The following is a 57,671-nucleotide window of genomic DNA, read 5'->3' as shown; positions in this document are numbered from 1 at the left end:
TGTTAGTGGTTTTGAAATTCACAACAATGTGCCTATAATATACAGTCTTGGCAATCTTATTTTTCATAATACGACAAACTGGGAAAACTGGTTTACAGGTATTCTATTAAAATTTAATTCAAAATCAATCAAAAAATTTGAGATTATACCATTTCACCAAAATATAGATGGTATACGCCTATACTCCAAACAAGAAAAAGAAACTTTCTTTCAAGATACTGTATTGCCAATAAATAAAGCCATTGAAAATGAGAGTGAACTACAAGAGAAATGGAGACTGTTTGTTGAAAAAGAATATGCGAATAGGCTATTTATATTAAACAGTAAAAGATCTATTTTTTTTAGGATACTTAAAAAAATTGGGTTGCAAAAAAAAGTTTTAAATAGAAGAGACTTAATGGACCTACACAATTTCTTTAGATGTGAAGCACACTATGACTTAAGTTTGGAAGTATTGGATAAATTTCATAGGACAGAATAATGCTAGTTGCGATACATAAAAGGTTGGGTAGTTTTAGTGATAGATGGGTTCGATATTGTGAAAATAATAAAATCGAATACATTTTGGTGGATTGTTATTCATCAGATATTATCGAGCAGTTAACAGGCGCAAAAATTTTGTTGTGGCACTGGGACCAAGAAGATTATAAAGCAGTATTGTTCGCCAAACAATTGATATATGCGCTTGAAAAGACCAATATAACTGTGTTTCCATCTATTGACACGTCTTGGCATTTTGACGATAAAATTGGACAAAAATACCTATTTGAGACATTGAAAATCCCTTCGGTTCCCAGCTACGTTTTTTTTGAAAAGAGTAAGGCCCTTGAATGGGCCGCCACAACTTCATATCCAAAAGTATTCAAACTAAGGGGGGGGGCTGGCGCAATTAATGTGAAGCTGGTCAGGACAAAAAGTAAGGCTAAAAAATTGATAAAAAAAAGCTTTGGGTCTGGATTTGGTGTTAGTGGACGTAGAGCGTTGTTCTATAATCGAATCTGGCATTTTAGGAAGGAAAAGAACCTAAAAACACTATTGGGTATTTTTAAGGGCATTGCACGTCTCTTTCTTAAATCAAGACTAGAAAAGGTTAGTGGAAAAGAAAAAGGGTATTCCTATTTTCAAGATTTTATACCGAACAATAAGTCAGATATTAGGATAATAGTAATTGGAAATCGTTCTTTTGCCATAGAGAGATTTGTGAGAAAAGGTGATTTTAGGGCTTCTGGAAGCGGTTTAATACGCTATTTGGACAATCAAACTATAAATTTTGAAGCATTAAAAATTGCATTTGAATCTACAAAAAAAATTGGGTCACAATGTATTGCTTTTGATTTTGTAATTGATGAAAAAAAGAAACCCGTAATTGTAGAAATCAGCTATTCTTTTTCTATAGCAGCATATGACCCTTGTCCAGGGTTTTGGAACAGTAGTTTGGAATGGACTAAAGGAAGTTTTGTTCCACAAGAGTTTATGTTGGAAGACGTAATTAAAGAACATCAGCAAGCTTGAGTATAAGTTTTGGCATTAAAATGCGAATTGATAAAAATTTATTAATCAGTGGAGTAGGGCTTTTATTAAGCCCCTTTTTGGCTTTGCCTGGAGTTATTTTAGGAATACTCAAGAAGCAAAGCTCGGCCCTTTTTCTTCTAGCTGTTCTCTTTGGTCTAGTAGAATATCAAATCATCCCCAAAATAATAGATGACCTTGCCAGACATTATGACTTATTTGAAGATATGTCATCTATGTCTATCAGTAGATTCTTCAAGTATTTAAGCACAAGACCCGATTTCCTTTTTTATTGGATAATGTATATATTCTCTAAGTTGGGATTTTCGGCTCGTTTCTTCGCCAGTACTGTTGTCTTTTTTATATTAAGTAATTTTTTTCTGGTCTTTCATAGACTTTTTAACAAGTATTCTTCTAGGCTCTTTACTGCTGGATTACTTATGCTCTTGCTTTCTTTTCAATGGAAACTTCTTCTTATGGGCCTTAGAAATTATTGGGGCTTTTCTTTTGTTTTATTGGCCTTCTATTTTTATTTCTTTGAAAAATCGAAAAAAGGGCATATCTATCTTATCTTGGCTTGTTTCATACACTTCTCTTCCATTTTATTCGTCCCAGTATATATTTTTTTCGGAAGGGTAAAAAATGAAGATTTGCTATGTCGCGTTTTGTTCATATGCTCACTTGGTTTTGTTTTCATTCCAAAGGAAGCACTTTTGGTTATGGTGACTCTACTGCCCTTAAAAGGGAATTTGCAGCAAAAGGCTCTGGGATATTTAACGGGCCTTGATGTTATCGAAGAAGCTATGCAAGAATCGTTTGGAGCCGTAATTCTTTATTACATTAAAATTTTATGGACCTATTTTGCGTATTTATATTTGCTTTTTACGTACAAAAGAAAATCCTTGTTAAGGAATATGGTCTATATACTGGTTTTTACAATGAACATCTTTTCCGCAGCTCCGGACATTTTCACCAGAATTGGTTATGTCGTTAGGCCTATGATGGTTTTTCTCATACTTTTTGAACTTGCTAAGGGCTATAAGAATAAGTTTTACCTTCAACTATTTTTTCTAATTCTACTACTATATACATCAACACTGGTATTTATTCTCAAGGATGTCCTTTTTAATAGTCTTTTTGATATAAACTCCTTGATTACCTTAATGCTACTAGTTGAAGATGCTCCCTTAAGTGAAATCTATTAAGCCTATGAACAAACGAAGTATAATGTTGGTGATTCCCACGTATAAAAGTGGTGGTATGGAAAGAATTATGAATGAGTTGGGTAATTTATGGAGCGATCAAGGGCATCATATTGAAATACTCTTTCTAGTGAGCCATAAACCATTTTATCCCATTCACCCAAAAATCACCCAAATTATTAAGCCAGATTTCAGGTATAAAAAAACTGTACTTTCCAAAATATGGTATTCTATAAGGCTCTTATTCTTTGTAAGGCGTAAAATGTCCAAAAGTAAGGCCAAAGCAGTTCTGAGCTTTGGAGAAGTATACAATTCCTTTGTTTTGTTGGCTGGGCTTTTTTTAGGAAAAAAAATATTTGTGTCCGATAGAAATAGCCCTTTCATAAAAAGAAAAAGACATTTTGAATGGCTCAGAAACGTGCTATACCCAAAAGCTGCAGGAATAATAGCGCAAACAGAGGCCTCAAAGGATTTTCTTCTCAAGAAAACAGGGAATCCTAATATAAAGGTCATACCGAACCCTGTACGTACATTCAAGGAGTCTAAAGAAGAAAGGCGTAGAGAGAGAAATATAATTCTGAATATAGGAAGATTAGAAAAACAGAAAAATCAAATCGCCTTGATACGGATATTCAAAAAAATTGGAATGTTAGACTGGGAACTACATATTTTGGGAGGAGGATCTTTGAAAAAAGTTTTGGAAAATGAAATTGAACGTCTCGATTTGACACCCTATGTCAAGTTGCACGGTATCCAGAAAAATGTGGGCGAATTCATGTCAAGGAGTAGTATTTTTGCAATGACATCCATTTTTGAAGGATACCCGAACGCCCTAATAGAAGCGATGGCATTTCCTTTAGCATCTATAAGTTATGATTGCGATACGGGGCCACGAGAGATTATCAAAAACGATGAGAATGGTTTTTTGGTCGAATTAAATAATGAAGAACAGTTTGCCGAAAAATTGGAAGGACTTATGAGATTGCCCCAAAAAAGATTAATGTTTGAGAATGAGTCTTCCAAATTAGGATTTAAGCAATCACTTAATATCATTGCCGAAAAATATTTGAATTTTCTCTTTTATGAAGATACTAATTAATATTTCCAACCTGGTAAAGGGTGGTGCAATTCAAGTTGCTAAATCTTTTATTGAAGAGTTGGATAGTGATTCAAGAGGATATGAATATTTGGTTTTATGCTCTAAAGTGCTCTATAGCGAAATGGCTCAAAGGCTACAAAAAGAGGATATTGTACTATATCGTATAAAAAATAAAGTTTCTTTATTTGGATTTTCGGCAAGGAAAGAGTTATCGCAAATAGAGCGAAAATTTAACCCAGATGTAGTTTTCAGTGTGTTTGGCCCTACATATTGGAAACCAAAAACAAGGCATTTGGTTGGTTATGCCATTCCTCATTACATTTATGCAGATGTATCTCCTTTTTTCGAAAAGCTTGATTTATTTGAAAAAATAAAACTAAAGCTTAGAAAAGAGATTAAAAAAATTCTATTAAAAAATTCGGCTGATTTTTATGTCACAGAGACAGAAGATGCTTCTAATCGTTTAGCGGCTTACCTTAAAATTAATAGATTAAAAATATATACAGTATCAAATACATACCATCAAGTTTTTTTAAATTCAAAAATAAATTGTGAAAAGTTTGATTTTTTAGATAACGACAAACGCACTAAACTATTAACAGTTAGTGCATATTATCCACATAAGAACTTAGGGATTATTAAATCGGTATTGGATTTAATGGGAAAAGATTCAGAAGTTATTTTTGTCACTACTCTTCCCAAAAAAGATTTTGAGCATTTTAAAGGATATGAAGATAGGATTCTCAATGTTGGTCCCACTGATATTAATTACGTCCCCTGTTTGTACCAAAAATGCGATTTTATGTTTTTACCAACACTTTTGGAATGCTTTTCAGCATCATATACTGAAGCCATGATTACAGGAAAACCGATACTTACATCTAATTTGCCCTTTGCAACTGAAATATGTCAAGAAGCTGCTTTGTATTTTGACCCTCTCGATGCCGCGGATATAAAAAATACAATTAGCAAAGCGCTTGATAATGAAATTTATAGAAGTCTACAATTAAACGGTAAGAAAAGGTTGGGTTTTTTTGAAACTTCCGCTTCTAGGGCCAGAAAATATATAAGTATCTTGGAACAGATAAGAACAATTAGTTGATGGTTTTTGAATTGGTCTATTTAGTAGTTATTTAATAATGGGAATAACACTTTGTCCTAAACATATTGCCAATTCTCTCGATTACGTGTCAAGAGCAGTTTTATTGTTATTTGTTAGGAATGTAAAAGAAATAGTGTATCTATATGGATTTTGAAAAAATATATTTAAAAAGCCCGTATTGGATTCAGTCTGTTTTATTGAACATTAAGGGTTATTTTATCAGGAGGTCTAGGTATAATGCCAATTTTTCAAGGTTATTGGCAAAATATCAAATGCAAGATAGGCGAGAGGTAAACCTTATAGAGCTTAGGTTGTTTATGAAAAGCGCAGCGACAACTCCTTTTTGGAATAATAAGTTCAAGACCTATAAAGTTGATTTTAATGCCACGGATTTACTTAGTGAAATTCACAAGCTACCCATATTGACCAAAAAAGAAGTTAAGGCAAACATAAAAACCATTTGCAACTATAACGCTCCAGGAAAGATAAGTATGCTAAAAACAAGCGGCACAACGGGTTCAGGGATGATATTCCCTCAAACGCAATCAATGGAAAACCATCAATGGGCTGTATGGTGGCGCTACAGAACTGAAAATGGAATTAATTTGAACACCCGATGTGCATGGTTTGGTGGAAGAAGTATTTTATCACCTAAGAAAAACACCCCCCCCTATTGGCATCATAGTACATTTTTAAAACAAGTTATGTTTAGTGCGCACCATCTAAACAGTGAAACAGTATCAGATTATTATGATTGTCTAAAAAAGAAAAACCTTGAATGGTTGCACGGCTATCCTTCCCAAATTGCATTATTGGCAAATCTTATTGAAAAAAAAGGACTAGAACCATTAGTGAAGGTAAGGATTATCTCGTTCGGGTCAGAAAACCTTATGGAGAATCAGATAATTCAGATTAGAAGAACGTTTAAAAAAGCGAGATTGATTCAACATTATGGATTGGCTGAGGGAGTAGCTAATATTAGTCAAACGAATAAGGACAAACTTGTGCCTGATCAAGATTTTGCATATACTGAATTTATCAAAGATCAAGATTCCGGACCTTACATGGTTTTAGGTACTAACTATCATAATTTGGCATTTCCATTAATAAGATATAACACAGGTGATAATATAAGTATGGAAAAACAACCTTTCAATGAAACTCAATGTATATTGGAGGTTAATGGTCGTAATGAAGATTATCTTATTTTGCCAAATGGAACAAAGCTAGGCCGCTTAGACCATATTTTTAAAAGTTTTACCAATATAGATGAAGCTCAAATTCATCAAGTTTCTAAAGAAGAAATTATAGTCAAAATAGTTAAGGGATCTGGCTTCTCACTTAAGGAAGAAAAAAGATTGATAAATGAATTTAGAAAACGTGTTGGAGATGAAATATTCTTAAAGTTTGAATATTTAGAAGCTATTCCCAGAACTGCATCAGGAAAACTGAAATTCGTTGTTACTGATGTTTAAACCTCCAACAAAAGTAATAAATAAGGAATACAATATTCCTTTTATTGCCCTTTCCGTGATTTTCTTTATGCTTCCTGTAGGTGGTAAAGCATTGCCTATTGCCATTTTCCTTTTTGTTCTGATGAGTTTGATGTTTGGCGATTGGAGTTCTTGGAAAACCAATTTTAGTAAAGTAAGTAAAATTTATGTGCCTCTTTTATTGTTTTACAGTCTTTATATTATAGGGTTTTTTATTTCGGATGAAACGGATAGTGCCTTAAAACAGCTGGAACATAAAGTTTCCTTTTTTCTTTTTCCTTTTTTGATGCCCCTGGTCAAGGTGTCTGATAAACAGAGAGATACACTTTTCAAGCTATTTATCTTGGGCTGCACTATGATTTGTGTTGTTTCATTTCTGCATTTCTTCTATGTATCTATTTTTTTAGATGAGTACTGTATTCTGGGTGAAAAACCTGAGGGAAATCGTATCGGAACAGCTATAGAGTACTTAAGCAACCACTTCATAGTTGTGAATGTCCATAGAACTTATTTTTCTATGTATTTACTTTTAGCTGTCTATTATATAGTTTTTGATTTGCTGGGTCAGCCAAGGCCAAGAGGGAACAAAAACATGAAAAAGCTTATTATGGAGCTATTGGCATTGTTGATGTTGGCAAGTGTAATTTTTTGTGTTCAATCTAAGATTATAGTTGGCCTGTTGGTTGTGTCAGGGATAGTGTTGCCTATATTCAGCCCAATAAGCATTCGAAAGAAAATTATTTTCATTCTGAGTTTCTTAGTTTTAACCTTTGCTTTTAAAGAGACGCTCTACAGCCGATTTAACAATTCTATACAACAAATTAAATACATTTTATCTCCAGGAAAAGACCAGAATAAAAGCTTTACGAACCAACTTAGGCCCGGGAGCACAGAAATTAGGTATATACTGTACAAATCTGCAATCCAGTTAATAGAAGAAAAACCAATATTTGGATATGGAACGGGTGATGTGAAAAAAGTATTGAGGGTACAAAATGAAAAAAACAAATTTACAAGTATAGCCCATTTGAATTATGGTCCGCATAGCCAAGTTTTGGAGGTTTTGATTGGGAGCGGAATTATTGGATTTTTAGTACTATTGTCAGTTTTCTTTTGTCCCATTATTGAAGGCATAAGATTCAAAAACTATTTTATGGTAGCTTTTGCATTGGCTATATTTTTCTGTTGCTTGATTGAATCCTTTTTAACAAGGCAAGATGGTATTATACTTACATCGTTATTTATTAGCGTTTTCGCCTCGATTTCAAAAAAAGAACATATTTAAAAACACTACAAAAGAATTTGTATATAGTTTACACCTTCTAGGGATTTTAGGTTGGATATTCAGGGATTAAGAGCAATTGTCACAATAGTTGTCATCATTTTTCATTTAGGTTTTTACAAAATGTATACTTGGGAGTCGATCTTTCATTGTTTATTGAGACAATGGTAATTCTTCTGGATAATCTTGGAAATTTAGCGCAAAGTATTGTTGCCACAAATATTTTTAGCAATAATACTCTTCAGGCCATCACAGCTAAGAAAATCAAAGTTGTCATTTAACCAAAGAAGGAGCTAAGTTTTTTTCACGATTATTTGAGGGTGATATGAATCTTATTTTAAATGAGAGTAATTGAATATCAATTGTTTTTCCATAAGTTAAAAATAAAACTTGATGATAGCTAAAAACAAAGTAGTTTTATAATCAGGAAAAGTTTTTTTCGAGCTAAAACAATAATATTCATTTCACAGTGACGGTTAATTACTATTTTGCATTTTTAATATTCTGATTAATAATAATGAAACAAATCATCCAAGACCTTAAAAACGGAGAAACCATCTTAGAAGAAGTACCAGTACCCATGACCAAATCGGGCTGTGTATTGATTAAAACTTCGCGTACCTTGGTTTCATTAGGTACAGAACGTATGTTGGTGGAGTTCGGTAAAGCCAATTTCATTCAAAAGGCCAAACAACAACCTGATAAGGTAAAAATGGTTTTGAACAAGGTCAAGACCGATGGACTGAAACCTACTATGGACGCTGTTCTCAATAAATTAAACCAACCTTTGCCACTAGGATATTGTAATGTAGGAGAGGTTGTGGGTGTAGGTCGAGGTGTTACCGAGTTTCAAGTAGGTGACCGCGTAGCCTCAAACGGCAATCATGCGGAATATGTGAATATTCCAAAAAATTTAGTGGCCAAGATTCCTGATAATGTAAGTGATGAAGAAGCTGCGTTTACCGTAATAGGCGCTATTGGATTACAGGGAATCCGTCTATTGGACCCAACGTTTGGGGAAACGGTTGTGGTAGTGGGGCTCGGGCTTATTGGTTTGGTAACCGCTGAGTTGCTCTTGGGCAATGGTTGCAATGTCATAGGATTTGATTATGACCCGGAAAAAGTTCGTATAGCCGAGGAAAAAGGTATTGTGGCTATTAACCCTGCGGAGGGCAGCGATCAGGTAAAATTTGTGGAATCCTATACCAACGGAATCGGTGCAGACGGTGTAATTATTACGGCTTCCAATAAAAGTAACGAGATTATAGCACAGTCAGCTCAAATGTGCAGAAAGCGGGGACGTGTTATCTTGGTCGGCGTAATCGGTCTGGATATAAGTCGAGCGGATTTTTATGAAAAAGAGATTTCATTTCAAGTTTCATGTTCCTATGGACCGGGTCGATATGACGAAGAATACGAACAAAAAGGAAATGATTACCCTATTGGCTATGTACGGTGGACGGAAAAACGAAACTTTGAAGCGATTCTCAATGCGATTTCCAAAGGTACTTTAGATGTCAAACCTTTAATTACCGAGCGTATACCCCTAAAGAATTTCAATAAAATCTATGGGGATATGGGCAATTCAAAGTCCATCGCATCAATTTTGGAATATGACGAAACGGAAGCTCCGGTCAATACGGTAACCATTGACACTAAGTCTTTTGAGGGAAAGAAAGGAGTTATCGGTATAGTAGGTGCAGGAAATTTTACCAGCTCCACCATACTTCCCAGTCTTAAGAAGTTGAGTGCAGAAATCAAATACATTGCAAGTTCTGGAGGATTGTCGTCAACAATCATGGCGAAGCGCCATGCCATTGCTAATTCCACATCCAATTATAAGGAAATATTGAACGATGCGGATGTGGATTTAGTATTCATTACCACTCAGCATCATATGCATGCACCTATGGTCTTGGAAACCCTAAAGGCGGGGAAAAGCGTTTTTGTGGAAAAACCTCTGGCGCTTACAGAAAATGAATTAGAACTCATTATTGCAGAATACGATAGTCAAAATGTTGGGATAAGCGTTGGATTTAATAGGCGTTTCGCACCTTTGGCCAAGAACATGAAAAAACTTTTGGGAAATGATGATACCCCAATAAATATTGTGGCGACGATGAACGCTGGTTTTATTCCTGCAGATGTTTGGGTACATGATATGGAAATCGGTGGTGGTCGAATTATAGGAGAAGCCTGCCATTATATTGATTTATGTACCTATTTGGCGGGTAGCCGTGTAAAGGCGGTTTGCATGAATGCCATGGGCGTGAATCCCGAAGAGAACACTGATAATGCTAGTATCTTGTTACAATATGAGAATGGTTCTAATGCGGTTATCAACTACTTTGCGAATGGCAGTAAAGCCTATTCCAAAGAACGCGTTGAGATTTATTCCCAAGAACGAACGATGATTATGGACAATTGGCGAAAGCTGAAGACTTATGGATTCAAAGGAGGCAGAAATGCTTCATCAAAACAAGACAAAGGCCATTACAATCAATTTCAGACATTGCTACAACAACAGCAAAAAGGGGGAGACCCTATTATTCCTTTTAATGAAATTGTAAATACGACCAAAGCATCCTTCGCTGCCATTGAATCGTTGAAAAAGGGCAAATGGATATCCGTAGATTAGGATTACTTTTTCATACGGTAAAATATTTGCGATTCAGGCAAATCTATTATCGCGCCTATTACTTTCTGCGAACACGGTTCTTTAAAAAAGGCTACCAGCGACCGTTGACCGGGCAGGTTCAACCGCTCAGTTGGCAAGATCTTTTTGAATATACCGATAGTTATAAAAAAAACAAAGAGTTTGAATTCCTAAATCTAGGCCACGCTTTTAATTCAGGAATCGACTGGAATTACAACACTTATGGCAAGCTTTGGACCTATAACCTTAACTATTTCGACTTTCTCAACCAAGAGCTTATAACATTGGAAGAAGGGCTTCAGCTCATCAAGGATTATATCAATACCGATGAAGGATTAAGGGATGGTAAAGAGCCCTATCCGATTTCATTAAGAGGAATCAATTGGATAAAGTTTCTCTCTAAGCATTCGATTTCCGACATGGAAATCAATCAAACGCTTTACAGCCATTACCAAATCCTTCTTCATAATCTGGAATATCATCTTTTGGGAAACCATTTATTGGAAAATGGTTTTTCTCTGTTCTTTGGCGCATATTATTTTAGGGATGAGGTGTTATACAAAAAAGCAATTCAAATACTGATAAAGGAACTCGATGAACAGGTTTTGAGCGACGGCGCTCATTTTGAGCTTTCACCCATGTATCACCAAATACTTTTGCACCGATTGTTGGATTGTATCAGACTATCCCAACTGAATCCTTGGAAAGAGGATACTTCTTTCTTAAAAGAAAAGGCGGTTAAGATGCTCTCTTGGCTTGAAGCGGTAACATTCTCCAATGGAAATATCCCTATGGTCAACGATAGTGCATATGGAATCGCTCCAACATCAAAGCAGCTATTTAACTATGGGAAAGAACTGGGATTGGATTGGGCAAAAGGAAAACTTGGGGATTCAGGTTATCGGAAATTTAATCAGTCCAATTATGAGCTCTTTGTAGATGTGGGAAATATAGGACCTACTTACCAACCTGGCCATGCGCATTCAGACACCTTTAGTTTTGAACTATACGTGGACAAAAATCCAATCATTGTAGATACTGGAACATCTACCTATGAGAAGAATGCGTTACGTCAACAAGAACGAGAAACGGAATCGCATAATACGGTTAAAGTGGGAAATCAAGAACAAACCGAGGTTTGGGGGGGGTTTCGAGTAGCAAAAAGAGCTAAAATCGTCAAGCTGGAAGAGTCACCGAACCATGTTCAAGCATCCCATGATGGATATAGTAACTTAGGAATCGAACATACAAGAAAAGTTATTTCTGAACCTTCTCGAATTATCATTCAAGATTTCTTAAATAAAGAAGTTGAGGAGAATCAAACAGCATATTTTCATTTTCACCCGTCGGTAAAGCAAATAGAGATTTATGAGAATACGGTAAGGTTAACTAAAGAAGACATTCGTTTAACTTTTAAAAACTCTTTAGAATTAAAACAATTATCGTATCAATATGCGATAGGATTTAATAAAAGAGAGGAAGCCAAAAAAATTGCGGTATCTTTTCGTAAAACCCTAAATACCCAGATTGATTTATGAAGGTATTGTTTCTTACCGATAATTTCCCTCCCGAGTTCAATGCCCCTGCAACACGCACATACGAGCATTGTAAGGAATGGGTGAAACAAGGTGTTGAGGTTACTGTAGTGACGTGTGCGCCAAACTTCCCAGAAGGAAAGATTTTTGAAGGGTACAAAAACAAATGGTATCAGAAAGATGTCATAGATGGAATAAACGTGATTCGTGTTTGGACCTATATTGCAGCAAATAAAGGTTTTTTAAAACGAATCATTGATTTTTTAAGCTTTATGATAATGTCTTTCTGGGCGGGCCTTTTCATAAAAACCGATATAATCGTGGCGACTTCCCCTCAATTTTTTACTGCAGTATCTGGGCGGTGGCTCTCCTTCTGGAAACGAAAACCGTGGGTAATGGAAGTTCGTGATATTTGGCCAGAATCAATAAGGGCCGTAGGGGCTATGGATAGAAACCTTATTATCCGGTTTTTTGAATATCTAGAGCTGCATATGTACAAAAGCGCCTGGAGAATTATAGTGGTCACTGATTCGTTTAAAGAACAATTGATTAACGAAAGGGGCGTATCCGAAGAAAAAATCAAAGTGGTAAAAAACGGGATTAACACAACTATGTTTAAACCTATACCCAAGAATGAAAAGCTTCTTAAAGAATTGGGACTAACAAATAAATTTATTGTGGGCTATATTGGAACACATGGTATGGCCCATAAACTTGATTTCATTTTAGAGTGCGCTTCTAAAATAGAAAATGAAAAGTTTCATTTTCTATTTTTAGGAACAGGGGCAGAAAAAGACAACCTCATGCAAATGAAAGACAACCTTGGATTGAAAAATGTAACAATGCTTCCTCCAGTAGAAAAAAGAGAAGTGAAAAAATACATTTCTATATTGGATGTTGCGCTTGTTAATCTTAAAAAGTCAGATACGTTTAAATCTGTTCTCCCGTCTAAAATTTTTGAACTATCAGGAATGCATAAACCTATACTTCTTGGTGTCGAGGGAGAATCCAAAAAACTGATAGAAGATTACGGTATTGGCTGCTGTTTTGAACCTGAAAACATAGAGGATTTTTTAGAAAAACTTCATCTCATAGAAACAAATAAGATAAAATCTAATGCTTTTGAAAAAATAATACTGGACTTTGACAGGTCTAATCTTGCAAAGCAAATGCTTTTATTTTTAGGCAACTAAGTTTAGTTTTCTACCTTTGAAAAATGAATTTTTTAGAAACTGCCGTATCTATTTTTATAGGTTCTTTTCTGTTGGTCTATTTGACTATCCCTAAAATTATAGGTGTAGTTGAGTATAAAAGGCTTATGGACGATCCTAATAGTAGGAGTTCCCATAAAGATAGAACGCCAACATTGGGGGGAGTTGCCTTTTACTTTACCTTGATTTTCGCATTCTTCTTTATAAAGAATTGGCAGGTTTCTAATGAGGTTATTTATATCATACCAGGATTAACAATACTTTTTATTGTAGGTTTAAAAGATGATTTGGTTGTTCTTTCACCTGGATCAAAGCTGATTGCGCAAACCCTAGCCATAGCCTTTGTTCTAGCGAATAACAGTTTTGTAATAGAATCTCTTAATGGCTTTTTGAACATCTATGAAATCCCATACTTTCTGTATTTGGTCATTGCGGGCTTTTTGATGTTGACCATAATCAATTCGTACAACCTGATTGATGGTATCGACGGATTAGCATCTATTGTAGGGATTGTAATTATGGTCATTTATACAACTATCTTCTACTTATCGGAAGAATATTTCTTTGCACTGTTAAGTATAACCATGAATGCCTGTTTAATGGCCTTCTTTGGGTTTAACATTTCATCGGATAAAAAGATTTTTATGGGAGATACCGGCTCTCTGATAGTGGGCTTTATCATTAGTGTACTTACCTTAAAATTTTTGGCTCTAAAACCTGATTCTTATGAAGGTCTTCCCTTTTTGTTGGAAAATGCACCGCTTATTGCCATAAGTATTCTAATTGTTCCTTTGTTCGACACAGCTAGGGTATTTACAATTCGGATAGCTAACAAAAGGGGCCCGTTTTCTCCTGATAGAAACCACGTACATCATGTGCTCATAGACTTTTGGGGACTCTCTCATAAACAAGCTAGTTTCATTATTGGGTGTTTTAATATAATTTTCGTGGTCCTATTTATTATTTTGGGCAGTAAGGCTAAGAATCTGGGCATGGTTATTATGCTGGTCAGTGTTGTGATTCTGCTTGGTTATATCTTCTTTAAATACAACTACAACTTTACAACACTAAAACAAAAGATTTTATTAAGACGCAAAATCGATTCCCTCAAGAAAAAGACGGAACCATCCTCCAAACCGAAAAAAAAGAACGATTGAAAAAAACCCTAATAACAGGAGCTGCAGGTTTTCTCGGTTCACACCTTTGTGACAGGTTTATAGCAGAAGGGCATCATGTTATTGCCATGGACAATTTGATAACAGGAGACCTAAAGAACATTGAGCATCTGTTTCCTTTGGAACATTTTGAATTTCACCATCATGATGTTTCCACATTTGTGCATTTAGGAGGCAATCTGGATTACATTCTACATTTTGCTTCCCCAGCAAGTCCAATTGACTACTTGAAAATCCCTATAGAAACGCTAAAAGTTGGCTCTTTGGGCACACTCAACTTATTAGGTCTTGCAAAGGAAAAAAATGCTAGAATTTTGGTAGCATCAACTTCAGAAGTATATGGGGATCCGTTGGTACACCCCCAAAATGAGGAGTATTACGGCAACGTAAGCCCAATTGGCCCAAGGGGCGTGTATGATGAGGCCAAACGCTTTATGGAGTCAATTACCATGGCATACCATCGTCACCATGGACTGGATACGCGCATTGTTCGTATTTTCAACACATATGGTTCTAGAATGCGTTTGAATGACGGCCGTGTAGTACCAGCATTTATGGGTCAGGCATTACGAGGAGAAGATTTGACCGTTTTTGGGGACGGCTCGCAGACACGATCCTTTACTTATATAGATGACCAGGTCGAAGGAATCTATCGCTTGTTGATGAGCGATTACGTTGAGCCCATCAATATTGGAAACCCAGATGAAACAACTATTCTGGAATTTGCACAGGAAATTATCAAACTTACAGGGACTGACCAAAAAATAATATATAAACCATTGCCACAAGACGACCCTTTACAACGTCAACCAGATATCAGCCGGGCAAAAGAAGTTTTGGGATGGGAACCCCAAGTTCATCGCTCAGAAGGCTTAAAGAAAGTATTTGAATATTTTAAATCCCTGACCCCAGAAGAGCTGCACCGAAAAGAGCATAGGGATTTTTCACATTTGAACGGCAAATAAACAGGAATATCACTTATCGAATATTCGAATTGGGTTATTTTTGCCAAAATTTCCAATTGATGAACATTTTAATTCTTGGCTCTGGTGGTCGCGAACATGCTATCGCCCATAAAATCGCTGAAAGTCCTAAAACAAAACAATTTTTTGTAGCTCCAGGCAATGCGGGCACATCAGAAATTGCGACTAATATAGCTATTGGCGTAAATGATTTTGATGCCATTAAAGAGGTGGTTTTGGAGAAGCATATCGATTTAGTGGTAGTTGGTCCCGAAGATCCGCTCGTAAATGGAATTCACGATTTTTTCTTGCAAGACGCAGCATTAAAGGACGTCGCTGTGATTGGCCCGCAAAAAGCTGCAGCTGAGCTTGAAGGCAGTAAAGAATTTGCCAAAGAATTTATGATGCGCCACAAAATCCCTACAGCTGCGTATCAAAGTTTTACTTCAGACAATTTGAAAGAAGGATATGCTTTTTTAGAGACCTTAAACCCTCCTTATGTTCTTAAGGCAGATGGACTGGCAGCTGGGAAAGGAGTTTTGATTCTTCAAGATTTGGAGGAAGCCAAGGCAGAGCTCAAATCCATGCTGGTGGATTCAAAATTTGGTTCGGCGAGTGCTATCGTGGTTATCGAAGAGTTTTTGGACGGAATAGAATTAAGCTGTTTTGTGCTGACCGATGGAACCAATTATAAAATTCTGCCAACAGCAAAAGACTATAAACGCATAGGAGAGGGTGACACAGGTTTGAATACAGGTGGTATGGGCGCCATTTCGCCTGTTCCCTTCGCGGATAAGGCTTTTATAGGGATAATTGAGCAGCAAATCGTAAAGCCTACCGTAGAGGGTCTTAAAAAGGATAATCTGCCTTATGTGGGATTTATATTTATTGGATTGATAAAAGTTGGTGGTGCGCCCAAGGTCATCGAATACAATGTTCGCATGGGCGACCCGGAAACAGAGGTGGTGATGCCAAGAATAAAAACGGACGTTGTGGATATTCTTGTTGCTATGGCAAATGGAAAATTGAATGAAATTGATTTAGAAATAGATGAAAGAACAGCGACTACGGTCATGGCCGTATCTGGTGGTTACCCCGAAGCTTATGAAAAAGGAAAGGAAATCTCTGGAATCGAAAACATTAAGGACTCCATGGTTTTTCACGCTGGAACTAAATCGGACAATGAAAAAATAGTGACAAACGGCGGTCGCGTGATAGCAGTTACGTCTTTTGGAAAAGACTTTCAAGAAGCGTTACAAAAATCCTATCAAAACATAGAAAAACTACATTTCGATGGAATGTACTACAGAAAGGATTTAGGATTTGACCTATAAATAAGAATGTGAGCTTATGCTCTTATCCTCTTCATTATTGCTATTGAAAATCTTAAGTTGTCCCATCCAATAAATCATGGCAACAAAACCAATAACGAAGAAAATCCAGTTGATGGAGTTTGAAGCCCACCAGCTTTCTACAAATCGGAAAAAATCATATGGCGCAAAAAGAACATTCACAAATAAGTCTTCAATGCCGTAAAAAAACTTGCTCATCTTAGCTATATTTACGTTACAAAAGTAGTAAAACCAAACATGATTTCAAGCTTTTTCAGCAAAACAAAACCGATAAACTATATTGTACTATCGGTCTTTGTGTTTCTCTTTTACTGCTTCTTTGTTTTTTATGGCACGGGCTATCAAATAGATATAGATGCAATTCCCTTACAGATCTTAACAGTTGGCGTGCTTCTGTTTTCTGTCTATATGATCAATAAAATCGTAAGAATTGAAAAAGTAACGGATTTTAGCTCGTACACACCATTGTTTTTTGTGCTTTTGCTCGTTGGGTTCTCCGATGTTCTTCTTCACGAGCGCGCTATTTTTTGTAATTTTTTCCTGTTGTTGGCGGTATGGAGGCTATTGGGCGTCAAATCGATGAAGAATGTAAAGCACAAGATTTTTGATGCATCTTTTTTAATCTGTATAGCAAGCTTGTTCTATAATTGGGCATTGATTTTCTTGATACTCGTTTTTGCGGTAATCAACGTTTATGATAGAAAAATCGTCAAAAATTGGATGGTACCCGTTGTAGCAATTCTGACTGTTTTTTTGCTTTCATCTGCAGTTTTGGCTTTTGATGAAAACCTTTCTTTTTTTTGGGAACATTATAGTTTTTCAATCGATTTTTTAATGACAGGTTTCTTTGGAAAAGCTTCAACAATAAAGTTGTTGATTTACACTTTTTTAATAATGGTCGTAATCGTTTTGGTCTTTGTAAGGTTGCAGCAGAAAGGCGGCGGCAAACAATTGGTGTTACAGATTATCTCTTTGGTTTTTGTTTTGGCAATCGTTGTTAGCCTGTTCAAATCCAATAATGCTACTCCCGTTATATTTTCCTTTTTTCCGGCAGCTGTTTTTCTTACCAACTACATAGAGTCCATTAAGAAAATGCGTTTGCGCGAAGTCATCATCATCATCTGTATTGCTTTGCCCCTATTGCTTTTTCTATTGGAACTTAATAAGTAAGTCATAAAGCAATATCTTTGTCTAAAATCACGCTCCATGTTTAGTTCACTTGCCCTAACTATTTTTCAAGAAAGCATCGATACATATCACATAAAGGATGATGTGCATCAAGAATTCTCAAACCCATATGCCAAAGACAAAATAGAGCATTTGCTGTATCGAAAAAATTGGATAGATACGGTACAATGGCATTATGAAGACATTATTAGAGATCCGCAAATAAACCCCGATGATGCATTAGTTTTAAAGCGTAAAATCGATGCCAGCAACCAAGACCGTACAGATTTGGTTGAATATATCGACAGCCACTTCTTGAATAAATACCAATCGGTTCAAATAAAGGATGGGGCAAAAATAAACACTGAAAGTCCAGCCTGGGCGATTGACAGACTCTCCATTCTTGCACTAAAAATCTACCATATGCAAGAAGAGGCAGACCGAACGGATGCCTCCGAGGAACATATTAAGAAGTGTACCGATAAGTTGAATGTACTCTTAGAACAAAAGGAAGATTTATCCACTGCAATAGACCAACTACTTGAAGATATTGAAAAGGGTGACAAGTACATGAAAGTCTACAAACAGATGAAAATGTACAACGATGACGAATTAAACCCTGTTCTACGTGGACAAAAAGGGTAAACAAGCCCATATTTTGGTCATTCGGCTCTCTGCAATGGGAGATGTAGCAATGACAGTTCCGGTTTTGGGTGCATTGGTCGCAAAGTACCCCCACATTAAACTTTCCGTTCTTACTAAAAATCATTTTGCCCCTCTATTTTCAGGGTTAAACAATGTTGAGGTCTATAAAGCCGACATTAAAAACCGACATAAAGGATTAATTGGATTGTGGAGATTGTACCGGGAACTGAAAACGCTTCAAATAGATTATGTTGCAGATTTACACAACGTGCTACGAAGCCAAATACTTAAAAAGTATTTTACATTAGATCGAACGCCTTTTATTCAATTGAATAAAGGAAGGGCAGAAAAAAAGGCGCTCACCCGAGCTAAAAATAAGGTTTTTAAACAAGCAAAGGCAACACATCAACGCTATGCGGATGTCTTCAAGGAATTAGGGTTTCCCATCGATTTTTCCGAAATCAAACCGTTAAAGCGACAACCGCTTTCAGAAAAGGTTCTGGATATTGTGAAACAAGACACCAAAAAATGGATAGGCATTGCTCCATTTGCAGCGCATGAAGGCAAAATGTACCCACTTCATCTTATGATTGATGTCATTAGGATATTAAACAATACCGAAAAGTATAAAATCTTGTTGTTTGGCGGTGGGGCTGGTGAAGAGGAGAAGTTAAAAGCTGTTGAGAAAGAATTCAAAGAAGCGGTCAATATGGCCGGTAGACTTGATTTTTCTGAAGAATTAGCGCTCATTTCCAATTTGGACCTTATACTTTCCATGGATAGTGGCAATGCACATTTAGCTGCCAATTATGGTATTCCTGTCGTGACGCTTTGGGGGGTCACCCATCCATTTACGGGCTTTTATCCGTTTGGCCAACCTATGGAAAATGCACTTTTATCAGATAGGAAGCTATTCCCTTTGATACCGACTTCGGTTTATGGAAATAAGTTCCCCAAAGGATATGAAGCAGCAATGGAAACAATAGCACCTGAAGATGTAGTTAAGAAAATTTATCAAGTATTGGAGGCTTAAGCTACCACGTTTCGTTCCGTTATAGAACCAAAATAATGTTTTAACTGTTGCATATATTGATACTTCAATTGTCTATTGGTAGTATCGACCAACAAAGAACGCATTCCCAAATAAGAAGCGATAATGTATGTAGCGACGCCTTCACAGTCTACGTGTCGTGCAATATGGCCATCAACTTTTCCCCGTTTAAGTACTGAAATCAAATTGACTTCCCAAACTTTTAGAATGTCTTTCAGGTAAGTGCTTATTTCGGTATTGCGTTTATTGAATTCAGTCAAAAAATCGTTCAGCATAAAACCATAGGCCATCTTATTACCCTGACTTGGTTCCAAAGCATTTTCCAAACTTTCCAAAATCACGGGCAATGGGTTTTTTTGCGTATTTAGGGGTTCCACCAAAAGGGCATATACTTTTTGCACAATAAGGTTTTGCACAATATGGACAAAGAAATCTTCTTTGGATTTAAAATGATGATAAAATGCACCTTTGGATAGATTCAATTCTTTTAAAATATCATCCAAACTAGTATGGTAGTAGCCTTTCTCATGGAACACTTCCAAGCCTTTTGAGCATAAACGATGCATGGTCTCGCGTCTTTTCAGGGTCTTTTGCATAAGATTCGGTTTTTGGGGTTTAATAGACCGTTAAGTCTGTAACAAAGATTCTGCGGTTTTTGGCCAACCTAAAGAATTGAGGACGTAGCTAAGGGAAAAATCGGTGAAAAGTATAAAAAAGACCAAATTGTGGGTAATCTCAAAACACGTACCGACCCATGGGTCGGTTTAAGAGTGAGCTTTCTTGGTTAAAACACGCCTGATAGATTAAGAGTGTTAATGCTTAAGTTCTTTTAATACCGATGTAATGCACAATCAGTTAGTATCGCAATAAGACTATTTCAAGTAATCGCCCTTTTCAAACTATACAGAATATCTTACAAATCATACAGTTTTATCGCTAGCATTTTAATGAATGAAGTAAATTGCTGATAGTCAAGCTTCTCCCACCCATTTTTCAATTTTTTCACTAAAACCGATGCAATCATGAAACTCAAAAGATTCATCCTGCCATCATTTCTATTGTTATTTATTGCCATGCTTCTATTGCAATCCTGTTATTCCGTTCGGTTACGAAGCGTAGAAGGAGCATACAATCCTGCCGCACCTATTGTTCGAGATGATTATTATCGAGATATGGAGGTAATCGAGCTGGATACCACAATAACCATTGGGGCAACCACCAAGGACTTTACTTTATTGATAAAGAAAACCGATTTATGTCCTTCTGGGAAACTACATACCGTGGAATATAGAAATACACTGGGAGCAGTGCTTTTAAGTGCGGTCACTTTTGGAAGAAAGCGTAGAGTGAAGATCAAGTACGTATGCATGAAAAATTGAAAAGCCATGGCCAAGACAACAAAATTGACACTAAGTAAATGGGACACACTGCATAGCAATGGTCCTTTCCCCCTCAAGTTTTTATATAAGACCAAGTTGGAAGCGACCAATAGTATGCCGTCCAACATTGATAGGTATAATGATGCTGCACAAGAAATACAACGACTTATCACCGAGACCAAAAACCAGAACCAAGGTTTTAGGGCGTATGGTTCGGCTTGGTCCATGTCCAAAATAGCACATCAGAAGGACCGCATGCATTACAATGCCCATATGAACACCTATTTTTCGTTCATGGACCAGGACCTTCACGCTATGTCGAGCTATGATGCCTCTAACCTGTTCCTTTTTCAATGTGGAAACAACATCAAGGAAATCTCTGAAAAACTTGCCGGACATGGGAAGTCGTTAAAAGCATCTGGGGCCAGCAATGGACAGACGATTGCCGGCTGTATTTCTACAGGGGTACACGGATCTGCCATCAATGTAGGTTCCGTCCAGGATTATGTAGTGGGATTGAACTTGATCATTGGACCCAACCCTGGAGATATTGTGTATTTGGAGAGACATACGAAACCCGTACTTAACAATGTTTTTGTGCAGAAACTAAGATCGAGGGTAATTCGCAACGATGGACTTTTCAATGCCGCTTTGGTGGGGCTTGGCTCGTTTGGTTTTATCCATGGGGTGGTCATTGAGGCACAAAACCTGTTTTTGTTAAAACGCTATGTGCGCAAAATAGATAAGAACATAGCGTTACAGTTGGCAGAAACCCAAGACTTTAAAAATTCGAGCTTTAAGATTCAAGGAGAGACGGATTCCAATGGAAAGGGCAACATTCCGTACCATTATAAAATATTTATCAATCAATATAAGGATGATGGAAAATACGTTGTGGAATGCATGTACAAAAAACCATTCCGTCAAAGTTATCCCGATCCGTTCCCGGTGATTAAAACTTCGGTATATCGAGATCTCATAAATCTAGCTGTAAAAATTGGTTCTCATTTTCCAAATACGATTCCATTGTTTATTCAGGTTTTGGAAAATTCCATACTTCCAGATGTTAACGAAGAAGCGACAGGCACTTTGGCGGAGATTTTTTGGGATGCGCCTTATCAAGGCCCCGCCTTTGCCTGTTCTTTTGGAGTTGACCACAAAGACTCCCGTAAAGCAATGGAAGTACTCACAAAGCTTAGTGTTGATGAGGGTCCTGTTCCGGGAATCTTCGCTATGCGCTTTATCAAAAAGTCCAATGCAACGCTGTCCTTTGCCAGATTCCCAATTACTTGTATGATTGAAATTGATGGTGTACTGTGGAACGAGACGAACAATCTTATGAGCCTGAAGACCTTCTCCAAAAGAATGATCGAGGTTTTACAATCGAACAATATCCCTTTTACGATTCATTGGGGGAAAAATGCCGATTGGAAATTTCCGGGATTGACAGATCATATGTACGGAGCGGATGCCAAAACATGGAGAATGTACAGGTGCGCTTTGCTATCCGATGACATGCAGAAACTATTTGCAAATGAGTTTCTAAAGAATACCAAACTGGATAAGAAGGAGACCAACATCCCTTCTAATTTGATAGACTCCTTGCTATAACTAAAACCGAAAATAACATGATGGACCGTGGCAAAACCAATGTAGAACTGGAATATGAGTTGCGATTGACCAAGAAAATTCTGGAACGCATCATAGAATTGAACAAAGACATAGTGACTCCGGACGAAAAAGAACTGGACAAAATAGAGGAGACATTAAAACTCGAACTGGAAAAAGAATATCCCACCTATAAAATTCAAAAAAAGCGATAACTATGGAAGGGAACATTTTAACCGATTTAGGACAACGCATTCATAAGGTGGTAGTGAAAAAGTCCACTGTGGATGAAAAAAGGGAAAAGAACAGGGGAGCTTTGGCCTTTGTTTTTGTCATTCTGTTCTTTTGTGTCATCTTCGTCACCTTTGTGATAGGATACACTACGGAAGGGTTTGAAATTCAGGACTACAAAGATTTGCTAACGACGGTATCTTCAATTTTATCCGGGCCGCTTGGCTTTATCATCGGCTTTTATTTTAAGGAAAAATATGACGCCGGAAGCCTAAAAGAAGGGTCGCAGGAATAAAGGACAAAAAACCTTTTATGGAATAAAAAGTATTGATTTTTACCTAAAGATCCACGAACTTCACCCATCTTAGGATATAATTCATTAAAACGAATTCATATCCTTTTTAATTGTAAAAAATAAAAGCGAAGGAATGGGGATATTTGACAGATTTAAAAGAAAAAAAGAAACTGCTCTCAAGGATAGTAATTCCGAACAACTGGACGATTACACAAAAGAGATGATTAAGTCAGCTGATTTTTTTGTGTCAAGCAGTACCGATAGGTTTCCAGGATTAGATTACTCAGTTAAAAGTCTAGAATTAGTTGAAGATGCGCTTGAAGAAGCATCTGATTTTTTTCACGAAATAGACGAAGAACAAAAGGCGAATTTAATTAATACTGTAGGGTCATACATTTTTGAAGTGGCGAGAAAAAATTTTGGGGGTAAATACTTTTGGTATGACAAATTAAGTCAACCAATTCTAGTTACTGGGCAACCAGAGTTCGAGGTTTCGATTTTAGCATTTGAAAAGGTAAAAGGAAGACTGGAAAATGGCAAAGAAGACAACATACCGTTCTATTTTGCTGGATATGTTGACAGAGTAAATAATAAGCAGTCTGGAATGATAGTGTAATTATAACTGGTTATAAAAGTAGTAATAGTTAATGCGGGTCAAGGTGCTTAACCAAAAGCAAAGGCCTTTTGGTCAAAACCTTTGGCTTCGCAAAGCGTTTAAATTTTACTTTCTAATTTATTGAAATACTGTGGCTTATCTTTCAGTGTTCGTAATACCGAACACCAAGTATAAATAGACCTCTTATATTCGTAGAAAGGTCAAAACCTACATGCCCTCCTTTAGAATTTTAAAAGTCTACCGAAAATTCCAACGCCGTAGGTGGGACCATAAAGTCGTTCCCGAAATCCGTTTGGAAGGTGACTGGCTCAAAGAACTGGGTTTTGAAATTGGCGAAGCTATTGAAGTACAGCAGGAAAAAGATAAGTTGACTATAAAATTGGTCAATTTAAAAGAGCAATCTGTTAAGTAAATAGTGCAATTTCATCAGAAATTTCCGAATTTCACTTACTCGTGCTGAACTTGTTTTAGTATTGGACGATTTAATTCATTAAGACGAGCTACACCTTAAACGTTGTACGGAATAAAAAAAGCGATATGGATATATACGAGTATTGGATAGGTAGAAATGTAAATTATAGAGACTATTGGGAAGCATATGACGCTGGACAAGGCTACAAAATGAAATTTGAATCTATGACCTCTCACATTATTGAAATAGAATTTGAAAATCCAACAATTGATTTACCTCTGTTTAATCAAGAGGCTATTTATAAGACTTTAAAAGGTTATTATCATGACCTAAAAAAGTACTGTTTATCGGAATCTGAATATGGTTCTGCTGGTCCTTTGTTCTTGTACGAGATAAATCGTGGTAGCGGCATATGGACTTTCCTTGGAGAATTACCTTATATTCTTTTGTATGGAACAACTTTGACACGGGAAAAGATTATTGGACAGAGGTTGGATAATATGGAAAAGAAATTAAAAATCATGAAGGAATATTTTGGAAATGGGATTCGACCAGAGTTATACGATTCCTTCATGAAGGCAAAATCTCCACGAGAAATTGAATCAGCAGTTGAACGATTATTTCAGGAAAGAATTAAGGATATCAGAATCTCCGAGCAGCCGTTTAATGGAAATATTGAAGAAACAAGACAGACTCTGATTTCATTGAATGAGAAATTAGATGAATCGGTTGAATAGGAATAAAACTATTTACAACAATTTGTCCTACTAAGTAATAGCGGCGGAAGTGTCAAAATTGAAAGTTTATAGCAAATTGAAAAATCAATAGTCAAAACTACCACTGCTCATACACAAAACCAATAAGTATAGCCCCAATTTCTATATCATTTTTACAATCTAAGCCACCGTCCCCTGACAACTACTCGCCACGCTCACGCGAGTTTGTAACTCGCGCAAGGCCACCACTCCAACTCAAGCATCCTGTTTTAACCAAAATTCCCGAACTTCATTGGATGGAAGAAATCAAAAAGTTCATAGACCGTATCTATCCAATGCGTGGTGCTGATTGGGGTTTCTTTTCTTCTAAACTGCAGAAGCAAACCCTAAAGAAAAACACCACGCTTATCAAAATCGGTGGAGTTGAGAACTACCTATCTTTTATTTCCGAAGGGATAGTGCGGTATTATATTCCCCAAGAAGAAAGTGACTTGACGTTTGGCTTTTTATTTGAAAACGAATTTGTCACGGCTTACGATTCCTTTATCACCCAAACGCCTTCTCCCTATCAAATAGAAACGCTGACCAACACGACCTTGTGGCGCATAGCGTTCCAAGACCTTCAAGAGGTGTATAAAAAAACAGAAAGTGGAAATCTCATTGGGCGGAGAATGGCCGAAAATATGTTTTTGATAAAGTCGAAACGAGAAATCGCCCTATTGAGCAAAACCGCAGAAGAACGTTATTTGGACCTGTTCCGGGAACGTCCCAAATTATTGAAACAGATTCCCCTAAAATACATTGCCTCGTATATTGGAGTTACCCCTCAAGCCTTGAGCCGAATACGAAAGCGAATTACTTAACCTAGGTTCATTGCCTGCCCTAAAATTAGTTATGAATTTTGTAACTGAATTAAAGGAAGACCCTATGAAACCATTATTAGTACTTCTATCCAGCTTTGTGATCGCCATTTTTGTGGTGAAACTTATTTACAAGCACTATGATTTTTCGTTGTCTGCAAGAATAGCCCTATCCATCATGTTGTGCTTTACGGCCATGGGACATTTCGTCTATACCAAAGGTATGTCCATGATGATACCTGAATTTATTCCATTCAAGACAAGCTTTGTTCACCTCACGGGACTCTTTGAAATCCTATTGGCCGTTGGTTTGCTTATCCCTAAACTAAAAGTGATCAGTGGATGGACGTTGATTGTTTTTCTGATATTGATGTTGCCCGCAAATATTTATGCTTCCATACATCAGGTAAACTATCAAAAAGGAACCTTTGATGGAAATGGTCTTGCCTATCTCTGGTTTAGAATTCCATTGCAAGTGCTATTTATTGTTTGGGCGTATATCAGTTCAATTCGGATGTTGTGATGAAAAAAGCTGTTACAGCCTGTCAATTCCTACCAGCACAGAGGTTTTTTTGAAGAAAATTTCGGAACTTCATTTACTCGTTCTGAACTTGTTTCAGTATTGGATGATACACATTATTGAAACGAGACATATCTTGATTGTTAGCTAAAAATGCTTATAAAAATTGAAAATGGTAGATTTCGGAATATTTAGATTTTTTGGAGGAATCGCTTATTGGATTTTAAGTGGATTTAAAGGAAAGTTTGCTGATATGATGGATAAACAATATTCTGCAATTGTTGGACTTTTTTTCGTCACACTTTTGGTAATTGTCATTGCGAAGTTTTATTAAAGTGATTGGAGTTGAAAGGCGTTGTGTAGGAGATTAATATTCCAACAGGCTTTTGGACTAGACCCGTTTTCAACTTTTTATATACCGATTAATATTTTTGAAGTTTTAAACGTTGGACTTAAAAACTATAAGGTTGTAACTTGTTCAAGGTCACTCTAATTAAAACTATATTAATTTAACCAAAATTCCCGAACTTCATTTACTCGTTCTGAACTTTTTTCAGTATCGGACAATGCACTTTATTGAAATGAAGTATATTTTATTGTACGCGAGCTAAAAAGAACCAGCTAGAGTGAACATGAACTTTCCCAAATATTTAATAGTGCTATTGCTGTTGACAGGTTGCGTAAACCAAGAAACGAAAATCAAAAACTATGGGTTTTCAAAAAATAAAAATGTAAACCTTAATGTATCTCTTAAATTATCGGAATTTAAAGATTACGGAATCCTAATAGACAGAATCAACGAGATAACTTGTAATGATAGTGTTCCCAAAATAGTTATCAAACAAAAAAATATTATCCGAAATATATTTCCAACTGAACATTGCGAACCAATGATTTTTGACCCAGAAGGAAAACATTATGTAACTTTTCGAAAAGGAAAACCATTTGAATGGCAGACCATTATCGAAATATTACCAAACTCGCTCAGCAAAAAACTGACTGATGATTTTACATATTATAGAAACTCAGAAAAACCTGAAAACTTTTTGGTCATAATAGAATCAGAACGAAAAAGCAAACTGAACGGAATTGAAAAATTTATAAAGGACTTAACTCAAGAATATGACAAGTTAGGGACTCAGTTAGAACTGAATTTTGCATTTTGGGAGACCATTCGGTATTTGCCACCACCACCTGTAAACAAAGATGAAAATGAAATACAAAATGAATAAAAACTATCCCTCGCTGGTGCGAGTTTGTAACTCGAAGCCCTGGTCAAACTGAGTTTTACTCAACCTAAGCCACCGTCCCCTGACAACTACTCCCTGCACCCGCAGTACACCCATAACAATGCTGGGAAATGATAATATTCCTATCGTTTAGGATATCCTCGTTATAGTCCTTAATGTGTTTTACCTTGCTGGCGACCTTTAGGTTCAGCATTTGGTTAAAGTCACAATCGTACAACCAGCCGTCCCAACTAATGGAAATGGTATTGGTACACATTACATTGGCCACAGCAGCAGGATTATAGGCTTCCACCAAAGCGTACATATAGTCCTCATAGTTTTCGGAGGCGATGAGGTAATCCAAGAAACGGGCAATCGGCAAGTTGGTAATGGCAAAGAGATTATGAAACTGAATGCCGAAGTCTTCGTCCAACGCCTTTTTAAAATCCTTTTCCATGGCCGCCTGATCTCCTGGTAAATATGCTCCAGAAGGATTGTAGACCAAATCCAATCGCAAATCGCTACCCGGCATTCCGTATCCTCTCGCATTCAATTCTTGTAATGCTTTTATGGACTTATCAAAAACCCCGTCTCCACGCTGCTTATCGGTTTTCCCACGGGTATAGTGCGGCATGGATGAAATCACATGAACATTGTGCTTTTTAAAGAAATCTGGCAGATCATAGTATTTTTTATTTGCACGGATGATAGTGAGATTGGAACGCACGATAAAATCCTTGATGCCCGCCTTGGCAGCCTCTTCCACAAACCAACGAAAATCCGGATTCATCTCCGGGGCACCACCGGTAAGGTCCAAGGTATGCGCACCTGTATTTTTAATGACTTCCAAACATTGCTGCATCGTTTCACGGGTCATGATTTCCTTCCGGTCGGGTCCGGCATCCACGTGACAGTGTTCGCAAACCTGGTTGCACATATACCCAACATTGATCTGTAGAATCTCCAACTTTCTGGGCCGAAGCGGAAAATGGCCAATTTCAGCTATTTTATCCTTGAAATATGGGAGTTCCCCTTCCGCAAAAACTCCACCGTTCAGGATTTCCAATTGCTTGTTGGTCGCCGCCAGCTCATTTTCTTGGCCTTTCATAGACTTTTTGGCCGCTTTTTTTATTTGTGGCATTATGCTTTCACTCATAATCTCTAATTTATGGATGTAAAGTGGGGAATACTAATCCTAGCTCGAATTAGACACCTTCCTTACATGGATAATTTGTTGTATTTGTTCATCATTTGTACGCCATGTACCAAAGTGGCACCACTTTCAATAGCGGCACCAACGTGTACGGCTTCCATCATTTCTTCTTTGGTAATTCCCTTTTGCAGTCCATCCTTGGTATAGGCGTCTATACAATACGGACATTTTACCACATGGGATACTGCAAGGGCGATCAAAGACTTCTCTCTAGCACTTAGTGCACCTTCTTCGAAAACCTTACCATAATAATCAAAGAATTTTGTTCCGAGCTCCTCGCTCCACTCCGTGATTTTTCCAAATTTTCTAAGGTCCTTGGGGTCGTAATACGAATCTGCCATCTTTTTAGTTGTTTTAGGTTCTATATTTTGTTTTGAGTCATTATCTAAATTGATTGGAATTCCTTGGCCCATTTTTTCGAGCTCCGGAAGGATTTCCATATTATCCCAAATACCGGAAGCGAGCGTATCCGCATAAGCTTCGGGCAAATGGTTTGTATACATGAGCTGTTGTGCCGTATTGTGGTCATATTCAAAAGACCGATGGGTATATTTAAGCTTTCCGTCCTCATGATCCAGTAGCATATACCAAACTCGTTGGGTACCATCATTTGCCGGCATGCCAATGACCCCAGGATTTAACCATAGTTTATCTTTTAAGGTTTGATTGAAAGGCAACCCACAATGCCCAGCAACGATTACGTCACTTCTGGTTTGTTCCAAGCAATCGTTTTTAATGTTTTCTGAAGTGGATTCAAAAATGAATTCCGAAACATTTTCATAACTGCCATGTACCATGGTCACTTTTTTACCTCCGTAATCAAAAGAGATAGACTCCGGAAGATGGGAAATCCATTCCAAGGATGATTCCGATAAATGTGCTTTGGTATAGGGGAACCACATTTTGGAAAAACTATCGCACCGCCCACCTGCTTTAAAATCACATCCGCAATCTTCACTATCACTGGCCAATTGGAGTTCTACGTTTCCTACGATACTTAAAGCGCCCCATTTTTTGAATAGGGCAATAGTTTCTTCGGGCTGGGCACAATATCCAGTGATATCCCCCGTGCAAATGCAATTTTCGGGTGGGACACCCTCAGCTTCTGCTATGGAGATTAATTTTTCCAAGGCCTGTAGATTACTATACACCCCGCCAAAGAGCAATAGCTTCCCACTTTTCGGGCCGATATGTTTTATCTTCTTATCCATAGCGGTGTCAAATATAATAGGATACAACATAGAATGCCCCAGAAATTGATCCAGAGTAAATCGGCATACCTTCCAGTAGTCAATATCAATGATTTTGGAAACCAATCGAAAATCAAGAGGAAACCAAACAGCAAACCACAGAAAACACTCAAATGAAAACTGATTTTAGGAGGTGATTTCTTCCAGAACATAAAAATAGGGGTCAAACCAATGACCATAGTCCCGCTAATGGTAGTGGCCGATAGAATTTCAGCATCCAAAAAAACCGGAATGGTACCCAATAGGGCAATCAAGATCATGGCAATACGACCAAATTTTAAACTATTTCCGAGTTTTAAATCAATGGAAAGCAACTTGGAAAAAGAAGAAAATGTGGAATCCAAAGTGGAAGCTGCCGAAGTAATCATGATAAAATTGATGACCAATAGAATAACAATGCCAAAGGACTGCCCAACAACAACCGCTGCCTGCCCGGCAAAACCTTGATGTTGCGCATAAATACCGATAACACTGAACAGTACGATGCACAATCCACCAACAAGGCTGGCCCACAGAAAGCTTTTCAAGGTAATTTTATGGGAACTTAAAAATCCCCTATCCGTTAAAACAGGGTCGTGAAAAGGATAGCTAAACGATTGAAGCACAGCTGCAAAGAGCAAATTGAGTCCGGTTTCAAAAGACCAAATTCCCGATTTTAATACCGTCCCTGCAGAAAAGCTGGCATCTGCCGCAAAAACGTTCCACAAAATAACAATGAGCAATATGGAGAACAATACCATTTGAATGCTATCCGTAAAAATGGAGCTACTCAATCCTCCCTTTAATGCATAGGCCAAAGTCAACGCGGTAAAAACCAATATAGAAAGGTAGTAAGGTGTGGAACCCATATCCCCAAAATAAGAGCCGATGACCATAGTGTTGCTCCAAACCTCATTGAACAAACGAATAGTAATCAAAATTGAAAATACCGCAACCGCACTTTTTCCAAATTTGGAGGTAAGAAAATGATGGATACTGGTATAACCCCCAAATTTTCGCATGCGATAGATGACAATACCTGCCACGGCAAAAGACAAGTAGTAGGCTGCATAGGCCGCGCCACCGACCAACCCAAACTCCAGTCCCAAATTGGCGGCATTGGTTATACTTTTTGCAAAAATCCAGGAAATGACCAAAGACCCCATGAGCACAAGGCTGTTAGGGGTCTTTTTTTGATAAACAGCATTAAAAAACTGATTGGTATTTTTAGCAAAGGGAGCAAGTAGGAACAACACCAAGCTAGATGCTATTACCAAACCCCATTGCCAAAAAATTGCGCCAGTCATTTGAACTTTGTATTTACTTTGACATCGTTATTTGTAAATCTTCCTTTGATTAACATTAATTCATTTTCAAATTGCTTCATTGAAAAATCAATCTTCATCCCACCAAACAGGTACATTTATACTATTTCCATCCGTTCTGGAAGCTGCATCGGCATAATTCACACTATTGAGCGCTTCCTCTTCTGCCGGATAGGGCATACGAACAGGGATAATATCATTGTTTAAACTTGCGGATAGCGTCTTTAACTCCGGAAAGCCTGTTCTGCGATATTCGATCCAACCTTCATAGCCGTTTATGATATTGGCGATCCATTTTTGGGTCAGTATTTGCTGAATTGAGGCATCACCCCCTGCACCGTATAGCGCACTATTGGTCAAATAATCTGCTGGAAGTGCTACTTGCCAGTATTCAAAAGCTTGTGTCACTCCAATTTCATACAATTCTTGTGCATCCGCTGTGATCCATCCGCGTTCAGCAGCTTCGGCCAAAAGAAAATGAGTTTCCCAACTGGTCATGAAGTTGGCATCCAAATCCCCTGTATTTTCCCTAAAGATGGTTCCCGCCAATGAAAAGTCGGCAAGTATAGCAGCGTTCTGTGTAGCGTCGATGCCATTGAGCAATCCATTAAATTCCCCTGAATCACTATTGCTAAAAGGTCTAAAAAGTGTTGCAATCCTTGGGTCATTGAATCCTACTAGAATCTCTTCCATGGTTTCGGACATGACAAAGTTGTTGAAGTCACCAATACGTAATCGAGCTAAACGGAAATTGTTGGGTTCTCCATCCGTAAAATTGAAAATGGCGTTCTCTTCATTTTCATCGATGAAATCTCCATTCGTAAAAATGGATTGTAATTCTGCGGAGACATCCGTTTGACTTGAAATTCGCATCAAGGATTTTATCCGAAGGGAATTTGCAAATCGAATCCATCCTTCCAGATCGCCATTAAAAAGAATATCACCTTCTAAGGGAATACTGCCCGTATAATTTTCCAGGGCAGTAATTCCTTTGTTGAGGTTGTCTAAAATACCATCTTCTCCAGTATAAATACTTTCTTGGGTGTTATAGACGGGAGTAACTGTTCCCTCTTTTCCGCGAAATGCCTCAAAATAGGGGACATCCCCAAAAAGGTCCGTAAGTGCGGCTGCCATATAGGCTTTTAGAATTCGGGAAGGGCCTTCGTAAACCGCAAAGGTTTCATTTTCGAGGGCCAACTGGATAATACTTTCGTTATCCCGTAGGTTTTGAAAGAATATAGGCCATGGATTGCCTCCCAATTGCGGCGACTTTAAATCGTGTCTATCAAAAAGATTGAAATCCAAGGCCGTGGTATACTGTCCCAAAAGATTACCCCCGGTAAAGCCTTCATACGACATTTGCTCCCCATAATCATAAATTACCTGTCTAAGCAACAAACTTGGCTGTACGGATAAAGGCTGATTGGGATTGGTATTGATTTCCTCAAAATCCTTAGTACAGGAGCTGGAAAATACAAACACAAGTACAAAGCTCAAATACAATTTTAAATGGGTACTTTGGGTCTTATAATCAATTCGTTGGACAATAGGATACAGCTTTGTCCTGCTTTTTGATTTCCTTAGGGGCAGTAGCCATGTTAGTACTCTTATAACCATCAATTTCATCATCTTAAAAATTAAATCCTGCTTTAAACCCTATACTTCGTGTCGTGGCGTATGACATATCTTCAACACCTCCCACAAAACTGTTTCCCTGAACGGCAAACTGTTCGGGATCAAAATGCGGATTCTCGGTAATCGCAAAAAGATTGCGCCCTATTAAGGAAAGCCTTAGGCTTGCATCATTTTGAAATAGCTGAAAACTCTTAAAAGTATACCCAATGGAAAGTTGCCTTAATTTTAAAAAAGAGGCATCGTACACATTGTTTTCTTCGTGGTTTCGGTCAAAAAACTGTCGGTAATAGCTTTCTGCAGTAACAGCAACTGTGTTTTGTTCAAATACTGGATTTTCATCCGTACCAACATTAACCACTCCATCAGGGATAATTCCTTCTTCCGGTCTAAACGCCGTTTCGGCCAATTGCCCACCAACATTTCCCAACGCCCTAGTCCTAGAGACAATGATTCCACCTTGGCGCCAATCCAACAAAAAACCCAAATCCCAATCCTTGTATCGGAATTGATTGTTAAGACCTAGCATAAAATCTGGATTGTTGTTCCCCAATTTTTGTAGGGTATTATCCGGAATATAGCGACCTTCATCCGTTAAGATAAAGTCCCCATTGTCATTTTTTAAATAACCTGTTCCATACAAATCACCTATTCTACCGCCCTCTTCGACCTGTAAAAATACCGTTTGGTTTTGACTGTCATAAACTCTGGAAAATGCTAAGGTCAAACGCCCTGCTTCCTGTGGCAAATCCTCAACGGTGGCTCGGCTTCTACTAAAATTAAAGGTGCTGTTCCAACTAAAGTTTGCATTGCTGATAGGCGTTACGCTCGCAATAATTTCAAGTCCTTTGGCGCGAACTTTACCCCCATTGACGACCTGCTGCGTAAAACCTGAAGAAATACCGATAGGCAAAGAAATAATCTGGTCTTTAGTGACTGCATTGTAGTAGGAAATATCAAAATTCAATCGGTCGCCAAACAACCTAATATCTGCGCCAACTTCAAAAGAAGAAGTCTGTTCAGGTCTTAGATTGGGGTTGGCTATTACATTCTGTTCGCTAAACGTAGGCTGTCCATTAAATGGGGTTTGCGCTACAAAAGCACCTGTAGTTTGATAGGGATTGGTATCATTTCCTACTTGTGCCCAGCTTGCCCGTAGTTTTGCGAATGAAACTGCCTGAGGCAAGTCTATTATTTCTGAAAGAATCAAACTACTGGAAACCGAAGGATAAAAAAACGAAGTATTGTCAACGGAAAATGGCGTAGCCAACGCACTCGACCAATCATTACGCCCCGTTATATCCAAAAAGAGAAAACCTTTGTACCCAAACTTTGCCAGACCATAAAAGCTATTGATACGCTTATTGGACTCAAATTCAAATACTTCTATGGGAGATGCCGCATTGGACAACCTGAAAATGCCGGGTTGGGCCAAACGGGTAGTTTGTGACTGCGATGTAAATGCTTTTTGGTCCAAACGATTTCCTCCTAGTGAAACATCGACCTTAAAATCGCCAAAGGTATTTTGGTAGTTCAGTAGGAAATCGGTGTTGATTTCCCTGTAAAACACATCGTGCTCGGCATATCCTCCATTTGCAAATCGATTGGAACTAAACGAACGCCTAAACTGTCGGAGTTCATCTGAATAATCCATTCCAGTTCTAACCGTTGCGGTGATGTTGTCCGTAATGTCGTAGGATGCGGATACATTTCCAAATACACGGTCTCGATTGAATGAATTTCTGTTTTCGAACAGGATAAAAAATGGATTATCGAAGAATGTATAGTTGTATGAAAATTGCTGCACGCCCTCCAAGCCAGGTTGCCAGTAATCCCTAAGACTATCAATGTTTAAGGAGCGTGGCCCCCATGCGACCAGAGAGTAGTTTATATTTTCCGAACCATAACCACTTGAAGGCCTGTTATCGCTTTGTGAGTTTACGTAGCTAATGGAAGAATTGATGCGTAACCTATCCGTTGGATTAAAAGAAAGTCTTGCACTAATGGTTTGACGGTCCAAGTTTACACCTGGAATAATGGATTCGCTTCGTAAATCGGTAAAAGAAAGCCGATAGTTTCCTTTGTCAAACGCAGATGAAATAGCAAGGTTGTTGATAAAAGTAGTTCCGGTTTCATAAAAGTCTTTCAGATTATCCGGATTTGAACGAAACTCGGTCGGGGTAATCGGTAGATTATTGTATAGCGAAGTATCCCCTCCCCGTACTATGGTTCCATCAGGCAAGGTAACCGGGCTGTCAAACTGGGGAATTAAATTACCAACGTCCAGTCTTGGCCCCCAACTATAGGTAATGTTGTCGCTCGTTCCACCACCCAATCCATCCACAAATTCAAATACACCAGATTGTCCTTGCCCGTATTCATTTTGAAAATCTGGTAGTTGAAAAGCAGTATCCACAAAAAAACTGGTATTGTAACTTATTCCCAAACCTTTACTTTTTGAACCATTTTTGGTTTCAATAACAATAACGCCATTAGCTGCACGAGTTCCGTAGAGGGCCGCAGCACTTGGCCCTTTTAAAACTGAAACTTCCTGAATATCGTCCGGGTTTACTTCCATGGCACCATTCCCAAAATCCACCTCTTGAAAACCTGCTGCAGCCTCATTGGTGAAATTGAAAACAGAATTATTATTGATGGGAACGCCATCCACTACAAACAATGGATTGTTATTGGAGAAGGAAGCTTCACCGCGAATACTTATCCGTGATGTGGAACCCACTCCGGTGGCTCCCTGATTTATGGTCACACCTGCCAGTTTACCGGCTAGATTGTCCAGAAAATTAACTGCCTTTACCTCAGTGACTCCTTCAGCATCAAGGCTTTGTACCACGTAGCCCAACTCTTTGGTTTCCCGTTTTAAACCTAGCGCTGTTAGTACGACTTCTTCCAACTGTTCGGAAGATTCAACAAGTTGGACATTAATAGTGGTTGTATTGTTTACACTAATGGTTTGGCTTTGATACCCCAAAACAGAAAATTCAAGCACCGATGATGCATTAGGAACTGCAATGGTATAATTTCCCTGTTGGTCGGTTATTGTACCTGTTTGTGAGCCTACCAAAACAATGTCTACGTAGGGTATAGGGATATTGTTGCCGTCAGTTACCGTACCAGATACGGTTTGTTGTGCCTGACTGCTTGCTCCAATGAGCAGGGCAATGGTCAATAAAAAATAGTTCATTTATGGGTTTAATCGTTAGTCTTTAAATGGCATACGTTGAGTGCCATTTTGTCGATGTTTAAGAAAATTGCATCGAGACTGGTGAACCCTTATTATAGTAGAGAGCGATGAAATTTGATTGAAAAATCTGGATGTTTTTCGAGACGATCCGGAAAGAGGGTTTAAACAATTCCTTTAGAACCTTTAGAATTGAAGCTGCAACCGTCTTGAAAAAATTCAATAAAGCTTTAGCATCTTCTTTGTTATCAATATCCTGTAAAACTGGAAGTCTGAACAAATAGGAATGTTGGCCGGCAATTAGTTTTGATATTTTGTTGAAGAGCCCAAAACGCTGCCAAGGTAATTTTTTGAAAAGATGAGGGTCAAAATTGGAACAATGGAGCCCCATTAAGTAAAATCCCCCATCCAGCGTAGGACCAAGAACTGTTTTTCCTAATTGCAACTGTTGTTCAGCTTCAAGAATATGGGAGGTTTTTAGCTGTGGACTATCATTACCTACAGTTATAATATTTTCATACCCTTTTTCAAATACCGCTTTAATGGCATTTGAAAAACGTTCGCCAAATGAAGACCCATGCTGTTCTTTTTCGGTAAAATGAAAAAATGGTAATTGCGAATCCTTAACAATTTTGAGCGTGTGTTCTGTAAGGGTGTTGAATACATCCAAATTTGCAATAGTCGTTTTTTCACGACAATCCACTTCAGCGGAATTCGCAAATATTAAAACTGCTGTTTTTCTTTGGAAAGTATTCTTCAAGATTTACTACCTATACTATAAACATACGACATAAATGTCTATTAAGTTAGGTCGAAAACCAGCGTTCTTGATTACATTTTTTATAGATAATCTTCAATTTTAACATTCCGACTGCTTGGTCGGTTTTGAAAATCAACATGTTAGAATTTCATAGATTAAAAATAGCAAGTATTCGATGTATGGTAAAAATTTCTTTGACCTGAATGTACTACAGACCCAGCAGTCGGTAATATTGTCTTAAAAAACAGACTAAAGTTGCTAGCTTTGACCCTAAGGAATTACTTTTGCGATGCTTTAAATCGCTATTAATCATGGGAATTGACATTGTTGGGGCAAAACGTATTGGATTGGTTCTTTCAGGAGGGGGAATCAGAGGCATGGCACATATTGGCCTTATAAAAGCAATGCGAGAATTTGATATAGAGGCAAGTATTATTGCAGGGTCAAGTGTAGGCGCTCTGGTTGGTGCCTTATATGCGAACGGAAATTCTGAAAGAGACATGTTGGAGTTTTTTAAGCAGACACCGTTGTTTCAATATAATTTTTTTGCTATCAGTAAACCTGGATTTATAGATACGGAAAGATACTTTAACATCTTTAAAAGCTATTTCCCCAAAGATTCTTTTGAAAGCTTGGAAAAACCATTGCACGTAGTGGCCACGGATTTACTTAAAGGAACAGAAAAATCTTTTTTTGAGGGTAACCTTATAAGGCCTCTTCTGGCTTCGGCAGCACTGACACCGGTTTTTAGTCCAGTTGAAATAAACGACTCGCTCTATGCAGATGGCGGTATCATGAATAACTTTCCAAAGGAATGTGTGGATGGCAAGGCAGATTTCATCATTGGAAGCAATGTTTCCATAGTAGGGGAGCTTGAAAAAAAACACCTGAAAAATTCGCTACAATTGGCAGGCAGGGTAACAGGATTAATGATTTATGCAACTAATCATAAAAAAGTGAATGCTTGTGATTTAACCATTGAACCCAAAGAATTGGAATCCATTGGAGTGCTGGACAAAAAAGGTATTGAAAAAGCGTATTCTATCGGCTATGATGCTGCAAGCAGGGCTATTGAAAAAGAATTGAAAATGGAAAAGTTAAAATGAAGATTGGTGGTATTCTCGTTTTCCACTTTCCATTTTTATTTTTCAATTAAGAATCAAACATCATCATAATCGACTTTTAATGTAGCTGTAGTTGGATGTGCTTGGCAGGTCAAAATCAATCCCTCTGCCACTTCACCATCGGTCAAAATCTGATTTTTAACCATTTCTGCCTTTCCTTCTGTTACCCTTGCAATACAACTACTACACACACCACCCTGGCAAGAATAGGGAGCATCAATATTTTCCTTAAGAATGGCATCGAGGACCAATTCTTTTTTGTCCATGACAAGGGAAAAAGTTTCATCATCGACCAGAACCTCAACTTTAGTTTTTCCTTCCAAATCTTCGGCCAAGGTATCTTCAGTTTCGGTGCTTGTAAAAAGCTCAAAAAAGATTTTTTCTTCGGATACGCCATTGTTTTTAAGAGTATCAGAGACTGAACTGATCATTTCTTCAGGTCCGCACAGGTAGAATGCATCAAAAGAGGTGTCCTTGAATTTATTTTTTGTAATGAGATTGACGGTTGAGGTTTCTATACGGCCAAATAAGCAATCTGGCTCGGAAGAACGGCTGTACACCCACTGGATAAAAAACCGTTCGGCATATTTTTCTTGCAATTGTAGTAAAGCATCGCGATACATGGTCTCATCTGGAGTTTGATTTCCAAAAACAAGAACAAAAGTGTTTTCAGGATTACTTTCCAGTACCGTCTGGGCAATGCTCATGATAGGCGTGATTCCACTTCCCGCCGCAAATGCCATAACATGTTTTGCGGTTTCAGTTTTTTCAAAAACAAAGCGGCCTTCAGGTGGCATTACCTCTGTAACATCGCCGCTTGCCATATGTTCATTGGCGTATACAGAAAATATACCATTTGGTATTTTCTTTATTCCTACCGTAAGTTTTCCTGATGATGGCGCAGATGATATAGAGTACGCTCTGCGCACTTCGTCCCCATTTACTTGATGCTTTAAGGTAATATATTGCCCTGCGGTAAAGACAAATGTATCTTTAAGATTTTCTGGGATTTCAAAAGTAAGGGCTACTGAATTTGGTGTTAGGGAATCTACTGCGGCAATTTTTAATGCATGAAAATCACTCATGGAGTATCAATTTTTTTTGCAAAATTACGGATTCGGTCTATTATGAGCGGTGAATTTTAAAAAAAGCATACGTTTTGTAACAAATCATGTACTTTAGGTACTAACTTTTGGAAAACCACCAACCCATGTTCAAACACTTTATCAACCTTCAGTGGAAATCCTTTTTTAGGTCCGCTTCTTTCAGAACAGAAATCTGGTTTAAAATCTTAATGGCTTTTGGAGCATTATATTTTATTGGTGTTTTCTTAAGTCTAGGGGTAGGATCCTATTTTCTTATTGAAGATTTAGGTTTGGGAGACCCTTTGCGTGTGGTCAATCAATTTATCATCTACTATTTGGCTTTTGATATGGTCTTTCGGTATATGTTACAGAAAATGCCGATCACGAATATAAAGCCTTTGCTATACCTACCTTTCAAAAAAAGTCAAGTGGTATATTACTCCCTCGGAAAGACCATAGTATCTTTTTTCAACTGGTCTCATGCTTTCTTTTTTGTGCCCTTTAGTATTGTTTTATTGACAAAGGATTATGGCTTCGCAAATGTTTTGGGATGGCATTTAGGGCTTATGGCATTAATTTATTGCAACAATTTCATCAATGTATTGGTCAACAATAAGAACAATGCATTCTATTTTATAGCTGGAATTTTTATCCTTTTAGGTGTTTCGCAATATAACGGTTGGTTTGATATTACTACTTACACAGCACCGTTGTTCGATACGTTGTTCGATATTCCTGTGACAGCAATTATTCCATGGGCAGTGTTATTGGCCCTTTTCGGTTCTTCTTTTAACTATTTTAAAAAGCACATGTATCTGGATGCAGGTCTGGCTACAAAAAAATCGGAAGCTAAAACCGAAAACTTGGATTGGCTGAACCGTTTTGGAAATTTGGGAACATTTCTCAAGAACGACATCAAGTTGATCAAACGGAATAAACGATCCAGAACTTCGGTCATTATGAGCTTTGCATTTATTTTCTATGGGCTATTGTTTTTTACGGGAGCTGTAGAAGCATATGATGGTCCAGTGTGGGGGATCTTTGCAGGAATTTTTTGCTCAGGAGGATTTTTGTTCAGTTTTGGGCAGTTTGTGCCAAGCTGGGACAGTTCATATTATCCTCTGATGATGAGCCAAAACATTCGCTACCGTGAATATCTCGATTCAAAATGGTACTTGATTATAATAGCGACCATGGTCAGTACCATACTTTGTGCTTTTTACATTTTTGTAGCTGGTTGGCAAGCCTACTTGGCAATTATCGTTGGAGCTGTTTATAATATCGGTGTCAACTCGTATTTGGTACTTTGGGGAGGGGCATACATAAAAACGCCCATTGATTTAACGTCAAATAAGAAAGCATTTGGGGACAAACAGGCGTTTAATGCCAAAACACTGTTATTGACTATACCAAAATTGGTATTGCCCCTCATCATTTTTGCGATAGGATATTATGTGGTAAATCCGATGACGGGCTATCTAATGGTGGCACTCTCGGGAGTTTTGGGTTTTGTATTCAAAAACAAGGTTTTTGAACTCATTGAAAAGATTTATAAGAAGGAAAAATATAAAACATTGGCAGCTTACAAACAGAAAGCGTGACAATATGTTTATGCAAAAGCTATTTAAAGAGTTAAAACACATACCATGATATTATCGAATGACCTCTCTAAAACATATGGTTCCCAAACGGTCTTGAACATCCCCGAATTGAACATTCCAAAAGGACAAAGTTTTGGTTTAGTTGGAAACAACGGTGCTGGCAAGACCACTTTTTTTAGCCTTCTTTTGGATTTGATACAGCCAACAACAGGTCATATCACCAATAACGATGTGCAGGTAAATACCAGTGAAGATTGGAAACCCTTTACATCTGCATTTATCGACGAAACATTTCTGATAGGATATTTGACTCCGGAGGAATACTTCTACTTTATTGGGGAGTTACGGGGCAGAAACAAGGCTGATGTGGATGTGCTGTTATCACAGTTCGAAGATTTTTTCCATGGAGAAATTCTAGGGCAGAAAAAATACTTGCGGGACCTATCCAAAGGAAACCAGAAAAAAGCAGGGATTGTAGCTTCTTTTATTGGCAATCCAGAAGTTGTGATTCTGGATGAGCCTTTTGCCAATCTCGACCCTACGACCCAAATACGCTTAAAGGGTATTATTAAAGAATTGGCAACTAAGGAAAATGTTACCGTATTGGTTTCTAGCCACGACTTGATCCATGTCACTGAAGTTTGTGAACGAATCGTAGTATTGAACAAAGGTGAAATTGTAAAGGACATCCAAACTTCTGCGGAAACGCTTAAAGAACTCGAAACGTTCTTTGGGGGATAAAAAAAGCGCCTCAATTTGAAGCGCTTAACTGTTGGGTTGATACATAAACTCCTAAGACATTGTTGAAGGGTCATAGAAGAATTGGGCCTTCTTTATTTTTCCATTTTCCACCTCATATACGCAAAGCTCCTCCATTTTGCACCTGCCCATTCCCTTAAAGGTGACATCGCTGGACATGGGAACCGAAAAATGATTGCCCATGACCACGGGATCACCGACCGTGCCACCATGGGTCTCTTCGATATTGCTTGCCCATTGTTCAAAACCTTTTAGTATGTTATCAAGCCCTTCGGTTTTTTCGTTGGGCACTCCTGGCATTTCCAGGCTTACTGCGTCTTTGGAATAAAGACCATAGGCTTCATCATACTTGCCTTCCCTGCAAAGGCTTACTAATTTGTCTGCTACTTCTTGTGTTGTCATTTGTTTATATTAAATAGTTAATTAAAAACTCAGCTAGGCCAATGTCTGATTAAGATAAGTATTGAGCGGTCGAATCACTTTAAAGTGATTCAAAATCTCTTCTATCAAACTTTCAGAATCGTAAAAAGGCGCCAATGGAAATTCGGCCATGGCATAAAATTGCTTGTTTAAAACCAAATCTGTCTTTTCAGCTGCAACCATTAATTCCTTATCCAATCGTTTGGCTTTGTCTCCTTTTAGTTTTCCAAAGTTTTGGGTAAAATCCGGTTGTTGTACAATGGACAACAAAGCTTCAGGGTTTTCCGCAATTTTGTATCGAACCCTTTTTAGTTCTGACGTACCAATCATAAAAAGCCCTCCACCAACATGGATGTTTTCGGCATCAATGCCTAGATAGAAGCCAGGTAGTTCGGATTTTTTGCCCCCTGGAGAAAAACCAGCTTTCATTATGGTATGGTACGGGGATTTATCTTTGGAAAATCGAATGTCCCTATTGATACGAAACAATGCTTTTTTTGAATCCTCATCAATTTTGCTTTCCCATTGCTTTAAAGTGGGAAGAATGGCATTCAGTAGATTTAAAAATGGCATTTTGACATCATTTTCATAGCGTTTTTTGTTGGCGTGGAACCATTCTTTGTGGTTGTTTTTGGCTAATTCTTTAAAAAAGAGGCTATATGTTTCATTAATCATCTAATAAGTTTTAAGGTTTGTTTTTAATGAGACGATTTAATGGGGTTCATTTGGACAAGATTTTCAAGAATTTTCCTTAGCTAGGCGCAATGCCAGTTCTGTCAGTTCTTCCCAAGCCTCTTTTTCTGTAAAATCCACTTCATACCAACCAGATAAAGGGCCTTTATTTTTGAACGGATTGAATTCCCTAAGTTCGACATTGACTTGATCAACCTTGAAGTCTTTCCCCAATTTAAAGACCATTTTATGGCTTCTGGAAAAAAATGCAAGGACCTTGTTGTTATAGTGGATTGCAGGAGAGCCCATCATTTTTCCTTCGGTCACAAGAGGATGTTTTGAACATAGTAGTTTCCTGATTTCTTTGAACGTATCAAACTCCATAATCCAAAGCTACAAAAGAAACAGGCCCAAAAAGAGGGTATACAAGACACTTTTAAGGGTTGATTACGCCAATTTTTACGACTACATTTATCCTATAAAAGTATTGATAATGAAACATGTAAGTATTCTGGTTCCCAAAGGGGATGCAATTTTGAGCAGCATAGTAGGCCCCCTTAAAGTCTTAATGGCAGCAAATAGCCATTTAAAGCAGACTAGCGTAGCAAACGAGGATTTTTTCAAGGTCCATTTAGTGGGTTTGGAAAAGGACTACTCGTTATACAATGGTTTGTTCAGTGTTCACTGTAGCGACACCATCCATGATATTGAAAAAACCGATTTGATATTGATACCGGCGCTTAGACCGGACAAGTTATTGGAAGATTTGAGACAAAATAAGGGTTTTATACCTTGGATACTTCGACAAAGAAACCAATATGGAGCGGAAGTGGGTAGCATGTGCATTGGTGCGTTTGTATTGGCACAAACAGGCTTAGTGGACGGCAAGCAGTGTGCCACCCACTGGGCAGCAATGGATATGTTCAGGAAAATGTTTCCCAAGGTCAATTTAGTTTCCAATAGAATAGTTACCGATCAGGATGGAGTTTATTCAAGTGGTGGAGCGTACTCTTTCTTAAATTTAATGCTTCACTTGGTAGAAAAATATTGTGGTAGAGCGGTAGCTGTTTATATTTCAAAGTTCCTTGAAATCGATATTGATCGTGAGAACCAGAATCAGTTCGCTATTTTTCAAGGACAAAAAGACCATGACGACATCACTATAAAAGAAGTGCAGAAATACATAGAGCATAATGTCAACGAAAGAATATCGGTCGAAAAACTGGCAAAAAAGTATGCCATAAGCAGTAGAAATTTTGTGCGCAGGTTTAAAAAAGCGACCCAAAACACGCCCTCAGAGTACATTCAAAGAGTAAAGATAGAAGCTGCCAAGCGCAGTTTGGAGTCTACGGAACATAATGTGAACGAGGTAATGTACCAAGTCGGGTACATGGACCAAAAAGCTTTTAGAAAGGTGTTTAAAAAATATGCTGGGATTTCTCCGGTGGCCTACAAGTCAAAATACAATCGGAGCAGGTTGAGTTATGAGTATCCCACTGCCTGGTAAAACCACTTTTTTGTTAATGTTTTTGAAGCTGGTGAAAAATATTGCATTTTACCGATGAGCTATATAATATTCTCATTGTTTTTAAGTTAAGAATAAACACGATTACCTATAATTTTGAAGCTTCAACATACTTTTATTACCGTATTTGTCTTTGCAGGCCTTGCATTTAATTCGTGCTCTACCAAAAAGGACAAGTTCATCAATCGCAATTGGCACGCATTGAATACCAAGTACAACACCTTGTACAATGGTAATATTGCTTTTGAACTGGGGCGGGAAGAGTTAAATACCAGCTATCGTGACGACTATTGGGAAATACTGCCCGTAGAACGTTTGGAAGTTACCGAAGAAATCAAACTGGATTCGGAGGACAATAACCCAAATTTTATCATTGCTGAAGAAAAAGCTACAAAAGCTATTCAAAAGCACAGTATGGATATTAAGGATGAAGAGCGAAATCCGCAAACGGATGAAGCCTTCCTTTTGTTGGGCAAAGCACGTTATTTTGATCAACGTTACATTCCTGCCTTGGAATCTTTTAATTACATCCTTAGAAAATATACCGAGAGCGACAAACTGAACGAGGCTACCATTTGGCGCGAAAAGACCAATATGCGTTTGGACAATCCGGAACTGGCGATTAAGAACCTAAGACGAATGTTCAAATTCGAGAAGTTGAAGGACCAAGAGTATGCAGATGCCAACGCAGTGATAGCACAATGCTTTATAAATTTGAAGGCAAAGGATACCGCTATCCAAAAATTAAAAGTAGCACAAGCCTACACGAAGAAGAATCCAGAAAAAGGAAGATACCTATTTATTATTGGGCAGCTTTACAATGAACTAGGGTTTAAGGACAGTGCCAATTATGCCTATAACAAAGTAATTGACCTCAACAGAAGATCGCCCCGAGTCTATATGATCAATGCCCATCTAAAGAAAATCCAAAACACAGAGATTACGGATTCCAATAAGGAAGAATTACTGGAATATCTCACAGATTTGGAGGAGAATAGGGAGAACAGGCCTTTTTTGGATAAAATTTACAGGGAAATTGCACAATATCATTTGGCAAACCAAACGGACAGTTTGGCGATAGTGTATTACAATAAATCACTAAGGGCCAATCGAGGGGACCGCAAATTGAACTCCTTAAACTATCAAACTTTAGCGGATTATAATTTTGACCAGAACGAGTACAAAATTGCTGGTGCTTACTACGATAGTACGTTGACCAACCTTAAAGAGAATTCAAGAAAGCATAGAAGAATCAAAAAGAAACTGGACAATCTTGAAGATGTCATCAAGTACGAGGACATTGTACAATATGCGGACAGCACCATCACTGTTTACGAAATGCCAGAAGCTGAACGTAAAGCGTATTTTGAGGATTATATAGCGGAATTAAAGCGTAAAGAAGAGGCAGCTCTAGAAAAGGAACTAAAAAGGACCACTGCAGGTTTTGCAGCATTTGCAGAGTCCAAAGGAGGGAAAGAGAACAAAGGAAAGTTCTACTTTTATAATGTGACGAGTCTTGGATACGGAAAAAATGACTTTAAGACCCGTTGGGGAAATCGTGAGTTGGAAGACGACTGGCGATGGAGCAATAAAAATAGAGCGTTACCATCTGAAGCTACCGGGGAGGATGTTTTAGTTAACGGACAAGCTACAGAACAACTGACCGAAGAACAAAAATATTCGGTCGACTTTTATTTGGAACAGGTCCCCACAGATGTTGCCATTATCGACAGTTTACGAACTGAAAGAAATTTTGCCAACTATCAATTAGGGTTGATTTACAAAGAAAAGTTCAAAGAAAATACATTGGCTGCCGGGAAACTGGAACAAGTACTTGCCTCAAACCCAGAACAACGATTGATACTGCCTTCAAAATACAATCTCTATAAAATTTATGAAGAAACAGGTAGTCCGTTGGCACGTAACATGAAACAAGATATCATTACCAACCATGCGGACACGCGTTATGCAGAGATTCTCTTAAATCCCCAGGCCGTATTGGAAGGAAATACGGACAGCCCAGATGCGAGGTATGCTTCCTTGTACAAGCGATATCAAAAACAGGAATATCTAGAGGTAATCACCAGAGCGCAATTATATATCAATCAGTTTACGGGAGACCCTATAGTTCCCAAGTTTGAAATGTTGAAGGCAAATGCCATAGGTCGCCTTCAAGGTTTTGAGCCCTTTAAAGAGGCCTTAAATTATGTTGCGCTTACCTACCCTAACAATCCCGAAGGTAAAAAAGCGGGACAAGTAATTGCAGAGCAATTGCCAAAATTAGAGCGCAAAGACTTTTCTCCAGAAACGGGTTCTTCTGGTGCTGGAAATTGGAAAGTGGTCTTTCCTTTTAAAATAAAGAACAACGAAAAAGCGTTGAAACTTAAAAAGCGTCTTGAGGAATCCATCGTAGATTTGAAATATAAAAACGTGATTTCCAAAGATATTTATAACTTGGAGGATCAGTTTGTGGTAGTACACGGTTTCAAATCCAAAGATTTTGCACTAGGCTATGCGGAGCTTATAAAAAACAACAAGGACTACCGTATCAAAGACGAGAATTTTGTAGTTTTATCCGACAATTACAAAATAATACAAGTACACAAGAATTTAGAATCATACAAAGAACATATATTAACCCCAAAACCCTAGAAAACAATGTTTTCAGACAACAAAAAACCTCGCCCTATGACAGAATTTGGTGGACAACCCAACAGAATTGAAAAGAACACAAAGATTAAAGGTGACATTACTTCCGAAGCTGATTTCAGAATCGATGGAAAATTGGAAGGTAACGTAAAAACCTCTGGAAAAGTAGTCATTGGAAAAGATGGTTACATTAATGGTAAAGTAGAATGTGTAAACGCTGACATTGAAGGAAAGTTCAACGGAGAACTTTTGGTTAAAGATTTACTTTCTTTAAAAGCCTCTGCTTATATTGAAGGTAACGTAACCGTTGCTAAATTGGCCGTTGAGCCGGGAGCTACGTTCAATGCCTCATGTACAATGGGCAAAGGAGCTGTTGGCGGAACAGCTACACCAAATAGATTGCAGCAGCAGTCGACAAAGACCAATGAGCCAGCAAAAGTCTCCTAAAAAGAACAACCTTAAGAATGCCGCAATGCTTTCTGGTATTGCTTTTGAAATGGGTGCTATTATTTTTTTATCCGTAAAGGGCGGAAAATGGTTGGACACCCATTATGAGAACGAAAAAAATATTTTCACTGTAATTGCCACTTTATTGGGAGTGGCAATTTCGATTTGGGTAGTTTTGCAGCAACTGAAACGTATTAAGTATTGATGTCAAAACGCAACCTGCCCACTCAATTTTTTATACTTCTTGTACTATCCTTATTGCTTTCTTTTGGCATACACCTATTTGTGCTCGGCAGCAAAGACTTGCCCATATTTGACAACCTTATCGTACGGTCTTATCTGGTAAACGGTTTTTTGGCCGCCGCAGTTTTTATCTTGTTGAACCATTTTAAGGAGAAGCTAAAAAACCAGATCGGATTTTTGTTCATGGGGGGCAGCTTCTTAAAATTTATTTTTTTCTTTCTGTTCTTCTATCCAACCTACAAAGCAGATGGTGACATGTCTGCCTTGGAATTCGCGGCCTTTTTTATCCCATATGCCATAGCCTTATTTTTAGAGACTTTTTTCACTTCCAAAATGCTCAAAAATTTAGAAGATTCTTCTAAGCCATAATCCACTTAAGACACTTTTAAATAAAAGTTTGAAAGCTTTTTTCTTTTTGTTAGAAAGACTTACATTTGCACGGATTTTGAAAGACCGATATTCTGAGCAAAATGCGAAAAACTGTTTTTACAAAAATTCTTTTAGTTGCAACACTTTTTTTAGGTCAGTTCACTTTTGCAAGTGAAAAGGATAGCGAAGCCGGAAATCACGGCAAAGACCTGAAGACTGAAATAAAGGAATACATTACCCATCACCTTCAAGATTCTCACGATTTTTCATTGTTTTCTTATACCACAGATAATGGCGAACACAAATATGTTGGCTTCCCATTACCTGTTATTTTATGGGATAACGGACTAAAGGTATTTTCTTCTTCAAAATTCCACCACGGCGAAACCTTGGCTGAGGTAGATGGAAGTTATTACAAACTCTATCATAGTAAAATATATAAGACGGATGCCGAAGGAACTATCAATTATGATGAAGAGCATCATGCTACCAATGTAAAACCTTTGGATTTGTCGATTACCAAAAACGTAGTGATGATTATCATTACTGGGGCGTTAATGTTGTGGTTGTTCTCCAGCCTTGCAAGATCATATGCAAAAAACAACGGTGTGCCAACAGGGGCAGGACGGTTTTTTGAGCCCATTGTGCTCTATATAAGAGACGACATTGCAAGACCAAATATTGGTGAGAAGCGATATGGAAAATATATGCCGTTTCTATTGACCATATTTTTCTTTATTTGGTTTTTGAACATGTTCGGTATGACACCACTTGGGGTTAATGTTACGGGAAACATAGCTATAACCTTTGCTTTGGCTCTCATGGTATTCTTGATTACTAATTTTACGGGAACAAAAGACTATTGGATGCACCAGTTTAACCCGCTTGGTGATTCCATGCCTTGGTATGCTAAGATCCCATTGTACATTATATTGGTTCCTATTGAAATTTTAGGACTGTTCATTAAGCCATTTTCATTATTGATTCGTTTATACGCAAACATGCAGGCGGGCCATATTGTATTGATGAGCTTGATCGGGTTAATGTTCATCTTTAAAAGTTGGTTGGGAAGTCCATTATCCTTTGGATTGGCCTTTGCAATTTCATTGATTGAAGTATTGGTAGCATTGCTACAGGCATATATTTTCACGATGTTGTCTGCGCTGTATTTTGGATTCGCCTCTGAAGAACATGAGCACGAACATGAGGCAGAAGCTGCCCATTAATTATAATTATTCCTACCGTTGATTGAGCGTAGTCGAAATCATAGGGAGGCAACTAAATATTGAATTTTTAATTTTTAAACTAGATAGATATGGAAATTCCAGTAATGGTAGGTGCAGGTTTAGTAGTTATTGGTGTTGGTATGGGTATCGGTAGAATCGGTGGTTCTGCAATGGATGCCATAGCACGTCAGCCTGAAGCTTACGGAAAAATCCAAACAGCGATGTTGATTGCAGCAGCGTTGATTGAAGGTATTGGTTTTGCTGCTTTATTTGCAGTATAATCAGAACATCTAAGGCAAAAGGCTGTAACGGTTGGTTACAGCCCTTGCTTTGTTTAAAAATGTATACAAATAAAAAAGAATTATGGCTAAGTTATTGGAAGAGTTTTCGTTAGGACTGTTTTTCTGGCAAACCCTATTGTTTGGATTGTTGTTGTTCCTCATGTGGAAGTTTGCTTGGAAACCTATCTTAAAAGCTGTAAATGATCGCGAAGACGGTATAAAAAATGCATTGGATGCTGCTGAAGATGCAAAAAAGGAAATGCAGAACGTTACTGCGGACAGTGAAAAGCTTTTAAAAGAAGCAAGGGCAGAAAGAGAAGCGATGCTTAAAGAAGCTCGCGAAATAAAAGACAAAATTGTTGCCGATGCCAAAGAACAAGCTCAGGTAGAAGGCGATAAATTGGTCAAGCAGGCTCAAGCAACTATCGAAAGCGAAAAGAAAGCTGCTGTTGCTGACATCAAGGCTCAGGTTGCAAACCTTTCTGTGGAGATTGCTGAAAAAGTGATCAAAGAAGAACTATCTGACAAGAAGAAGCAACTGAAATTGGTCGACGACATGTTGGGCGATATCAAATTGAACTAAAAGGAGATGAACGAAAGTAGAGCAGCCATACGTTACGCAAAAGCAACTTTGGATTTCGCCATAGAAAAGAAAGCGGCGGCAGCCGTTGAAAAGGACATGCGGGAAATAGTAGCTGTAATTACCGAGAATACGGAGCTTCAAAATGTTTTGGAGAGTCCCGTAGTAAAAGGTCAGGCAAAGAAAGATGCGCTCCATGCGATTTTTAAAGGCTCACAAGAAATAACAAAAGGCCTTATCAGTACGCTTACGGACAATAAGCGAATTGCATTGTTGAAAGAAGTAGCCTTAAAGTATATCATTCTCCATGAGCAATTAAAAGGAGAGGATGTGGCCTTTGTTACTACCGCAGTTCCTTTGACGGCAGCTTTGGAAAAAAAGGTTTTGACCGAAGTCGCCAAAATAACCGGAAATAAAGTTACCATAGAAAACAAAATTGACGAAAGCATCATAGGAGGATTTGTTTTGCGTGTTGGGGATTTACAGTACGATGCCAGTGTGGCAAATAAATTGAACGGATTAAAAAGAGAATTTACAAATAGTCTATAATATTTTTTGGGGCAAAAGATGTCTTGCATCTTACGTCCCACATCTTATATCTAAATAAAATGGCAGGAGTAAAAGCAGCTGAAGTATCAGCAATTTTGAAAAAACAATTATCAGGATTTGAAGCTACCGCTTCTTTGGATGAAGTAGGTACAGTTTTGCAGGTGGGGGATGGTATTGCCCGTGTCTACGGACTCTCAAATGTTCAGTATGGTGAGCTTGTCGAGTTCGACGGTGGCATGCAAGGTATTGTTTTGAACCTAGAGGAAGATAATGTTGGTGTCGTATTGTTAGGGCCGTCCAAAGAAATCTTGGAAGGTGCAACGGTAAAAAGAACACAACGTATCGCATCTATCAAAGTAGGAGAAGGAATTGTTGGGCGAGTTGTAAATACATTGGGAACACCAATCGATGGTAAGGGCCCAATTGCCGGAGAAACTTACGAAATGCCATTGGAGCGAAAAGCACCAGGTGTAATTTACCGTCAGCCGGTAAACGAACCATTACAAACAGGTGTTAAGGCAATCGACGCCATGATTCCGGTAGGTAGAGGACAACGTGAGTTGGTTATCGGTGACCGTCAAACTGGGAAAACGACAGTTTGTATAGATACTATCTTGAATCAAAAAGAATTTTACGATGCGGGTGAACCCGTATATTGTATCTACGTAGCTATCGGACAAAAAGCATCTACAGTTGCCGCCATTGCGAAGACCTTGGAAGACAAGGGTGCCTTGGCCTATACGACCATAGTTGCTGCAAATGCATCCGATCCTGCACCAATGCAGGTTTATGCTCCTTTTGCTGGTGCCTCTATAGGAGAATACTTTAGGGATACAGGTCGTCCAGCTTTGATTATCTATGATGATTTATCAAAACAAGCGGTTGCATATCGTGAGGTATCCTTGTTATTAAGAAGACCTCCAGGACGTGAGGCCTATCCAGGTGACGTTTTTTATTTGCATTCAAGATTATTGGAAAGAGCGGCAAAAGTGATTGCCGATGACGATATCGCAAAAGACATGAACGATTTACCAGAGGTTCTAAAACCAATGGTAAAAGGTGGAGGCTCATTAACGGCCCTACCCATTATTGAAACACAGGCAGGTGACGTATCCGCATATATCCCCACCAACGTAATTTCTATTACGGACGGACAGATTTTCTTGGAACAGGATTTATTCAACCAAGGGGTAAGACCAGCGATTAACGTGGGTATTTCGGTATCTCGTGTTGGTGGTTCGGCCCAAATCAAATCCATGAAAAAAGTTGCAGGTACTTTAAAGCTGGATCAAGCACAGTTCCGTGAATTGGAAGCTTTTGCCAAGTTTGGTTCCGATTTGGATGCCGCTACATTGAACGTTATCGAAAAAGGACGTAGAAACGTTGAGATTCTAAAACAGGCACAGAATGATCCTTTTACCGTTGAAGATCAGGTAGCGATAATCTTTGCAGGTTCTAAAAACCTATTGAGGGATGTCCCTGTTGAAAAGGTAAAAGAATTTGAAACAGATTTTATAGCGTTCATGAACGCCAAGCACAGAGATGTTCTTGATACGTTAAAAGCCGGAAAATTGACAGACGAGGTTACGGACACGTTGACCGCTGTTTGTAAGGATTTATCTGGGAAATATAGAAGTTAGTATTGCGTATTGCGTAAACAGTATATAGTACGATGTAGAGTTGATGAAAATCTAACTACTGACTACTGACTAAATACTAAAAAGAATGGCCAATTTAAAGGAAATACGAAATAGGATAGCATCGGTATCATCGACTATGCAGATTACCAGTGCCATGAAAATGGTATCTGCCGCTAAGTTGAAAAAAGCCCAAGATGCTATCACCGCAATGCGCCCGTACGCAAACAAGCTTACGGAACTGTTACAAAACCTTAGTGCAAGTTTAGACGGGGATGCAGGAAGCAAATTCACGGATAATAGAACGGTAAACAAGGTCTTGGTCGTAGCTATTACATCTAATCGTGGATTGTGTGGAGCCTTCAATACCAACATCATCAAACAGAGCATATTCTTGCATGAGCAGACTTATGGAGGAAAGCAGGTAGATTTTTTGGCCATTGGTAAAAAAGGAAATGACCTATTGGGGAAAAGAGGTACGGTAATTGCCAATCATAGTCAAGTATATGATGATTTGACTTTTGATAATGTTGCCGAAATTGCCCAAAATCTAATGGATTACTTTACTGAAGGCAACTATGATAAAATTGAATTGGTATACAACAAGTTCAAAAATGCGGCCACACAAATTGTGATGACCGAACAGTTTTTGCCCTTGGTTCCTGTTGAGGGAGATACTTCTGGAGCGGCTGACTATATTTTTGAACCTTCTAAGGCAGAAATTGTTGAAGAACTGATTCCTAAATCATTAAAAACGCAATTGTATAAAGCTGTTCGAGATTCTTTTGCAAGTGAGCATGGCGCACGTATGACAGCAATGCACAAAGCAACGGATAATGCCACAGAGCTTAGAGATCAATTAAAATTGACCTATAACAAAGCAAGACAAGCTGCGATTACCAATGAGATTTTAGAGATTGTTGGTGGAGCGGAAGCGTTGAATAATTAAGCTCATCCATAGTTGATGAAAATATAATGGCCCTGCACTAATTGCGGGGCTTTTTTTATCCGACTTTTGCTGAATCATGAAATCTAAAAAAACCGCACTCCTCTTTATTTTCATTACCATTTTAGTAGATGTTATCGGCATAGGTATCATACTGCCGATTATCCCTGAATTCATAATGCAATTGACCGGTGAAGGTACCCATATGGCAGTTATTTATGGTATGTGGTTAACCACCGCCTTTGCTGGTATGCAATTTTTGTTTTCGCCTGTATTAGGTGAAATTTCGGATCAGTATGGTCGCAAGCCTATTCTGCTATTGTCCCTACTGGGGTTGAGCATCGACTATTTGATCCATGCATGGGCGCCTACAATCATATGGTTGTTCGTAGGACGGTTTTTAGCAGGAATCACTGGAGCAAGTTTTACGGTCGCTTCTGCTTATATAGCCGACATAAGCACCAAGGAAGAAAAAGCAAAGAATTTTGGTTTGATTGGTGCGGCATTTGGTTTGGGTTTTATTATTGGCCCTGGTATTGGTGGTTTTTTTGGCGATATTGATATTAGACTTCCATTTTACATTGCTGCAGGACTCACCTTTGCCAATTTTCTCTTCGGATGGCTATTCGTTCCAGAATCTTTGGTAAAAGAGAATAGAAGGTCGATAAATGTGATGAAGATGATACCCGGTGTTTCGTTGGTTGCTCTAAAAAACTACAAAGGCGTCTTACTGCTGATATTTGCTTTTTTCTTGGCCAACTTGGCTGGGCAAGCCTTACCGTCAGTTTGGTCGTATTATTGTATTGAACGTTTTGATTGGAATCCAAAACAAATAGGACTGTCTTTGGTGGTCGTAGGTCTTTTGGTTGCTTTTGTACAAGGGTTTTTAGTGGGTGCAGTGGTCAAAAAGTTTGGAAAGCGCAACGTCGTTACCTTTGGGTTTTTGTTGTGGACTTTTGGTATGTTCCTCTTCTCGCAAGCTGATGAACCCTGGATGCTCTATGCGTTTTTGATACCCTATGCCCTTGGTGGAGTGGCGGGGCCAACCGTACAGGGGATTATCTCCAACCAAGTTTCAGAAAAAGAACAGGGGATTTTACAAGGCTCCATAACAAGCTTAGTAAGCATTACCGCTATTTTAGGACAATTAGTGTTCTCTCCGGTATTTTACTACTTTATCCGTCCTGAAGGGACCATTTATTTTCCCGGCGCATCCTACGCACTTGCAGCCGTATTTCTAGCTATTGCTTTTGTTTTTGCAACAATCGCCATGAAACGTATGAAAATTGATGAAATTGAGGTCGAGAGCGTGATAGAAAACTAGTTTTTGGTTTTATTGATGTCCGGTGTCTGAAATTGAAAGTTGAAAGTTGAAAGTTGAAAGTTGAAAAAAGGTGCTGAAAATAAGATTTTTAACTCAGAACTCAGAACTCAGAACTCAGGACTTTCTTCCACCAAAACCTTTACCTTTCACCCTTGACCAGTCCACAAAAAACTTTCCACTTCGTATTTCGTACTCCGTACTTCGAATCACTTCTTCAAAGGGGAATCAATACTGTTGGCGTGGTGAATGTCTATATACTTTTGGTTCAGCTCGTCCGAATCTTTATACTGCACGCGTAATTCTTCCAATTTTTTCTTGAGTTCCACAACCACATCCACATATGTGGGATCATCATATACATTATTCATTTCTTGAGGGTCTTTCTTTCGATCATACAGTTCCCATTCATCCACATCATAATAAAAATGAGCTAGTTTGTAATCTATGGTCACGATACCGTAATGGCGTTTTACCTGGTGTACAGCTGGATATTCGTAATAATGATAGTATACCGCATCTCTTGTCCATGCACCTATGTTCGATGTTAAAAGCGGCATCAAGCTTTCGCCCTGCATATCAGTGGGCGCTTCGATCTGGGCAGCTTCCAAAAAAGTTTGGGCAAAGTCCAGGTTCTGTACCATTTCTTCACTGGTAATTCCGGGTTTTATCCGATTTGGCCATTTGATGAGCAATGGTGTTTTAAACGATTCGTCATAGATAAAACGCTTATCAAACCATCCATGTTCTCCCAAATAAAAACCTTGGTCCGAAGTATACACGACCATGGTATTGTCCGCTAATTGGTTTTCATCCAAATATTCGAGCAACCGCCCCACATTGTCATCTACGGAAGAGACACAGGCCAAATAATCCTGCATGTACCGTTGGTATTTCCATTTCATCTTTTCCTCATCGGTCATCGTAGGCCAATTCTCCTCAAAATCTTTATTGATTTCATCCAAAATAGGCTCGTAAAGTGCTTTTTGCTCCTCATTTACGCGATCAGTGTAGGGCATTTGAAACCCACCCTTATATTCCCGCACCTTTGGGCTCAAATTTTTCATGCGTTGGGTCACCTCAGGTCTAATCTTACTGTCGTGATTGTACATCATGTCGTGCAGTAGGTTCATTTCGGCAGTTTTGGCAGCTGTTCCTCTATTCTTGTAGTCATCGAACAACGATTCTGGTTCTGGAAATTTCTTGCCCAAAAACTCTTTGAACTTATCCGGTCTGGGCCACCAAGGTCTATGGGGAGCCTTGTGCAAGTACATCAGCATAAAAGGCTTTAACGTATCTCTTTTTTTGTCCAGCCAATTCAAGGTTAGGTCAGTAATAACATCGGTAACATATCCTTCAATTCGTGTTGTATCGCCTGTTTTGGTAATAAAATCTGGATTAATGTACGAACCTTGGTCCGGTAAAATCATAAACTCATCCACGCCTTTTGGGTTATTGCCAAAGTGGAGTTTTCCAAACATGGCAGTTTGGTAGCCTGCTTCTTGAAAAATTTGTGGAAACGTAACCTGAGTCGTATCAAAAGGCATTTGATTGTCCACTTTTCCATTGATATGTGTATGTTTTCCGGTTAAAATTGTAGCTCGTGAAGGAGCACAAATGGAATTGGTGACACTGGCGTTGGTAAAAACAATACCTTCCTTACCTATACGGTCAATATTTGGAGTTTCTATCAGATGGTTACTATATGCGCTAATGGCCTGGTAGGCATGATCATCGGACATGATAAAAATGATGTTCGGTTTTTCATGGACCACTTTATCGGCTTCCTTTTTCTTTTCAGCACAAGAAAATAGGATAAGAAAGGAAAGGAAAAATAACAATGGTTTTGTTGGAGTTTTCATGAGCCAAATAGTTTATACCTAAAAATATAAATTATTTAGGCGCAATGCGGTTTTGAGCTCAAGTTTTGGATATGTCCCCATAAAGAGAATTCCGAGGTATGTAAAACGCAGAAAAATAGGGTCTCGTCATATAGTTTTTGGGTTTTATGTAACTTGCGGTCACCTTACCATAGGTTTTTTAAGACTGAATCCCCATTGAACCCGTTAAAAAAACTTTTTAAACAGACTTTTATCTATGGCCTTGCAACCGTTTTGCCAAGGGTCATTTCATTTTTTTTACTTCCGCTGTACACGTCGGTCTTTGAGAATGCTTCGGGTTATGGGCAGTATGTAAATATTTATTCTTGGATCGCTATTTTCAATGTGTTCTTGGCCTATGGTATGGAAACCGCCTTTTTTCGGTTTTATCATAAACAAGAGAATAAGAGTACCGTTGTTTCCACGTCATTGATATCCTTATTGATATCATCCCTATTGTTTTTGATTGTGGCTATGGTAGTAAAAGAAAGTCTTTCCGATTTTACCAACATCAACCCCGATTATATAAAATTCACTGCCTATATTCTGGTGTTGGACGCCTTGGTAATAATACCTTTTGCACTCTTAAGGGCACAGGAAAAACCGATGAAATATGCGGTGTTCAAAAGCATCAATGTCATCATAAACTTATCGTTCAATGTTTTTTTCTTACTCATTTTACCAAAAATCGCTCAAGAAAGCGCAGATAGGGTTTTGAACAGTATTTATAAAGCGGATTGGGAGATTCAATACATTTTTATCTCCAACATTATAGCTAGTGGTGTAACGCTACTGATATTATTGCCTACTTACTTTAAAGTCTCCTATACGTTCGACGCTGCCCTATGGAAACGAATGTTGAAATACGCTGGTCCTGTAATGGTAGCCGGTATTGCCTTTACGATTAACGAAGTCGTGGATAAAATTTTGTTGACCGCCATATTACCGGAAGGTATAGCGGAAGCAGAAGTTGGTAAATATGGTGCTTGTTACAAATTGGCACTTTTTATGACACTTTTTGGAACTGCTTTTAGAATGGGAGTGGAGCCATTTTTCTTTAGTCATGCCAAAACAGAAAACTCTAAAGATACCTATGCCCAGATTACCAATTATTTTGTGATTTTAGGTAGTTTGATTTTATTGGGCGTTGTGGTATTTGTAGATGTTTTAGGAAAGTTTTTGCTTGGAAAAGCTGTCTACTGGGAAGCATTGGACATTGTACCTATTATTTTATTGGGAAGTTTTTGTCTGGGAATTTATCACAACTTGTCCGTTTGGTATAAGGTCACAGATCGGACCAAGTTTGGAGCCTACATATCTTCTGTAGGTGCATTGATTACGTTGGGAATCAACATTATTTTTATCCCAAAGATTGGTTATTTGGCTTCCGCATTGGCAACATTGGCAGCCTACGCCAGTATGATGTTGCTTTCGTATTACTTTGGAAGAAAGTACTATCCAGTTCCCTACAACATGCGGAAAATAGTGTTTTATCTTTCGGTTTCAATTTCTTTCTCTGCATTGTCCTTTTATGTGTTTAACCGAAATTTAATAGCGGGAGGCCTACTACTTTTGTTATTTTTGGGGATGCTTTACAAATTGGAAGGCGATAAATTAAAAAAGATATTTCTACAACGTGAAAGTTAACATCATCAATACATCTGCACATCAATTGCCACATTATGAAACGGT

At 38.2% G+C, this 57,671-nt stretch carries 56 protein-coding genes and 1 pseudogene (2 of these 57 only partly in view); 43 read left to right on the top strand and 14 right to left on the bottom strand.

Going from position 1 to position 57,671, the window contains the following annotated elements:
* The 13 genes from LV716_RS07495 to purD all read left to right on the top strand — a co-directional run.
* Window positions 1-481 carry the 3' portion of a CapA family protein gene (locus LV716_RS07495; RefSeq protein WP_163417125.1) on the top strand. 641 nt of this gene lie to the left of the window's left edge, so 481 of the gene's 1,122 nt are visible here — the last part of the coding sequence; its start codon lies off the left edge, out of view; the stop codon is at window positions 479-481.
* On the top strand, window positions 481-1,512 hold the full coding sequence (locus LV716_RS07490) for a hypothetical protein (RefSeq protein WP_163417124.1): 1,032 nt from the start codon (window positions 481-483) through the stop codon (window positions 1,510-1,512). Before LV716_RS07495 ends, LV716_RS07490 begins: the two co-directional genes overlap by 1 nt.
* A 20-nt stretch (window positions 1,513-1,532) precedes the next feature.
* The gene (locus LV716_RS07485) at window positions 1,533-2,714 is read left to right on the top strand and encodes an EpsG family protein (RefSeq protein ID WP_163417123.1); all 1,182 of its coding nucleotides are present in this window, start codon (window positions 1,533-1,535) and stop codon (window positions 2,712-2,714) included.
* A 4-nt stretch (window positions 2,715-2,718) separates the two neighbouring features.
* Window positions 2,719-3,810 carry a glycosyltransferase gene (locus LV716_RS07480; RefSeq protein WP_163417122.1) on the top strand — a complete coding sequence of 364 codons (1,092 nt, stop codon included), beginning with the start codon at window positions 2,719-2,721 and terminating at the stop codon, window positions 3,808-3,810.
* Window positions 3,794-4,912: a glycosyltransferase gene (locus LV716_RS07475; protein WP_163417121.1), complete on the top strand. Its 1,119-nt coding sequence runs from the start codon at window positions 3,794-3,796 to the stop codon at window positions 4,910-4,912. Before LV716_RS07480 ends, LV716_RS07475 begins: the two co-directional genes overlap by 17 nt.
* A gap of 257 nt (window positions 4,913-5,169) precedes the next feature.
* Window positions 5,170-6,387: a hypothetical protein gene (locus tag LV716_RS07470; RefSeq protein ID WP_163417120.1), complete on the top strand. Its 1,218-nt coding sequence runs from the start codon at window positions 5,170-5,172 to the stop codon at window positions 6,385-6,387.
* On the top strand, window positions 6,380-7,690 hold the full coding sequence (locus LV716_RS07465) for an O-antigen ligase (RefSeq protein ID WP_163417119.1): 1,311 nt from the start codon (window positions 6,380-6,382) through the stop codon (window positions 7,688-7,690). The genes LV716_RS07470 and LV716_RS07465 overlap by 8 nt, the downstream gene beginning before the upstream one ends.
* A 514-nt stretch (window positions 7,691-8,204) precedes the next feature.
* Window positions 8,205-10,325 carry a bi-domain-containing oxidoreductase gene (locus tag LV716_RS07460; protein ID WP_163417118.1) on the top strand — a complete coding sequence of 707 codons (2,121 nt, stop codon included), beginning with the start codon at window positions 8,205-8,207 and terminating at the stop codon, window positions 10,323-10,325.
* The gene (locus tag LV716_RS07455; protein WP_163417117.1) at window positions 10,307-11,881 is read left to right on the top strand and encodes an alginate lyase family protein; all 1,575 of its coding nucleotides are present in this window, start codon (window positions 10,307-10,309) and stop codon (window positions 11,879-11,881) included. The genes LV716_RS07460 and LV716_RS07455 overlap by 19 nt, the downstream gene beginning before the upstream one ends.
* Window positions 11,878-13,071, top strand: a complete 1,194-nt coding sequence (locus LV716_RS07450; protein WP_163417116.1) for a glycosyltransferase family 4 protein — start codon at window positions 11,878-11,880, stop codon at window positions 13,069-13,071. Before LV716_RS07455 ends, LV716_RS07450 begins: the two co-directional genes overlap by 4 nt.
* A 23-nt stretch (window positions 13,072-13,094) precedes the next feature.
* On the top strand, window positions 13,095-14,246 hold the full coding sequence (locus LV716_RS07445; RefSeq protein ID WP_163417115.1) for a glycosyltransferase family 4 protein: 1,152 nt from the start codon (window positions 13,095-13,097) through the stop codon (window positions 14,244-14,246).
* Window positions 14,243-15,229 (top strand): UDP-glucuronic acid decarboxylase family protein, encoded by a 987-nt coding sequence (locus LV716_RS07440; protein ID WP_163417114.1) that lies wholly within the window; start codon window positions 14,243-14,245, stop codon window positions 15,227-15,229. Before LV716_RS07445 ends, LV716_RS07440 begins: the two co-directional genes overlap by 4 nt.
* A gap of 59 nt (window positions 15,230-15,288) precedes the next feature.
* A complete protein-coding gene (gene purD, locus LV716_RS07435) occupies window positions 15,289-16,560 on the top strand; it encodes a phosphoribosylamine--glycine ligase (protein WP_163417113.1) in 1,272 nt (423 codons plus the stop codon).
* Here purD and LV716_RS07430 read toward each other — a convergent pair.
* Window positions 16,555-16,776 (bottom strand): uracil phosphoribosyltransferase, encoded by a 222-nt coding sequence (locus LV716_RS07430; RefSeq protein ID WP_163417112.1) that lies wholly within the window; start codon window positions 16,774-16,776, stop codon window positions 16,555-16,557. The genes purD and LV716_RS07430 overlap by 6 nt on opposite strands.
* A 39-nt stretch (window positions 16,777-16,815) precedes the next feature.
* Between LV716_RS07430 and LV716_RS07425 the strand changes: the two genes are divergently transcribed.
* From LV716_RS07425 to LV716_RS07415, 3 genes are read left to right on the top strand one after another with little or no spacing between them, the layout of a single operon-like run.
* Window positions 16,816-17,748, top strand: coding sequence for a DUF6427 family protein (locus LV716_RS07425; protein ID WP_163417111.1), 933 nt, complete (start codon window positions 16,816-16,818; stop codon window positions 17,746-17,748).
* 36 nt (window positions 17,749-17,784) lie between these two features.
* Window positions 17,785-18,390, top strand: coding sequence for a DUF4254 domain-containing protein (locus LV716_RS07420; protein WP_163417110.1), 606 nt, complete (start codon window positions 17,785-17,787; stop codon window positions 18,388-18,390).
* Window positions 18,374-19,423 carry a glycosyltransferase family 9 protein gene (locus LV716_RS07415; protein WP_233759256.1) on the top strand — a complete coding sequence of 350 codons (1,050 nt, stop codon included), beginning with the start codon at window positions 18,374-18,376 and terminating at the stop codon, window positions 19,421-19,423. The genes LV716_RS07420 and LV716_RS07415 overlap by 17 nt, the downstream gene beginning before the upstream one ends.
* Here the strand turns inward: LV716_RS07415 and LV716_RS07410 are convergent.
* The gene (locus LV716_RS07410) at window positions 19,420-20,037 is read right to left on the bottom strand and encodes a TetR/AcrR family transcriptional regulator (protein WP_163417109.1); all 618 of its coding nucleotides are present in this window, start codon (window positions 20,035-20,037) and stop codon (window positions 19,420-19,422) included. The two genes, LV716_RS07415 and LV716_RS07410, sit on opposite strands and share 4 nt — an antisense overlap.
* Before the next feature lie 426 nt (window positions 20,038-20,463).
* Here LV716_RS07410 and LV716_RS07405 point away from each other — a divergent pair, with 426 nt between their 5' ends.
* The 10 genes from LV716_RS07405 to LV716_RS07360 all read left to right on the top strand — a co-directional run bounded on the left by LV716_RS07405 (window position 20,464) and on the right by LV716_RS07360 (window position 27,310).
* The gene (locus LV716_RS07405) at window positions 20,464-20,820 is read left to right on the top strand and encodes a hypothetical protein (RefSeq protein ID WP_163417108.1); all 357 of its coding nucleotides are present in this window, start codon (window positions 20,464-20,466) and stop codon (window positions 20,818-20,820) included.
* A 6-nt stretch (window positions 20,821-20,826) separates the two neighbouring features.
* Entirely contained in the window at window positions 20,827-22,431 is a 1,605-nt protein-coding gene (locus tag LV716_RS07400; RefSeq protein ID WP_163417107.1) for an FAD-binding protein, read from the top strand.
* A 17-nt stretch (window positions 22,432-22,448) separates the two neighbouring features.
* Window positions 22,449-22,643 (top strand): hypothetical protein, encoded by a 195-nt coding sequence (locus LV716_RS07395; protein WP_163417106.1) that lies wholly within the window; start codon window positions 22,449-22,451, stop codon window positions 22,641-22,643.
* Window positions 22,644-22,645: 2 nt separating this feature from the next.
* Entirely contained in the window at window positions 22,646-22,954 is a 309-nt protein-coding gene (locus tag LV716_RS07390; RefSeq protein WP_163417105.1) for a hypothetical protein, read from the top strand.
* 133 nt (window positions 22,955-23,087) lie between these two features.
* On the top strand, window positions 23,088-23,570 hold the full coding sequence (locus tag LV716_RS07385; protein ID WP_205600108.1) for a hypothetical protein: 483 nt from the start codon (window positions 23,088-23,090) through the stop codon (window positions 23,568-23,570).
* A 211-nt stretch (window positions 23,571-23,781) separates the two neighbouring features.
* Entirely contained in the window at window positions 23,782-23,982 is a 201-nt protein-coding gene (locus tag LV716_RS07380) for a SymE family type I addiction module toxin (RefSeq protein ID WP_163417104.1), read from the top strand.
* Window positions 23,983-24,107: 125 nt separating this feature from the next.
* Window positions 24,108-24,719: a hypothetical protein gene (locus LV716_RS07375; protein WP_163417103.1), complete on the top strand. Its 612-nt coding sequence runs from the start codon at window positions 24,108-24,110 to the stop codon at window positions 24,717-24,719.
* Window positions 24,720-24,994: 275 nt separating this feature from the next.
* Window positions 24,995-25,561 (top strand): Crp/Fnr family transcriptional regulator, encoded by a 567-nt coding sequence (locus LV716_RS07370; RefSeq protein WP_163417102.1) that lies wholly within the window; start codon window positions 24,995-24,997, stop codon window positions 25,559-25,561.
* A 31-nt stretch (window positions 25,562-25,592) separates the two neighbouring features.
* Complete coding sequence (locus LV716_RS07365) at window positions 25,593-26,081, top strand: hypothetical protein (protein ID WP_317167634.1); 489 nt, start codon at window positions 25,593-25,595, stop codon at window positions 26,079-26,081.
* 629 nt (window positions 26,082-26,710) lie between these two features.
* Window positions 26,711-27,310 (top strand): hypothetical protein, encoded by a 600-nt coding sequence (locus tag LV716_RS07360; protein WP_163417101.1) that lies wholly within the window; start codon window positions 26,711-26,713, stop codon window positions 27,308-27,310.
* 64 nt (window positions 27,311-27,374) lie between these two features.
* On the opposite strand, the gene arsS is transcribed toward LV716_RS07360, so the two are convergent.
* The 7 genes and pseudogenes from arsS to LV716_RS07325 form a co-directional block, all read right to left on the bottom strand.
* Complete coding sequence (gene arsS / locus LV716_RS07355; protein ID WP_370637525.1) at window positions 27,375-28,415, bottom strand: arsenosugar biosynthesis radical SAM (seleno)protein ArsS; 1,041 nt, start codon at window positions 28,413-28,415, stop codon at window positions 27,375-27,377.
* A 110-nt stretch (window positions 28,416-28,525) separates the two neighbouring features.
* Window positions 28,526-28,861: an arsenosugar biosynthesis-associated peroxidase-like protein gene (locus LV716_RS07350; protein ID WP_094999161.1), complete on the bottom strand. Its 336-nt coding sequence runs from the start codon at window positions 28,859-28,861 to the stop codon at window positions 28,526-28,528.
* Window positions 28,862-29,095: 234 nt separating this feature from the next.
* Window positions 29,096-29,731, bottom strand: a pseudogene (locus tag LV716_RS07345) (metallophosphoesterase); the annotation flags it as partial.
* Window positions 29,716-31,056: a sodium:solute symporter gene (locus LV716_RS07340; protein ID WP_163417100.1), complete on the bottom strand. Its 1,341-nt coding sequence runs from the start codon at window positions 31,054-31,056 to the stop codon at window positions 29,716-29,718. The gene LV716_RS07340 and the pseudogene LV716_RS07345, both read right to left, overlap by 16 nt.
* Window positions 31,057-31,143: 87 nt before the next feature.
* The gene (locus LV716_RS07335) at window positions 31,144-32,703 is read right to left on the bottom strand and encodes a SusD/RagB family nutrient-binding outer membrane lipoprotein (RefSeq protein WP_233759254.1); all 1,560 of its coding nucleotides are present in this window, start codon (window positions 32,701-32,703) and stop codon (window positions 31,144-31,146) included.
* A 1-nt stretch (window position 32,704) separates the two neighbouring features.
* Window positions 32,705-35,908, bottom strand: coding sequence for a SusC/RagA family TonB-linked outer membrane protein (locus tag LV716_RS07330; protein WP_163417098.1), 3,204 nt, complete (start codon window positions 35,906-35,908; stop codon window positions 32,705-32,707).
* A 58-nt stretch (window positions 35,909-35,966) separates the two neighbouring features.
* Complete coding sequence (locus tag LV716_RS07325; protein WP_163417097.1) at window positions 35,967-36,665, bottom strand: DUF2064 domain-containing protein; 699 nt, start codon at window positions 36,663-36,665, stop codon at window positions 35,967-35,969.
* A gap of 311 nt (window positions 36,666-36,976) precedes the next feature.
* On the opposite strand from LV716_RS07325, the gene LV716_RS07320 reads away from it, so the two are divergent.
* Window positions 36,977-37,771: a patatin-like phospholipase family protein gene (locus tag LV716_RS07320; RefSeq protein WP_163417096.1), complete on the top strand. Its 795-nt coding sequence runs from the start codon at window positions 36,977-36,979 to the stop codon at window positions 37,769-37,771.
* A 53-nt stretch (window positions 37,772-37,824) separates the two neighbouring features.
* Here the strand turns inward: LV716_RS07320 and LV716_RS07315 are convergent, their stop codons facing one another.
* Window positions 37,825-38,874 (bottom strand): ferredoxin--NADP reductase, encoded by a 1,050-nt coding sequence (locus tag LV716_RS07315; protein ID WP_163417095.1) that lies wholly within the window; start codon window positions 38,872-38,874, stop codon window positions 37,825-37,827.
* A gap of 125 nt (window positions 38,875-38,999) precedes the next feature.
* Between LV716_RS07315 and LV716_RS07310 the strand changes: the two genes are divergently transcribed.
* On the top strand, window positions 39,000-40,475 hold the full coding sequence (locus LV716_RS07310) for a DUF5687 family protein (RefSeq protein ID WP_163417094.1): 1,476 nt from the start codon (window positions 39,000-39,002) through the stop codon (window positions 40,473-40,475).
* 45 nt (window positions 40,476-40,520) lie between these two features.
* Window positions 40,521-41,216: an ABC transporter ATP-binding protein gene (locus LV716_RS07305; protein ID WP_163417093.1), complete on the top strand. Its 696-nt coding sequence runs from the start codon at window positions 40,521-40,523 to the stop codon at window positions 41,214-41,216.
* A gap of 51 nt (window positions 41,217-41,267) precedes the next feature.
* On the opposite strand, the gene LV716_RS07300 is transcribed toward LV716_RS07305, so the two are convergent.
* From LV716_RS07300 to LV716_RS07290, 3 genes are all read right to left on the bottom strand, one after another.
* The gene (locus LV716_RS07300) at window positions 41,268-41,636 is read right to left on the bottom strand and encodes a nuclear transport factor 2 family protein (RefSeq protein WP_163417092.1); all 369 of its coding nucleotides are present in this window, start codon (window positions 41,634-41,636) and stop codon (window positions 41,268-41,270) included.
* 33 nt (window positions 41,637-41,669) lie between these two features.
* Complete coding sequence (locus LV716_RS07295; protein WP_163417091.1) at window positions 41,670-42,329, bottom strand: DUF2461 domain-containing protein; 660 nt, start codon at window positions 42,327-42,329, stop codon at window positions 41,670-41,672.
* Between the two features lie 63 nt (window positions 42,330-42,392).
* Window positions 42,393-42,653, bottom strand: a complete 261-nt coding sequence (locus tag LV716_RS07290; RefSeq protein WP_163417090.1) for a hypothetical protein — start codon at window positions 42,651-42,653, stop codon at window positions 42,393-42,395.
* A gap of 166 nt (window positions 42,654-42,819) precedes the next feature.
* On the opposite strand from LV716_RS07290, the gene LV716_RS07285 reads away from it, so the two are divergent.
* The 12 genes from LV716_RS07285 to LV716_RS07230 all read left to right on the top strand — a co-directional run bounded on the left by LV716_RS07285 (window position 42,820) and on the right by LV716_RS07230 (window position 54,102).
* Window positions 42,820-43,833, top strand: a complete 1,014-nt coding sequence (locus LV716_RS07285; protein WP_163417089.1) for a GlxA family transcriptional regulator — start codon at window positions 42,820-42,822, stop codon at window positions 43,831-43,833.
* A gap of 114 nt (window positions 43,834-43,947) precedes the next feature.
* On the top strand, window positions 43,948-46,503 hold the full coding sequence (locus LV716_RS07280; RefSeq protein WP_163417088.1) for a lipopolysaccharide assembly protein LapB: 2,556 nt from the start codon (window positions 43,948-43,950) through the stop codon (window positions 46,501-46,503).
* Between the two features lie 6 nt (window positions 46,504-46,509).
* A complete protein-coding gene (locus LV716_RS07275; protein ID WP_163417087.1) occupies window positions 46,510-46,947 on the top strand; it encodes a polymer-forming cytoskeletal protein in 438 nt (145 codons plus the stop codon).
* Window positions 46,925-47,152, top strand: a complete 228-nt coding sequence (locus tag LV716_RS07270) for an AtpZ/AtpI family protein (protein ID WP_163417086.1) — start codon at window positions 46,925-46,927, stop codon at window positions 47,150-47,152. Before LV716_RS07275 ends, LV716_RS07270 begins: the two co-directional genes overlap by 23 nt.
* Entirely contained in the window at window positions 47,152-47,559 is a 408-nt protein-coding gene (locus tag LV716_RS07265; protein ID WP_163417085.1) for a DUF6168 family protein, read from the top strand. Before LV716_RS07270 ends, LV716_RS07265 begins: the two co-directional genes overlap by 1 nt.
* 101 nt (window positions 47,560-47,660) lie before the next feature.
* The gene (atpB, locus tag LV716_RS07260; protein ID WP_163417084.1) at window positions 47,661-48,785 is read left to right on the top strand and encodes a F0F1 ATP synthase subunit A; all 1,125 of its coding nucleotides are present in this window, start codon (window positions 47,661-47,663) and stop codon (window positions 48,783-48,785) included.
* An 89-nt stretch (window positions 48,786-48,874) separates the two neighbouring features.
* Window positions 48,875-49,066: an ATP synthase F0 subunit C gene (gene atpE, locus LV716_RS07255; RefSeq protein WP_112378043.1), complete on the top strand. Its 192-nt coding sequence runs from the start codon at window positions 48,875-48,877 to the stop codon at window positions 49,064-49,066.
* A gap of 82 nt (window positions 49,067-49,148) precedes the next feature.
* Window positions 49,149-49,649: a F0F1 ATP synthase subunit B gene (locus LV716_RS07250; RefSeq protein ID WP_163417083.1), complete on the top strand. Its 501-nt coding sequence runs from the start codon at window positions 49,149-49,151 to the stop codon at window positions 49,647-49,649.
* Window positions 49,650-49,655: 6 nt separating this feature from the next.
* Window positions 49,656-50,195, top strand: coding sequence for an ATP synthase F1 subunit delta (gene atpH, locus LV716_RS07245; RefSeq protein ID WP_163417082.1), 540 nt, complete (start codon window positions 49,656-49,658; stop codon window positions 50,193-50,195).
* Window positions 50,196-50,254: 59 nt separating this feature from the next.
* A complete protein-coding gene (gene atpA / locus LV716_RS07240) occupies window positions 50,255-51,835 on the top strand; it encodes a F0F1 ATP synthase subunit alpha (protein WP_163417081.1) in 1,581 nt (526 codons plus the stop codon).
* Window positions 51,836-51,920: 85 nt separating this feature from the next.
* Window positions 51,921-52,781: an ATP synthase F1 subunit gamma gene (gene atpG / locus LV716_RS07235; RefSeq protein WP_163417080.1), complete on the top strand. Its 861-nt coding sequence runs from the start codon at window positions 51,921-51,923 to the stop codon at window positions 52,779-52,781.
* A 76-nt stretch (window positions 52,782-52,857) separates the two neighbouring features.
* Window positions 52,858-54,102, top strand: coding sequence for an MFS transporter (locus LV716_RS07230; protein WP_163417079.1), 1,245 nt, complete (start codon window positions 52,858-52,860; stop codon window positions 54,100-54,102).
* 206 nt (window positions 54,103-54,308) lie between these two features.
* Here LV716_RS07230 and LV716_RS07225 read toward each other — a convergent pair whose 3' ends face one another.
* Window positions 54,309-55,961, bottom strand: coding sequence for a sulfatase (locus LV716_RS07225; RefSeq protein WP_163417078.1), 1,653 nt, complete (start codon window positions 55,959-55,961; stop codon window positions 54,309-54,311).
* Window positions 55,962-56,156: 195 nt separating this feature from the next.
* Here LV716_RS07225 and LV716_RS07220 point away from each other — a divergent pair, with 195 nt between their 5' ends.
* Both LV716_RS07220 and dut read left to right on the top strand, forming a co-directional pair.
* Entirely contained in the window at window positions 56,157-57,626 is a 1,470-nt protein-coding gene (locus tag LV716_RS07220; RefSeq protein ID WP_163417077.1) for a lipopolysaccharide biosynthesis protein, read from the top strand.
* Window positions 57,616-57,671, top strand: the beginning of a protein-coding gene (gene dut, locus LV716_RS07215; protein ID WP_163417076.1) for a dUTP diphosphatase. It continues 379 nt past the right edge of the window; 56 of the gene's 435 nt are visible here — the first part of the coding sequence; it begins with the start codon at window positions 57,616-57,618; the stop codon falls past the right edge of the window. Before LV716_RS07220 ends, dut begins: the two co-directional genes overlap by 11 nt.

The sequence above is a fragment of the Flagellimonas sp. HMM57 genome (assembly GCF_021390175.1).
Taxonomy (GTDB): Bacteria; Bacteroidota; Bacteroidia; order Flavobacteriales; family Flavobacteriaceae; genus Flagellimonas.
The sequence above is the reverse complement of the archived record's forward strand: the minus strand, read 5'-3'. Positions and strand labels throughout refer to the sequence as shown.

What these genes read in the sequence shown, in the direction of transcription:
- LV716_RS07460 (WP_163417118.1), top strand. Translation starts at nt 8,205, where the DNA reads ATGAAACAAATCATCCAAGACCTTAAAAACGGAGAAACCATCTTAGAA.
- LV716_RS07350 (WP_094999161.1), bottom strand. Translation starts at nt 28,861, where the DNA reads ATGGCAGATTCGTATTACGACCCCAAGGACCTTAGAAAATTTGGAAAA.
- LV716_RS07230 (WP_163417079.1), top strand. Translation starts at nt 52,858, where the DNA reads ATGAAATCTAAAAAAACCGCACTCCTCTTTATTTTCATTACCATTTTA.
- LV716_RS07405 (WP_163417108.1), top strand. Translation starts at nt 20,464, where the DNA reads ATGAAACTCAAAAGATTCATCCTGCCATCATTTCTATTGTTATTTATT.
- LV716_RS07490 (WP_163417124.1), top strand. Translation starts at nt 481, where the DNA reads ATGCTAGTTGCGATACATAAAAGGTTGGGTAGTTTTAGTGATAGATGG.
- LV716_RS07480 (WP_163417122.1), top strand. Translation starts at nt 2,719, where the DNA reads ATGAACAAACGAAGTATAATGTTGGTGATTCCCACGTATAAAAGTGGT.
- atpE (WP_112378043.1), top strand. Translation starts at nt 48,875, where the DNA reads ATGGAAATTCCAGTAATGGTAGGTGCAGGTTTAGTAGTTATTGGTGTT.
- LV716_RS07300 (WP_163417092.1), bottom strand. Translation starts at nt 41,636, where the DNA reads ATGACAACACAAGAAGTAGCAGACAAATTAGTAAGCCTTTGCAGGGAA.
- LV716_RS07285 (WP_163417089.1), top strand. Translation starts at nt 42,820, where the DNA reads ATGAAACATGTAAGTATTCTGGTTCCCAAAGGGGATGCAATTTTGAGC.
- atpA (WP_163417081.1), top strand. Translation starts at nt 50,255, where the DNA reads ATGGCAGGAGTAAAAGCAGCTGAAGTATCAGCAATTTTGAAAAAACAA.
- LV716_RS07380 (WP_163417104.1), top strand. Translation starts at nt 23,782, where the DNA reads ATGCCCTCCTTTAGAATTTTAAAAGTCTACCGAAAATTCCAACGCCGT.
- LV716_RS07365 (WP_317167634.1), top strand. Translation starts at nt 25,593, where the DNA reads ATGAATTTTGTAACTGAATTAAAGGAAGACCCTATGAAACCATTATTA.
- LV716_RS07400 (WP_163417107.1), top strand. Translation starts at nt 20,827, where the DNA reads ATGGCCAAGACAACAAAATTGACACTAAGTAAATGGGACACACTGCAT.
- LV716_RS07465 (WP_163417119.1), top strand. Translation starts at nt 6,380, where the DNA reads ATGTTTAAACCTCCAACAAAAGTAATAAATAAGGAATACAATATTCCT.
- atpG (WP_163417080.1), top strand. Translation starts at nt 51,921, where the DNA reads ATGGCCAATTTAAAGGAAATACGAAATAGGATAGCATCGGTATCATCG.
- LV716_RS07485 (WP_163417123.1), top strand. Translation starts at nt 1,533, where the DNA reads ATGCGAATTGATAAAAATTTATTAATCAGTGGAGTAGGGCTTTTATTA.
- atpH (WP_163417082.1), top strand. Translation starts at nt 49,656, where the DNA reads ATGAACGAAAGTAGAGCAGCCATACGTTACGCAAAAGCAACTTTGGAT.
- LV716_RS07250 (WP_163417083.1), top strand. Translation starts at nt 49,149, where the DNA reads ATGGCTAAGTTATTGGAAGAGTTTTCGTTAGGACTGTTTTTCTGGCAA.
- LV716_RS07395 (WP_163417106.1), top strand. Translation starts at nt 22,449, where the DNA reads ATGATGGACCGTGGCAAAACCAATGTAGAACTGGAATATGAGTTGCGA.
- LV716_RS07275 (WP_163417087.1), top strand. Translation starts at nt 46,510, where the DNA reads ATGTTTTCAGACAACAAAAAACCTCGCCCTATGACAGAATTTGGTGGA.
- LV716_RS07375 (WP_163417103.1), top strand. Translation starts at nt 24,108, where the DNA reads ATGGATATATACGAGTATTGGATAGGTAGAAATGTAAATTATAGAGAC.
- LV716_RS07340 (WP_163417100.1), bottom strand. Translation starts at nt 31,056, where the DNA reads ATGACTGGCGCAATTTTTTGGCAATGGGGTTTGGTAATAGCATCTAGC.
- LV716_RS07425 (WP_163417111.1), top strand. Translation starts at nt 16,816, where the DNA reads ATGATTTCAAGCTTTTTCAGCAAAACAAAACCGATAAACTATATTGTA.
- LV716_RS07420 (WP_163417110.1), top strand. Translation starts at nt 17,785, where the DNA reads ATGTTTAGTTCACTTGCCCTAACTATTTTTCAAGAAAGCATCGATACA.
- LV716_RS07450 (WP_163417116.1), top strand. Translation starts at nt 11,878, where the DNA reads ATGAAGGTATTGTTTCTTACCGATAATTTCCCTCCCGAGTTCAATGCC.
- LV716_RS07320 (WP_163417096.1), top strand. Translation starts at nt 36,977, where the DNA reads ATGGGAATTGACATTGTTGGGGCAAAACGTATTGGATTGGTTCTTTCA.
- LV716_RS07445 (WP_163417115.1), top strand. Translation starts at nt 13,095, where the DNA reads ATGAATTTTTTAGAAACTGCCGTATCTATTTTTATAGGTTCTTTTCTG.
- purD (WP_163417113.1), top strand. Translation starts at nt 15,289, where the DNA reads ATGAACATTTTAATTCTTGGCTCTGGTGGTCGCGAACATGCTATCGCC.
- LV716_RS07330 (WP_163417098.1), bottom strand. Translation starts at nt 35,908, where the DNA reads ATGAACTATTTTTTATTGACCATTGCCCTGCTCATTGGAGCAAGCAGT.
- LV716_RS07265 (WP_163417085.1), top strand. Translation starts at nt 47,152, where the DNA reads ATGTCAAAACGCAACCTGCCCACTCAATTTTTTATACTTCTTGTACTA.
- LV716_RS07430 (WP_163417112.1), bottom strand. Translation starts at nt 16,776, where the DNA reads ATGAGCAAGTTTTTTTACGGCATTGAAGACTTATTTGTGAATGTTCTT.
- LV716_RS07475 (WP_163417121.1), top strand. Translation starts at nt 3,794, where the DNA reads ATGAAGATACTAATTAATATTTCCAACCTGGTAAAGGGTGGTGCAATT.
- LV716_RS07390 (WP_163417105.1), top strand. Translation starts at nt 22,646, where the DNA reads ATGGAAGGGAACATTTTAACCGATTTAGGACAACGCATTCATAAGGTG.
- LV716_RS07455 (WP_163417117.1), top strand. Translation starts at nt 10,307, where the DNA reads ATGGATATCCGTAGATTAGGATTACTTTTTCATACGGTAAAATATTTG.
- arsS (WP_370637525.1), bottom strand. Translation starts at nt 28,415, where the DNA reads ATGAAAGGCCAAGAAAATGAGCTGGCGGCGACCAACAAGCAATTGGAA.
- LV716_RS07295 (WP_163417091.1), bottom strand. Translation starts at nt 42,329, where the DNA reads ATGATTAATGAAACATATAGCCTCTTTTTTAAAGAATTAGCCAAAAAC.
- LV716_RS07370 (WP_163417102.1), top strand. Translation starts at nt 24,995, where the DNA reads ATGGAAGAAATCAAAAAGTTCATAGACCGTATCTATCCAATGCGTGGT.
- atpB (WP_163417084.1), top strand. Translation starts at nt 47,661, where the DNA reads ATGCGAAAAACTGTTTTTACAAAAATTCTTTTAGTTGCAACACTTTTT.
- LV716_RS07315 (WP_163417095.1), bottom strand. Translation starts at nt 38,874, where the DNA reads ATGAGTGATTTTCATGCATTAAAAATTGCCGCAGTAGATTCCCTAACA.
- LV716_RS07410 (WP_163417109.1), bottom strand. Translation starts at nt 20,037, where the DNA reads ATGCAAAAGACCCTGAAAAGACGCGAGACCATGCATCGTTTATGCTCA.
- LV716_RS07360 (WP_163417101.1), top strand. Translation starts at nt 26,711, where the DNA reads ATGAACTTTCCCAAATATTTAATAGTGCTATTGCTGTTGACAGGTTGC.
- LV716_RS07225 (WP_163417078.1), bottom strand. Translation starts at nt 55,961, where the DNA reads ATGAAAACTCCAACAAAACCATTGTTATTTTTCCTTTCCTTTCTTATC.
- LV716_RS07385 (WP_205600108.1), top strand. Translation starts at nt 23,088, where the DNA reads ATGGGGATATTTGACAGATTTAAAAGAAAAAAAGAAACTGCTCTCAAG.
- LV716_RS07310 (WP_163417094.1), top strand. Translation starts at nt 39,000, where the DNA reads ATGTTCAAACACTTTATCAACCTTCAGTGGAAATCCTTTTTTAGGTCC.
- LV716_RS07335 (WP_233759254.1), bottom strand. Translation starts at nt 32,703, where the DNA reads ATGATGAAATTGATGGTTATAAGAGTACTAACATGGCTACTGCCCCTA.
- LV716_RS07270 (WP_163417086.1), top strand. Translation starts at nt 46,925, where the DNA reads ATGAGCCAGCAAAAGTCTCCTAAAAAGAACAACCTTAAGAATGCCGCA.
- LV716_RS07305 (WP_163417093.1), top strand. Translation starts at nt 40,521, where the DNA reads ATGATATTATCGAATGACCTCTCTAAAACATATGGTTCCCAAACGGTC.